This window comes from Cohnella sp. AR92 (genome assembly GCF_003990975.1).
Classification (GTDB): Bacteria; Bacillota; Bacilli; order Paenibacillales; family Paenibacillaceae; genus Cohnella.
Genome location: NZ_RZJR01000011.1, coordinates 230,687 through 271,305, shown reverse-complemented (window position 1 = coordinate 271,305; position 40,619 = coordinate 230,687). Strand labels below are relative to the sequence as shown.

35 protein-coding genes and 4 riboswitches (1 of these 39 cut by a window edge) are annotated in these 40,619 nt (G+C 56.2%); of the genes, 9 read left to right on the top strand and 26 right to left on the bottom strand.

Annotation, left to right across the window (positions count from 1 at the left end; genetic code table 11):
* The 12 genes from ELR57_RS19805 to gcvH all read right to left on the bottom strand — a co-directional run.
* Window positions 1-350 (bottom strand): transposase (locus tag ELR57_RS19805; protein WP_192896599.1); only part of this gene is annotated, 350 nt, incomplete at its 3' end.
* 696 nt (window positions 351-1,046) lie between these two features.
* The gene (locus ELR57_RS19800; protein ID WP_126960808.1) at window positions 1,047-1,715 is read right to left on the bottom strand and encodes a hypothetical protein; all 669 of its coding nucleotides are present in this window, start codon (window positions 1,713-1,715) and stop codon (window positions 1,047-1,049) included.
* Between the two features lie 600 nt (window positions 1,716-2,315).
* A complete protein-coding gene (locus ELR57_RS19795; protein ID WP_126960807.1) occupies window positions 2,316-3,782 on the bottom strand; it encodes an ABC transporter substrate-binding protein in 1,467 nt (488 codons plus the stop codon).
* Window positions 3,783-3,904: 122 nt separating this feature from the next.
* Window positions 3,905-4,777, bottom strand: coding sequence for a carbohydrate ABC transporter permease (locus ELR57_RS19790; protein ID WP_238162614.1), 873 nt, complete (start codon window positions 4,775-4,777; stop codon window positions 3,905-3,907).
* A gap of 2 nt (window positions 4,778-4,779) precedes the next feature.
* The gene (locus ELR57_RS19785; RefSeq protein WP_126960806.1) at window positions 4,780-5,700 is read right to left on the bottom strand and encodes a carbohydrate ABC transporter permease; all 921 of its coding nucleotides are present in this window, start codon (window positions 5,698-5,700) and stop codon (window positions 4,780-4,782) included.
* Between the two features lie 96 nt (window positions 5,701-5,796).
* Window positions 5,797-7,110: a response regulator gene (locus tag ELR57_RS19780; protein ID WP_126960805.1), complete on the bottom strand. Its 1,314-nt coding sequence runs from the start codon at window positions 7,108-7,110 to the stop codon at window positions 5,797-5,799.
* Between the two features lie 31 nt (window positions 7,111-7,141).
* Window positions 7,142-8,941, bottom strand: coding sequence for a cache domain-containing sensor histidine kinase (locus tag ELR57_RS19775; protein ID WP_370452311.1), 1,800 nt, complete (start codon window positions 8,939-8,941; stop codon window positions 7,142-7,144).
* 194 nt (window positions 8,942-9,135) lie between these two features.
* Window positions 9,136-9,456, bottom strand: coding sequence for a cysteine-rich CWC family protein (locus ELR57_RS19770; RefSeq protein WP_126960804.1), 321 nt, complete (start codon window positions 9,454-9,456; stop codon window positions 9,136-9,138).
* Window positions 9,457-10,124: 668 nt separating this feature from the next.
* Complete coding sequence (gene hisJ, locus ELR57_RS19765; protein WP_370452310.1) at window positions 10,125-10,946, bottom strand: histidinol-phosphatase HisJ; 822 nt, start codon at window positions 10,944-10,946, stop codon at window positions 10,125-10,127.
* A 133-nt stretch (window positions 10,947-11,079) separates the two neighbouring features.
* Window positions 11,080-11,982 carry an L-serine ammonia-lyase, iron-sulfur-dependent, subunit alpha gene (gene sdaAA, locus ELR57_RS19760; RefSeq protein ID WP_126960802.1) on the bottom strand — a complete coding sequence of 301 codons (903 nt, stop codon included), beginning with the start codon at window positions 11,980-11,982 and terminating at the stop codon, window positions 11,080-11,082.
* A gap of 147 nt (window positions 11,983-12,129) precedes the next feature.
* Window positions 12,130-12,795, bottom strand: a complete 666-nt coding sequence (sdaAB, locus tag ELR57_RS19755; protein WP_126960801.1) for an L-serine ammonia-lyase, iron-sulfur-dependent subunit beta — start codon at window positions 12,793-12,795, stop codon at window positions 12,130-12,132.
* Window positions 12,796-12,963: 168 nt separating this feature from the next.
* Window positions 12,964-13,359 (bottom strand): glycine cleavage system protein GcvH, encoded by a 396-nt coding sequence (gene gcvH / locus ELR57_RS19750; RefSeq protein WP_126960800.1) that lies wholly within the window; start codon window positions 13,357-13,359, stop codon window positions 12,964-12,966.
* A gap of 82 nt (window positions 13,360-13,441) precedes the next feature.
* A riboswitch (glycine riboswitch) is annotated at window positions 13,442-13,522 on the bottom strand.
* A gap of 4 nt (window positions 13,523-13,526) precedes the next feature.
* Window positions 13,527-13,640: riboswitch (glycine riboswitch) on the bottom strand.
* Between the two features lie 155 nt (window positions 13,641-13,795).
* Window positions 13,796-13,901: riboswitch (glycine riboswitch) on the top strand.
* Window positions 13,902-14,017: riboswitch (glycine riboswitch) on the top strand. It begins immediately after the preceding riboswitch.
* Between the two features lie 116 nt (window positions 14,018-14,133).
* Here gcvH and gcvT point away from each other — a divergent pair.
* Genes gcvT through gcvPB form a run of 3 tightly spaced genes read left to right on the top strand, consistent with a single transcriptional unit; the run spans window position 14,134 to window position 18,137 of the window.
* Window positions 14,134-15,243 (top strand): glycine cleavage system aminomethyltransferase GcvT, encoded by a 1,110-nt coding sequence (gcvT, locus tag ELR57_RS19745; RefSeq protein WP_126960799.1) that lies wholly within the window; start codon window positions 14,134-14,136, stop codon window positions 15,241-15,243.
* Window positions 15,244-15,252: 9 nt separating this feature from the next.
* The gene (gcvPA, locus tag ELR57_RS19740) at window positions 15,253-16,611 is read left to right on the top strand and encodes an aminomethyl-transferring glycine dehydrogenase subunit GcvPA (protein WP_126960798.1); all 1,359 of its coding nucleotides are present in this window, start codon (window positions 15,253-15,255) and stop codon (window positions 16,609-16,611) included.
* Complete coding sequence (gcvPB, locus tag ELR57_RS19735) at window positions 16,608-18,137, top strand: aminomethyl-transferring glycine dehydrogenase subunit GcvPB (protein ID WP_238162613.1); 1,530 nt, start codon at window positions 16,608-16,610, stop codon at window positions 18,135-18,137. The genes gcvPA and gcvPB overlap by 4 nt, the downstream gene beginning before the upstream one ends.
* A gap of 491 nt (window positions 18,138-18,628) precedes the next feature.
* Here the strand turns inward: gcvPB and ELR57_RS19730 are convergent, their stop codons facing one another.
* The 6 genes from ELR57_RS19730 to ELR57_RS19705 all read right to left on the bottom strand — a co-directional run bounded on the left by ELR57_RS19730 (window position 18,629) and on the right by ELR57_RS19705 (window position 24,619).
* On the bottom strand, window positions 18,629-19,558 hold the full coding sequence (locus ELR57_RS19730; protein ID WP_126960797.1) for an aldose epimerase family protein: 930 nt from the start codon (window positions 19,556-19,558) through the stop codon (window positions 18,629-18,631).
* A gap of 17 nt (window positions 19,559-19,575) precedes the next feature.
* The gene (locus tag ELR57_RS19725) at window positions 19,576-20,142 is read right to left on the bottom strand and encodes a TetR/AcrR family transcriptional regulator (RefSeq protein WP_126960796.1); all 567 of its coding nucleotides are present in this window, start codon (window positions 20,140-20,142) and stop codon (window positions 19,576-19,578) included.
* 184 nt (window positions 20,143-20,326) lie between these two features.
* Window positions 20,327-21,094: an SDR family oxidoreductase gene (locus ELR57_RS19720; protein WP_126960795.1), complete on the bottom strand. Its 768-nt coding sequence runs from the start codon at window positions 21,092-21,094 to the stop codon at window positions 20,327-20,329.
* Between the two features lie 728 nt (window positions 21,095-21,822).
* Window positions 21,823-22,056 carry a hypothetical protein gene (locus ELR57_RS19715; RefSeq protein ID WP_126960794.1) on the bottom strand — a complete coding sequence of 78 codons (234 nt, stop codon included), beginning with the start codon at window positions 22,054-22,056 and terminating at the stop codon, window positions 21,823-21,825.
* Window positions 22,057-22,069: 13 nt separating this feature from the next.
* Entirely contained in the window at window positions 22,070-24,262 is a 2,193-nt protein-coding gene (locus tag ELR57_RS19710) for an alpha-galactosidase (protein WP_126960793.1), read from the bottom strand.
* Window positions 24,263-24,337: 75 nt separating this feature from the next.
* Entirely contained in the window at window positions 24,338-24,619 is a 282-nt protein-coding gene (locus ELR57_RS19705; protein WP_238162620.1) for a winged helix-turn-helix transcriptional regulator, read from the bottom strand.
* 249 nt (window positions 24,620-24,868) lie between these two features.
* Here ELR57_RS19705 and ELR57_RS19700 point away from each other — a divergent pair, with 249 nt between their 5' ends.
* Entirely contained in the window at window positions 24,869-26,383 is a 1,515-nt protein-coding gene (locus ELR57_RS19700) for a copper amine oxidase N-terminal domain-containing protein (protein ID WP_126960791.1), read from the top strand.
* Window positions 26,384-26,487: 104 nt separating this feature from the next.
* A complete protein-coding gene (locus ELR57_RS19695; RefSeq protein ID WP_126960790.1) occupies window positions 26,488-27,027 on the top strand; it encodes a hypothetical protein in 540 nt (179 codons plus the stop codon).
* Here ELR57_RS19695 and ELR57_RS19690 read toward each other — a convergent pair.
* Window positions 27,024-27,470 (bottom strand): hypothetical protein, encoded by a 447-nt coding sequence (locus ELR57_RS19690; RefSeq protein WP_126960789.1) that lies wholly within the window; start codon window positions 27,468-27,470, stop codon window positions 27,024-27,026. The genes ELR57_RS19695 and ELR57_RS19690 overlap by 4 nt on opposite strands.
* Before the next feature lie 232 nt (window positions 27,471-27,702).
* Complete coding sequence (gene msrA / locus ELR57_RS19685; protein ID WP_126960788.1) at window positions 27,703-28,653, bottom strand: peptide-methionine (S)-S-oxide reductase MsrA; 951 nt, start codon at window positions 28,651-28,653, stop codon at window positions 27,703-27,705.
* Window positions 28,654-28,806: 153 nt separating this feature from the next.
* Here msrA and ELR57_RS19680 point away from each other — a divergent pair, with 153 nt between their 5' ends.
* The 3 genes from ELR57_RS19680 (at window position 28,807) to ELR57_RS27905 (ending at window position 31,303) form a co-directional block, all read left to right on the top strand.
* Entirely contained in the window at window positions 28,807-30,420 is a 1,614-nt protein-coding gene (locus ELR57_RS19680) for a bifunctional metallophosphatase/5'-nucleotidase (protein ID WP_126960787.1), read from the top strand.
* 312 nt (window positions 30,421-30,732) lie between these two features.
* Window positions 30,733-30,888 carry a hypothetical protein gene (locus ELR57_RS27910; protein WP_158630086.1) on the top strand — a complete coding sequence of 52 codons (156 nt, stop codon included), beginning with the start codon at window positions 30,733-30,735 and terminating at the stop codon, window positions 30,886-30,888.
* A 256-nt stretch (window positions 30,889-31,144) separates the two neighbouring features.
* The gene (locus ELR57_RS27905) at window positions 31,145-31,303 is read left to right on the top strand and encodes a hypothetical protein (protein WP_158630085.1); all 159 of its coding nucleotides are present in this window, start codon (window positions 31,145-31,147) and stop codon (window positions 31,301-31,303) included.
* An 83-nt stretch (window positions 31,304-31,386) separates the two neighbouring features.
* Here ELR57_RS27905 and ltrA read toward each other — a convergent pair whose 3' ends face one another.
* Complete coding sequence (gene ltrA, locus ELR57_RS19675; protein ID WP_126960786.1) at window positions 31,387-32,715, bottom strand: group II intron reverse transcriptase/maturase; 1,329 nt, start codon at window positions 32,713-32,715, stop codon at window positions 31,387-31,389.
* 718 nt (window positions 32,716-33,433) lie between these two features.
* On the opposite strand from ltrA, the gene ELR57_RS19670 reads away from it, so the two are divergent.
* Window positions 33,434-34,672, top strand: a complete 1,239-nt coding sequence (locus tag ELR57_RS19670) for an IS110 family RNA-guided transposase (protein WP_126960785.1) — start codon at window positions 33,434-33,436, stop codon at window positions 34,670-34,672.
* An 886-nt stretch (window positions 34,673-35,558) separates the two neighbouring features.
* Here ELR57_RS19670 and ELR57_RS19665 read toward each other — a convergent pair.
* From ELR57_RS19665 to ELR57_RS19645, 5 genes are all read right to left on the bottom strand, one after another.
* On the bottom strand, window positions 35,559-36,716 hold the full coding sequence (locus ELR57_RS19665) for an MFS transporter (RefSeq protein ID WP_126960784.1): 1,158 nt from the start codon (window positions 36,714-36,716) through the stop codon (window positions 35,559-35,561).
* 160 nt (window positions 36,717-36,876) lie between these two features.
* Window positions 36,877-38,196, bottom strand: coding sequence for an amidohydrolase family protein (locus ELR57_RS19660; RefSeq protein ID WP_126960783.1), 1,320 nt, complete (start codon window positions 38,194-38,196; stop codon window positions 36,877-36,879).
* A gap of 16 nt (window positions 38,197-38,212) precedes the next feature.
* Window positions 38,213-39,223: an ABC transporter substrate-binding protein gene (locus tag ELR57_RS19655; protein WP_238162612.1), complete on the bottom strand. Its 1,011-nt coding sequence runs from the start codon at window positions 39,221-39,223 to the stop codon at window positions 38,213-38,215.
* An 18-nt stretch (window positions 39,224-39,241) separates the two neighbouring features.
* Window positions 39,242-39,985: an ABC transporter permease gene (locus tag ELR57_RS19650; RefSeq protein ID WP_126960782.1), complete on the bottom strand. Its 744-nt coding sequence runs from the start codon at window positions 39,983-39,985 to the stop codon at window positions 39,242-39,244.
* Window positions 39,982-40,619: the 3' portion of an ABC transporter ATP-binding protein gene (locus ELR57_RS19645; RefSeq protein ID WP_238162611.1), read on the bottom strand. It continues 268 nt past the right edge of the window; only the last 638 of its 906 coding nucleotides appear in the window; the start codon falls outside the window, past its right edge; its stop codon occupies window positions 39,982-39,984. The genes ELR57_RS19650 and ELR57_RS19645 overlap by 4 nt, the downstream gene beginning before the upstream one ends.

The window sequence follows — 40,619 nt, the reverse complement described above, 5'->3', positions numbered from 1 at the left end:
CCTTTAGCGTAGAGCGCAATGATCTGGTCCTCGATGCCCGTTACGTTCGATTGATGCTTCCGAACAACGACTGGATCGAACTCGCCCAGACGGTCTCTAGGGACTGCAATCTCCTGCTCGCCGTACTCGCTCATGATCTTCTTCTTGCTTTTCCCGTTACGGCTGTTGCTCGTCTGCTTGTTCTGCATGTCATGCTTCTCGTAGCCAAGATGGGTGTCCATCTCGGCCTCAAGCATCTCCTGCAGCGTTTCTGCAAACAAGTCCTTCAAGGCATTCTGTGCGTCCTGAGCGGTAACCAGATTATTCTCCTTGATAAACGATCTGAGCTGCTCCTTTGACCATAATCCCATGTGTGCTCCCAACCTTTCTAGTAATTCCATTTTAGTAGGTTTGAGAGTTTACACAAAGTATTTTACAGACTCTAGAAGGGAGGACAAGCTGAACTGACTTATTTATCCTACGCCGCCGTTATTGAATTTTGTTCAATAACTCGCACCTTCTCCTCTCCCGTCACCCTCCGTTATTGAACTTTGTTCAATAACTCGCACCATCTCTTCTCCCATCACCCTCCGTTATTGAATATTGTTCAATAACTCGGCCCATCACCTCTCCTATCACCCTCCGTTATTGAACTTTGTTCAATAACTCGCACCATCTCCTCTCCCATCACCCTCCGTTATTGAATATTGTTCAATAACTCGCACCATCTCCTCTCCCATCACCTTCCGTTATTGAATATTGTTCAATAACTCGCACCTTCTCTTCTCCCATCACCCTCCGTTATTGAATATTGTTCAATAACTCGACCCATCTCTTCTCCCATCACCCTCCGTTATTGAACTTTGTTCAATAACTCGCACCTTCTCCTCTCCCATCACCCTCCGTTATTGAATATTGTTCAATAACTCGACCCATCTCCTCTCCCATCACCCTCCGTTATTGAACTTTGTTTAATAACTCGCACCTTCTCCTCTCCCATCACCCTCCGTTATTGAACTTTGTTCAATAACTCGGCCCATCTCATCACCCATTACCTTCCACTATCCTCATCTATCCAAGAACAAATCGCGTCCACTCTGGGAGATGATAAATTCAAAGCACCTTCTATCCCCGCCGCCTTTGGTTAGCAGATGTCCCTTCTCAAGCAAACTATTTACCGCTCTCCTGCTCGACTTGTATCCCAACTGCAACAGCTCCTGTACCTCCTGCAACCCGAACGCTCCCAATCGCATGACCGCGAACCGCAGAACCTCGCGCTCATAGGCCGGCAGGCTAAGCAACCTCGAAGAAGACAAACTCCCCATGCTGCCCAGCAGCTCGTAGACATCCCGGCGGCAGGCTTCGGCTCTCTTATCCATCTCGTCCCAACTGAATGGATAGAAGACAAACCGACGGTTGCCGATGGTTCGGATTCTCACCCGTTCAAAGCTAAACCTTTCACGCGTTAGCTTTTCCTCGTGAGCGATATAACCTTCGGCTTCAAATCCGATGCCAAGCGGCACGTAGAATGCATCCACATACATTCGAACACCGCTATTGCTGACCATCTCATGCTCCAGAATCAAACCGTCCAACGACTTCAGCACCGGCAGCAAAATGGAAGATAGCAATTTCTTGGTTCCCGTTAAATCTTTGTTCAGCAGCTCCAGCCTCTGCCCCGTCGCTCCTCGCTTCTGCTCTTCAATAAACGCCTCAACTAACTTCTCGTTCGTCATTGAATCCGCCCCCATTCTCAATCATGAACATAATAGAAAAGCCGTTTATCCCCGATGGGGGATAAACGGCATGTGCTTCATGCATCAAACTTGCTCATTCGAGATGTGCTTCATGCGAGAAACTCGCTAACTCAATTATTCATACGCACTGTTCGATTGGCGGCTAGCCCTTTGACCGGTGAACTCCCAGGCTGATAGAGATGGGTTACTTGGAGCAAGGAGCACCTTCGAGCGTTCTCCGGAGCTGCTAGGCACTTCTCGCTTCTTCCGACGGTTAATGATTGATTACTTGGCGCAATGAGCAACTTCGAACTAACTTTGAAACAGCGAACTGCCTGCCACCTGGGAACTTCTATAAATTACCATACCACTCACCTATTGTCGAGTTGTGAGTTGTGGGGAGTCTTCAGCCTGCAAATCTGCGTCGGTTTGCGCAGCATTTTCGTTTTTGCTGGGTACCCATCCGTTTGCGTAGTCATCGACTTGCGCGGAAGGTTTTTAACGCAGCCGCCGCGACGGCTTCGAAGAATAAGCAGCATTAAAGAAAAGCCCCCGACAAGAGACATCTCTCACCGGGGGCTTCGCCTAATTATTCATCCCTTACTGAACCTTAATCGCGTTGTAGAACTTATCCTGCATCGACTTGGCTGCGACGTCGAGCTGCTTCTTCGAGTCGGTGCCCTTCTTCGTGAAGGACTCCTGGATGACCGTCGTCATCGTGCCGTAGTAGTCTTGCGTGCTGTATTGAGCTTCCGGCTTGCCGTCGAGCAGAGCGTTCGATTCGTCGGCGTACTTGTAGACGTTGTCGTACTTCGCGAGGATCGCTTGAACCTTCTTGCCGTACTCGGAATCGGCTTTGTAGTAGTCCAGGTGAGCCGGCACGAAGTATTGGCCCTTCGCCTTGAAGTCTTGGATGTTCTTCTCGAGCGACGTCAGGTAGCTGTCGGAGAAGTAGTCGAACGTGATATAGTCGAAGGCCGCTTTCTGCTCGGCAGGGGAAGCGTTCGGGTTGATGACGAGGTAGTCGCCGCCGAGAACCCCGGTGTGCTTGCCGCCGGCTTGGGCCGCAGGCATCGGATAAACGAGAATGTCTTCCGGCTTGAAGCCGGCTTGCAGAGCTTGCTGCAGCGGGCCTTCTGCGCCTGCGATGACCATGGCGGAGCGGCCTTGGGCGAAGGCTCCGGTAGCGGCGCCCCAGTCAAGCGCCCAGTCTTGCGGAATCGCATTGGCTTCCCAACGGAGCTTCTTGTAGAAGTCCAGCGCCTTGGCGCCGGCGTCGGAATTGAACGCAGCCGTTACCTTGCCGTCCGCGACCGTTTGGATATCGCCGCCCGCTTCGAACAGGAAGTTGGTCCAGTTCCAGCCGGCTTCGTTGCCCTTGCCCATCGGAGCGATACCCGCGATGCCCTTCTTCGGATCGGCTACCGCCTTGGCCGTGTTCAGCATGTCGTCCCAAGTCCAGTCGTACGACGGTACCGGAACTCCCTTATCGTCCAGCATCTTCTTGTTTACGATCGTCGTCGTCACATAGCCCTTCTGGGTTACGCCGTAAACCTTGCCGTCCAGGTTGAACTGGCTTTGCAGAACCGGGTTGATCTGATCCTTGTACTCGTAGTTGTTCCACAGGTCGGTGATGTCAGCCGCCCATCCCTTCTCCACGAGCATCTTCGCTTCCGTCGCGAAGGTGTTGAAGAAGGTCGGAGCTTCGTTGGCCGCCATCTTGATGCCGATCTCGTTGACGTTGTACTGCCAGTCGTCCGGAACGACCGTGACGTTCGGATACTTCTCGGTGAAGCGCTTGATCTTGTCGTCTTCCAGGGCGCGGAGCTCGGTCTTGTCGGCCGTCGGGTAGTAGATCTTGATCGTAACCTTCTCTGCCGGAGCTTCGCTGGAAGGAGAAGCCGATTCCTGCGAAGCGGAAGGAGACGGGCTCTCCGAAGCCGCGCTTGGAGAAGAACTGGCGGACGGGCTGGACTCCCCATTGTTGTTGTTGCTGCCGCACGCGGTAGCTACGGCACTGACCATTGCGAGACTTAACAGAAGCGTGGACCATTTTTTCTTCTGCATGGATATTCCCCTTATCCGTATGGAATTTTGTGGTACGCACTCATCATAATGGAGGCGGTTTCCGGAGGCGATGTGTATTTTTATTCCGATCATGTGCAACTCTACGAATCCGCAATCCCTTGCTATCCTTTGACTCCTCCCAAATGAAGCCCTCTCAGGATGAACTTCTGGAACAGCAGGAAGACAACGATCGGAGGCAGAGCCACCATGGATAAAATGGCGAATTTGACGTTTTGCTTAAGTCCCGTCGCTTGGATGACCTTCTTGTAAATAGCCGTGGCGAGCGGGTATTTCGGATCTCCGTGCATGACGAGCGAAGGCCAGAACCAATCGTTCCAAGTCGCCGAGAAGAGGAAAATGGCGAGCGTCGAAATGATCGGGATGGACAGGGGAAGCGCGATGCGGGAGAAGCCGTACCAGTTCGAAGCTCCGTCGATGCGCGATGCCTCGAAGATCTCGTCGCTGATATCGTCGAAGAAGCTTTTGAGCAGCAGCAGGTTGAACGCCGAAGCCCCCGCGGGCAACCAGAATGCCCAATAAGTATTAAGCAGGTGCAGGTCCTTGAGATTGACGAAGTTCGGAACGATATACGTAGAAGGCGGAATGAACAGCGTCATCAGGAAGAAGAAGTAGATCAGCTTCCGATGCGGGATCTTAAGCTTCGACAAGGTAAACGCCGCCAATCCGAGCACCAATACCGTAACGAGCAGGTTGCCCGCGAAGAGAATCAGCGTATTCCTCAGGAACAGCGGAAGGTCCATGTAGTGCCAGCCTTCCTTGTAATTGCCCCATTCGAGCCCGGAGGGCAGGAACTTCGGCGGGAAGGAGTTAACCTCGATGACGGTCTTCAGCGAGTTCGTGAACGTGACGCCGATCGGATACAGCATCGTGAACACCATGAACAGAATGACGATCGACATGAGGATCATGACGGCGATGGTCGACGGCCTGCGATAATCGTGGGAAGACAGGATTCCCCTCTCGGTAGCTTTCAAGATTAGTTCCCCTCCCGATTCGTCATCCGGAATTGCACGACGGCGAGTCCGCCCAGCACCAGGAACATCAGAACGCCCAGGGCGGAGGCTACCCCGTAGTCCAGCCGGGTGAAGGCGTACTTCACGATCTTCAGGCCGTAGGTCATCGTCGCGTTAAGCGGTCCGCCGTCCAGCATGGCGAGCTGCGACTGATAGCCTTGAGAGGTGCCGATCAATTGAAGGATGAGCATCAGCATGATCAAGCCCTTGATCGAAGGAAGCGTAATATGGCGTACCCTTGCCCAGATTCCCGCTCCGTCGATCTCGGCGGCTTCGTACCAATCCTTCGGAATGCTCAGCACCGCCGCCAGGTAGATCAGCATCGCCGAGCCGAACTGCTGCCAGGTCTCCATGATGACGAGCGAGATCATCGACCAACGGGTATCCGTCATGAACAGAATCTGGTCGGCCCCGAGCTTGCCCAGGAAGGCGTTGATCGGTCCTACCGGATCGTAGATCCAGCGCCACAGTCCGTAGAGAACGACGACCGGGATCACGTTCGGCAAGTAAGCCGCCACCCGGAAGAGCCCCTGGAACCGCCTGATCTCGGAGATCGCGATCGCGAACAGAACCGGGACCCAGAAGCCGATAAGAAGACACAATAGCATATAGTACAGCGTATTCTTGACGGCGACCCCGATCTCGGGGTCGTGGAAGACCGTCCTGTAGTTGTCCAAGCCGACGAACGTATCGCCTTTTACGAAGTCGATGTGATAGAAGCTGAAAATAACCCCTTTGATAATCGGCACCCAGAGGAACAGGATGAACAATACGGCTGCGGGAACGAGAAACAAATACCCCGAGATATTTTTCCTGTAAGGAGCGAACCTTTTCCTCTTGGCGTTCTTTGTCGACTGGACGTCAATGGCCGCAGTCTGATCCATGGCACTCCCTCATTCCTTTTTCTATAGGTCTATTTGTATTGTAGAAAAAGGCCCGCCGAGGGAAAATGTGCAATTCTATGAGGATCGTGCTCAATCTTACTTCTTCCAATCGCTCGGGCTGATGCCGTAGTATTTCTTGAAGATCTTGCTGAAGTGCTCCGGGGACTCGTATCCGACGCGGTCCGCGATCTCGTAGCGGCGCAGGTCCGTCGTCTCCAGCAGGCGCTTGCTCTCTTCCATGCGCAGCCGAATGACGTATTCCCACAGGTTGGCGTTCATGTATTTTTTGAAAAGATAGCTGAGGTAGTTGGGGCTGACATGGTTGTGATGAGCGACCTCGTTGAGCGTGATCCCCTTCTTCATGTAGTTCTCGTCGATATATTTCTTCGCCTGCTCGACGATCCCGTTGCTCTGCGCGAGCCCTTCCTCCTCGGTCGAGCTGTCTTCCCGGCTGCCCCACTTGTAATCGCCGTAGTAGAACACATGGTGATCCGGATGCTCTTCCCTCCAGCGCAACGCCCTCGCGGCCTGCAGGCCGAGGGTCGGAATGAACGCGATCTCCTTCAGGATCTGGCTGATCCCGACGAACACTTGGCGCTGCAAATACTTCTCGATGTGAAAATGGAGGCTGCGGCCGATGTACTCCAACTGGTCGATCTTGTTCATGTTCGATTCGTTGTAAGCCTGCTCGCTCCACTCGATCAGCAGGCACAGCTCGTCGGCTCCGGAGTAGAACGCCTGGTGCTGCCACTCCTGGCTCATCAGCTCGTTCACGATGTTCAGGGCCGCGTAACGAAGCAGCCCCCAATCCTTAACTCCCACTCCGCCAAGCTCCAGCTTGATGCGGAAGACGGCGAAGTACGGGCCGGCGATCGAGACGCCGAACCCGCTCCGCAGCTCTTCGGCAAGCCGGTTGGCCTCTTGCGGCTCCCCTCTTACAAGCCGATTGAGCCACTCGCCCTTTCGCTCGTTCGGCAGTTCCATCTGGAAGTTTGCCCGCAGGTTCGACAGCAGCTCGTCGCTCTGCTTCTCCGGTTTCTCCATCTGCAGAAGGACGTTGCGAACCGTATCGAGGAACTGCTCGTTGTTGAGCGGCTTGATAAGATAATCCTTGGCGCCGAGCCTCATCGCCGTCTGGGCGTATTGGAACGTCTCATGGGCGGAGATGACGATCGTCTCTACCCAAGGCTTCATGATCTTCGCCTGATGCATCAGTTCGATGCCGTTCATCGTTCCCATCTGAATGTCGGTGACGATCAGATCGACGTCCTCCATCCGCAGATAGTCGAGCGCCTCCTGTCCGTTGCCCGCCGTGAGAATGGTTCCTATATTTAAGCCGGAGGATTGAAGCAGGCTGCTCAGTCCCCGGCAAATCAGCGGCTCGTCGTCCACCAGCAGAATCGTGTACATGAACGGATTCCTCCTTTGTTGATCCATGCGGTCAGTCTTGCCGCACATACGGAAGCGAGATCGTTGCCGTCGTCCCTCCGCCCGGAGTCTCGGAATACGAGATCCCATACTCGGAACCGTAGTGCAGTTGGATTCTCTCGAAAACATTATGAATGCCGTAGCCCGTCGTGGATTCCGTTCGCGATTCCCGGATGATTCGGTTCAGCCAATCGTAATCGACCTTCTGGTAGCCGTTGTCGATGACTTCGATAAGGACACGATCCCCTTCTTGCCTTGCGTTCACTTGAAGGAGCCCGTCTTCCCCCATGTTGCGGACGCCGTGCAGGATCGCATTCTCGATCAGCGGCTGGATCGTGATCTTCGGGATGAGCGAGCCCGCGATGGCCGGATCCACGTTCCACCCCACGCGGAACTCGTACTCGTACCGCTTCGATTGCAGATTCGTATAGGCCATCGCATGCTCGACCTCTTCCTGAATCGTAATCAGCTCCCGTCCGCGGCTAAGGCTGATCCTCATCAGCTTGGACAGCTCCTTGATCATTTCCGCCGAGTCGGAATTGCCCTCCAGGGTGCTTTTCCAATAGATGCTCTCCAGCGTGTTGTATAGAAGATGCGGATTGATCTGCTGATACAGAAGCCTCAGTTGCGCTTCCTTCTGCTTGATATCCATCACATATTGTTCCTCGATCAAGGTATTGAGGCGATGAGCGAGACTGTGAACCGAATGAATCAGCACCCCGACCTCGTCGTTCCTCTCCTCTCTCTCTTGCACCGGCACTTTTTTCCCCGGCTCATAGCTCCTCACGAACCCGGCCAGCCGCTGCAGCGGCGTCAGCAAGGAACGCCAGAAATAAGCCATGACGACGATCGCGAACAGCGAATAAGCAATCGAGATCCACTGGATCGCCCTCTTCACTTCGCTCTGCTGCTTCAGCAGCGCCGACGTAGAGATGCGGTAAACGAGCTTCTGGTTAATCTCCGAGCTGGAATGCACGACATAGATAAAGCCTTCCTCGATCGCGTCGACGATGCCTTCGCTGTCCGGCGTCGCCCCCAGCTGGGCCGGAAGCGTCAGCGTCTCGCCAAGCGGGATGCCCGTCGTGGACGCGAGCACGATGTTATTCGAGTCGGTCAAGAAGAGCTCTCCGTTATCCGGAAGCGAGACCGTCCGAAGGGATTGCTCGATTCTCTTGTCCATGTTCGTCGCGACGAGCACGCCGACGATGGCCCTTCCGCTCGTGACGCTGTTCACCGCCCGGATGTAAGCGAGCGTCTTCTTGTCCGAGCCGCTTCCGATTCCGTCGATGATTTTGAGATAGCCTCTGCCTCTGCGGGAGATGGCCTCGTCCGCCCAGGACGGCTTCGACATGTCCGAATAGAAGAACACGCCGCCGCTCTTGTACTTGGAGCTCGACACCGGGGCGAAGTTGTATTGGTTCAGAGGATCGTAAACAAACAGATAATAATAGTTGGCGATGCCGCCGCTGATCCCCATCGTGAACGTCGAGATCAGCTTATCCGTCGTCTCGTACAGCTTCACGCGCGTCAGCTCATCCTCCTGGCTGGCTTGCATCTGCTGCACCTGCGGGTTCTGGATGATCGTCGTCATCACCCGGTGTACGGTATCGATATCCCGATTGATGAGCAGATGGTTCTGCTTGTTCAGCTCGGCATACGCGTTCGTGACGTGGCGCTTCAGAATCTGCTCCGTCTTCACGTTCGCGTACCAGTTCAGAATAAAGACCGGACTCACGAGGATAACGAACAGCAGGATAAGCTGCTGCTTGACCTTCATTCTCGTCAGCGGATTATGGAAGTGACGCTTGGACACACCGGCTCCTCCTACTCTGCTAAAGCCCTATTAGTATAAAGCGAATTCTCGCAAGGGTAAGCGTTGTCATAACGAATCGTAAGAATACTCCCCATCTCCGTGGAATCGCACACGGGAGAAAGGAAGAGTAGTTGCGCCGATTCCCTGTAAAACTCGGATCCCATCTTGTTGGAGACTGCTCGGCGGGAGATTCCTCATTCCTTGCTCGCGCACTCAATGCATAGGCAGGCCTTCATCCGGAGTTCGGGCGGGATTCGGCGCAGCGCTTCTTCCGAGAAAACCGCCTTGTTGCACCAGCAGGTCTCCGGCGGCCTCCCCGCCGTCACCGCGCAGCCGTTCGCCCTCCCGCAGGAGGGACATACGGACGGATCGAAGGTCGATTCGACCGGAGTCGGGTCTAAGGAGGTCTCGACCGGATTCGGCTTGTTCGAGGTCTCCTCCTGATTCGAGTCGAAGGAGGTCTTAATCGAATTCGAATCGCCGCTGATCGTAGGATTGCTCTTAGGGCTGCTCATCGTTCTTGCTCCCTCATTTCTCGTTCGCTCACGCGTGTAGACGCTTCTGAGCCCATCGTACTTGCTGCCGGGCGAATTGGCAATATGCGCCTCTCTTCGACCGAGAGGGTGCCGCGAGCGGTTGTGCGGATCCCCGCGCTCGCTCGCCCCCCTTCCCGCGGCGGAGTTATTCGCTTTTGTTCAATAACTCCTCGCTCGCACCCCTTCCCGCGGCGGAGTTATTCGCTTTTGTTCAATAACTCCTCGATCGTACCTCTTCCCGCTGCGGAGTTATTGGCTTTTGTTTAATAACTCCACGCTCGCACCCCTTCCCGCAGCGGAGTTATTCGCTTTTGTTCAACAACTCCACGCTCGTACCCCTTCCCGTGGCGGAGTTATTCGCTTTTGTTCTATAACTCCCGGCTCGCACCCCTTCCCGCGCCGGAGTTATTCGCTTTTGTTCAATAACTCCTCGCTCGCATCCCTTTCCGTGACGGAGTTATTGGCTTTTGTTCAATAACTCCTCGCTCGCACCCCTTCCCGCGGCGGAGTTATTCGCTTTTGTTCAACAACTCCACGCTCGGAATTGCCGATACTTTGTTTCACGCGCCGCACAAGCAAAAAACAGCCCTGGATGGCCGATTCGGCCATCCAGGGCTGTTTCTTGCAGTTACTTCCGATCCGCGAACTTATTTCCCCGCGCGCTCGGCGAACCAGTCGTAGCTGAAGCCGACTTGCTCGGGCTTATGGCTGTCGGAGCCGTAAACCAATTCAATGCCGTTCTCGCGGCATGCTTGCATAAACCACTCCGGCACGTACGCTTCCTCGCACGTCGCCACCCGGAACCCCGCCACGTTCACGTCCACCCCGATGCCGGAAGCTTTCAGCTTCGGCAGCAGGCCTTCCAGCCGGCGGCGAACGAGGTCCGGGTCCATCTCCGGCAGCTCCTTATGGAACTTGCGAATGAGGTTCACATGGCCGATCCGCTTGCGCATCGGCAGCTGCGCCGCCCATTCGATCTCCATCTCCACGTGGTTGAAGTACTCTTCCACCACTTTGTCGATCGAGCCGTAATAGCCGAGGAAGGCATCCCTGAAGTCATCCGCCGTATAGTCGATACAGCGCATCGCTCCGCCGCGGCTCGGAAGATAATGCACCGAGACGACCGCGTCTTCCATCTGCTTCGCCCAATTGTCGATAATGCGATCGGAGAAGTCCGTCCGTTTAAAGAGATAGTCCATCTCCAGCCCGACAGCCACTTCGATACGCCCTTCGTAGCTCGCTTTTACATCCTTCATGTAGGCAAAATAATCCGCAAGCTCGCCGGCCGGCATCGCCAGCTCCAGCATCAGCTGCGGATTGTCCACCAGCTTGTCCGGCAGCGGCGGATGCTCGGTCACGCTGTATCGCTCGAAGCCGAGCTCGATCGCCCGCTCCAGGTATTCCTTCTGCTCGGCCGGATTGCCGTGATAACAGAACTTGCTGTGCGTATGGCCGTCCCACTTCAACAAGACTCTCATCCTCCCGGGATTTGTTTTCCTCTATGAATGCGAATGAGATCATTGTAACATCCGCGAAGACGGCCGGTGAAGCGAATTCTCCGAACCCGGAAGGCGTACGACGGATCTCCCGGGTTCTTTGCTCTTATCCTGGTCGCCCCGCCGACGCGCCGTTGCCCGCCTTGACTTGCTCGGTCAGCTTGCGCCCCGTCGGCGTCTGGGCCAGCCCTCCGAGAGCTGTCTCGCGATGCTCCATCGGCATCTTCGTGCCGATCTCGAGCATCACGCCGATGACCTCGTCGGAGGGAATGACGCTGCGCACGCCGGCCAGCGCCATGTCGGCCGCCGCGAGCGCATTCACCGCGCCCAGCCCGTTGCGCACGATGCAAGGAACCTCGACCAGCCCCGCGACCGGGTCGCAGATCAGGCCGAGCGTGTTCTTGAGCGCCAATCCGACCGCGTGCACCGCCTGCTCCGGCGTTCCTCCGCGCAGCTCGACGAGCGCGCCGGCGGCCATTCCGATCGCGGAGCCGACCTCCGCCTGGCAGCCGCCTTCGGCTCCGGAGATAAAGGAATTGTTCGCGATGACGTAGCCGATCGCTCCCGCTGCGAACAGCCCGGCCGTCAGCTTCTCGTCCTCCCAGCCGAATCGCTCCTGGGAGCTGACGAACACGCCGGGAAGGATGCCGCAGGACCCCGCCGTCGGCGTCGCCACGATGCGCCCCATCGAAGCGTTAACCTCGGAGACCGAGAGCGCGTACGCCATCGCCTTGCCCGCCCAATCGCCGACGGACGGCTCCATCGACGACGCATACTCGTTCACCCTGCGCCCATCGCCGCCGGTCAAGCCGCTGCTGGAGCGCGTATCGCCCTCCAGCCCTTTGCGAACCGCTTCCTTCATGACCCCGTAATAGCCGGCCATCTGCCGAACGATGTCCTCCTCCGGCTGGCCGGTCTCCTTCGCCTGCTCGGCGATCATGAGCTCGGAGATCGTCAGCGATTCCCGCTTGCATATCTCCGCTATGTCGTTAAGAGTGCGGAATCGCATCGAATCAGCTCCTAATCCAGATGAATAATTACAATTTTCTGACAAGTTATATGACGCCGGGTTTTGAGGCCGGATATCGGGCCGGGTTTCGGGGCCGAATTAGCCGTATTGCCGATTACCATCGGCCGTTAGCGATCCAAAGCCCGCTCAAGTGACGTCAATCACCGACACCGACTTGATATGAGGCAGCCCGCGCAGCGCGCTCAGCAGCTCGTCGTCCGGCCGCCGATCGCTCTCGACCACCGTCATCGCATCTCCGCTTCTCTCTTTTCGAGATACGTTCATAAACCCTATATTAAGGCCCGCTCCGCTTACCGTTGCCGTGATGGACGCCAGCACGCCGACCCGATCCTCATGCGAGATCGCGATCGTCGGATAGTACCCCGAGCAGCCCGTATCGAAGCCGTTCAGCGAATAGATCTCGATATTGCCGCCGCCGATGGACGCCCCTTGAACGGAAGCTTCCCGTCCTCCCGCTCGCGCCGTAATCTCCGCGAAGTTCGGATGCGGCATGACGCCCGTACCCGGCTTGATGGAGAACCGAAGCCCGCGCTTCCGCGCCTCTTCGAAAGCCTCGGGAATTCTCTCGTCATCCGTATCGAAGTCCAGCAATCCTCCGACCAACGCGAGGTCGGTACCGTGTCCGGAATACGTCTCGGCAAAAGAACCGTAGAGCGTAATCTCCGCCTCTTCCGGCTGGCAGCCCAGCAACTGCCGGGCAACGCGTCCGATTCGAACCGCTCCCGCCGTGTGGGAGCTGGACGGGCCGACCATCACCGGTCCGATAATAGAGAAGACGTGTTTAAACCGCATTCCCGATTCCCCCTAATTCCGATGGCCCAAGCTTATCGCGGCGAAAGAGAAGAGGCGCGGAGCGGATTCTCGCCGGGACCATGAACGCCCATGAACGCTTCCGTTCGATGATCCGCCCCCGATCCAATCCGAGCCTCCCGATCCCGCCTCCTTTTCCGCCGTGCCGCCTTACTTCGATGCGATAAATTCCGCGTACTTGTCGGAGCTGAGCAGGCCGGCCAGCGCTTCAGCTGCGTCGCCTTGGACTTCCACTTCGACGATCCAGCCTTCGCCGTACGGATCCTCGTTTACCTTCTCCGGGGAGTCCACCAGCAGCTCGTTCACTTTAACGACCGTGCCGCTGACCGGGCTGAACAGGTCGGATACGGTCTTGACCGATTCGATCGTGCCCATCGTCTCGTTCGCTTCAAGCGCCGCGCCCACTTCCGGCAGCTCGACGAATACGATGTCTCCAAGCTGGTGCTGCGCGAAATCCGTGATGCCGATGCGAACGACGGAAGATCCTTGCGCCCCCGCCCACTCGTGCTCTTCCGTATAACCCAATCCCGCTTTTACTTCGCTCATCTTGTCAGCATCCTCCCAAATCTAATCCATTCTAACCATCATTATATGCAAAAAGGGACAGTGAACCGGCATTCGCCGTGTTCTCTGTCCCGGGTACCTGAGAGTTTAAAACGATCGTTCAGACCGTTGTTACCCCTTTGGTGGCTGTTCGCTCTCTCCAGAGTCGCGTCGGATAGCGGTACTTTTACCTGAGAGATTAATCGTCGGCCGGCCGGCCTCGGACTTGCTCCTTCGGTGCCTCCGGAGCCTAACGCCCCAGCGGTCTCTCCCTACTATCGTCATCCGCTTTATTCGATTGATGCAACGTGCTTAGATTAATTCAGAAACACGGGCAGTGTCAAGATACCTGACAAAAAATAAAAAATCGCGCATTTTGTCATTGACACTCCCTCCCGGTCTCGTGTAAGAATAGACTATGATAAATGAATACGTGCGGATGATGGCAACGGGAGAGACCGCCCATGATGGTGTTGGAGGCGGCGCCGAAGGAGTAACCCTCGGGAAGAGGCGAATCTCTCAGGCAAAAGGACCTTTGTCGGACGCGACTCTGGAGAGCATTCCGTCTTGCATTCGATCATCGGGCGGAATCACCCACGGGGAAACTTATTGCCAAGCGGGAATAAGGTAACTCTCAGGTACAAAGGACAGAGCTGGAAGAGAACGCAGCATCGGCTTCGGCCGAAGGAGGCGTTTGCTTTTGGCAACTGTCCTTTTTTGCGTGCGCACATTGCTGCATAATAACCCGATCGATATCCCGAGGAGGCAGTCGCAAGAATGACCGAACTCAAGAGAACCCCTCTCTACCCTCTCTATGCCGAGCTACCCGGCGTCCGCTGCATCGACTTCGGCGGCTGGGAGCTTCCCGTCCAATTCTCCGGCATTCAGAAAGAACATGATGCGGTGCGCCGCCAGGCCGGACTGTTCGACGTCTCCCACATGGGAGAGTTTCTGGTGACAGGCAAATTCGCGGAGAACTTCCTGCAGCAAGTCACGACCAACGACGTTGCCAAGCTCGCGGACGGCCAAGCGCAATACACGCTGATGTGCTACCCGGACGGCGGAGTCGTGGACGATCTGCTCGTCTATCGGATCTCGGCGGACCATTATATGGTCGTCGTGAACGCGTCCAACATAGATAAGGACTTCGACTGGATGCAACAGCATTTGAGCGGTGACGTGTCGTTGGAAAATGTCTCCGACAGCTATGCCTTGCTCGCGCTGCAAGGCCCGGAAGCGGCTGCCATCCTGAAGGCGGCGGGAGCGGAATCCGACGTGCTGGAGCTGCCTTCGTTCCACTTCAAGAAGGATACCGTCCTGGCGGGCGTTCCTTCGATCATCTCCCGGACGGGGTATACCGGCGAGGACGGCTTCGAGATCTATGTCGCGTCCGAGCAAGCCGGCGCCGTCTGGAACGCGCTGCTCGCTGCCGGCGAACCGTTCGGCCTGATTCCCGCCGGACTCGGCGCGCGCGACACGCTTCGCTTCGAAGCCCGTCTCCCGCTCTACGGCCAAGAACTGTCGAGCACGATCTCCCCTCTGGAAGCCGGAGTCGGATTCTTCGTCAAGCTGGGCAAGGAAGACTTCATCGGCAAGGAAGCGTTGGTCAAGCAGAAGGAAGAAGGCTTGACGCGCAAGCTGGTCGGCATCGAGATGATCGACCGCGGCATCCCGCGTTCCCATTATCCGGTCTATGCCGGCGCCGTCCAGATCGGCGAAGTGACGACGGGAACCCAATCCCCGACGCTGAAGCGCAATCTGGGGCTCGCCCTCCTCCAATCGGATTACTCCGCTCTCGGCACCGAAGTGGAAGTCGAGATTCGCGGCAAACGGCTCAAAGCCGAGGTTATCAAGTCCCCATTCTACAGAAGACTTCCTAAGGAGTGATCCACCGACATGCCTAATCTCCATCGCTACATTCCGATGACCGAGCAAGACCAGGCCGACATGCTGGCCACGATCGGCGTCTCCTCCACGGAGGACCTGTTCCGCGACATTCCGGAAGCCATTCGTTATAAGGGCACGATGCCGATGTCCTCGGCGCTCGACGAATTCTCCTTGCTGGAGCACATGAAGGAGCTGGCCGGACGCAACGCCGACACCGACCGCTACAAGAGCTTCCTCGGCGCCGGCATCTACGATCATCACCTTCCGGTCGTCATCAACCATATGATCTCCCGTTCCGAGTTCTATACCGCCTACACTCCGTATCAGCCGGAGATCAGCCAGGGCGAGCTGCAGGCGATCTTCGAGTTCCAGTCCTACATCTGCGAGCTCACCGGCATGAAGGTCGCCAACGCGAGCATGTACGACGGCGTGACGGCGCTCTCCGAAGCAGGCGCCCTCGCGGCGGGAGCGACGCGGCGCAAGCAGCTGGTCGTCTCCCGCGCCGTTCATCCGGAAGCGCGCGAAGCGCTCCTGACGATGGCTCACGGACTCAACCTGGAGATCGTGGAAGTCGGCTGCGCGAACGGCTCGACGGACCTGGACGCTCTGCGCGCCGCCGTCTCAACCGACACGGCCGCCGTGCTCGTGCAATCGCCGAACTTCTTCGGCGCGGTCGAGGACCTCGCCGCCATCGAGCCGATCATCCACGGCGTGAAGGGCCTGTTCGTCGTCAGCGCCAACCCGATGGCGCTCGGCCTGCTGGAGACGCCGGGCAAGCTCGGCGCCGACATCTGCGTCGGCGATGCGCAGCCGCTCGGCATCTCGCAATCGCTCGGCGGACCGACCTGCGGCTTCTTCGCCGTCGCCGAGCCGCTCATGCGCCGCATGCCGGGCCGGATCGTCGGCCAGACCACCGACATCGACGGCAAGCGCGGCTTCGTGCTGACGCTGCAAGCCCGCGAGCAGCATATCCGCCGCGAGAAAGCGACGTCGAACATCTGCTCCAACCAAGCGCTGCTCGCTCTCTGCGCTTCGATCTATCTCTCGACGATGGGCAAGCAAGGCTTGATCGACGCCTCGAGCCTGAACCTGCAGAAGGCGCACTATGCAGCCGGCGAGCTGAAGAAGCAAGGCTTCGAGCTTCCATTCGGAGCTCCGTTCTTCAACGAGTTCGTCGTGAAGCTGCCGGAAGGCGTCTCCGTCAAGGAGACGAACCTGAAGCTGCTCGAAGCCGGCTACCTTGGCGGCTACGACCTGGGCGTCGCTTATCCGGAGCTTGCCGGCCATATGCTGATCGCCGTGACCGAGAAACGTACGCGCAGCGAAATCGACAGCTTCGTTAGCAGATTGGGGGAAGTGGTAGCATGACCACGATGAACGAGAGCACGACGGTTACCGAAGAAACCACGACTTTGGGCGGATTTAAGAATATCTCCGTCAAGCCGGAGAAATCCCTGATTTTCGAACTGAGCAAGCCGGGCCGCGTCGCCTACTCGCTGCCTCCTCTCGATGTTCCGGAGGTACCGGCATCCAAGCTGATTCCGGCTTCCATGCTGCGCGAGACGCCTGCCCAACTGCCGGAAGTGTATGAGGTCGACGTGATCCGCCACTACACGGAGCTGTCCCGCCGCAACTTCGGCGTCGACAACGGCTTCTACCCGCTCGGTTCCTGTACGATGAAGTACAACCCGAAGATCAACGAAGACACCGCTCGCTTCGCCGGCTTCGCGAAGATCCATCCGTACCAGCCGGAAGAGAGCATCCAAGGCGCGCTCGAGCTGCTCTACACCCTGCAGAACGACCTCGCCGCTCTGACCGGCATGGATCAAGTGACTTTGCAGCCGGCAGCAGGCGCCCATGGCGAATGGACCGGCCTGATGATGATCCGCGCGTACCACGAGAGCCGCGGCGAGACACGGACGAAGGTGATCGTGCCGGACTCCTCGCACGGAACGAACCCGGCGAGCGCGACCGTCGCCGGCTTCGAGACGATCACGATCAAGTCCAACGACCGCGGCTTGGTCGACCTGGACGCGCTTCGCGCAGCCGTCGGCAGCGACACCGCGGCGCTCATGCTCACGAACCCGAGCACGCTCGGCCTGTTCGAGGAGCAGATCGTCGAGATCGCCGAGATCGTGCACGAAGCAGGCGGCCTGCTCTACTATGACGGAGCGAACTCCAACGCCATCATGGGCATTACCCGCCCGGGCGACATGGGCTTCGACGTCGTTCACCTTAACCTGCACAAGACGATGAGCACGCCTCACGGCGGCGGCGGCCCAGGCGCGGGCCCGGTCGGCGTCAAAGCCAAGCTGATCCCGTTCCTGCCGAAGCCGATCGTCGCCCGCCGCGAAGACGGCACGTACTACTTCGACTACGACCGCCCGCAATCGATCGGCCGCGTGAAGGCGTACTACGGCAACTTCGGCATTCTCGTTCGCGCGTACACCTACATCCGTACCTATGGTCCGGAAGGACTCCGCCACGTCTCGGAATGCGCGGTCCTGAACGCCAACTACATGATGGCTCGCCTCGCTCCGCACTACGAGATCCCGTATCCGGGCGTGTGCAAGCACGAGTTCGTCATGTCCGGCCGCGGGCTGAAGCAATACGGCGTTCGCACGCTCGACGTCGCCAAGCGATTGCTCGACTTCGGGTATCACCCGCCGACCATCTACTTCCCGCTTAACGTGGAGGAGTGCATCATGATCGAGCCGACCGAGACGGAGAGCAAGGAGACGCTCGACGGCTTCATCGATACGATGATCCAGATCGCCGAAGAAGCCCGCACGAATCCGGAGATCGTCTTGAACGCTCCGTACGACACCGTCGTGCGCCGCCTCGACGAGACGACCGCCGCCCGCAAGCCGGTTCTTAACTGCGCTTGCAGCTAAAACGCCTTGGGGCGTCCCAGATCTTATTGACCGATTGGGACGCCCCTTTTTCTTGTGCGATATAAGCAAGCACCTTCCGATGGAACTAGCCGCACCTGTGAATGGATATGAAATATCAAGCTTATTCATCGAATGCCCGGCGATTTCGACGATTGTATTCGATATTTCAGATATAAATCGCTCGAACCCCCATAAAACAGGAGAATGGATATGAAAAATCATATCCATTCTCCTGTTTTTGGATTACCTCGCAAAATGAATTCGAAAAATCGAGTATATTCACTCTTACAGATGCAGATTTCGGCGCTTCCGCTCGGCTACGGGGCGGAGTTAGTCTCCTGTGAGACTAACTTGGCGTTTTTGCTCATCTTTGGTGCAGAGTTAGTCTCCGATGAGACCAACCCAACGATTCTGCTCGGCTACGTTGCGGAGTTAGTCTCCTGTGAGACTAACTCGGCGTTTCCGCTTGGCTACGGTGCTGAAGGAGTTAGTTACTTTACCCCAAGCCGAAGCTCCAGACTCCATTCATGCGATGATCCGGGCGCGACCGACGGCGCGCTCCCGTTCTCCGCCGCCCGTTCCAGCGAATCGTAATAGCCGATCGAAGGCTCCAAAGCGATCGCATTGCGGTCGTTGCCCATTCCTTCGTCGATCCAGACCCCGAAGTAGGGGACCTCCCGAGGATCTACCTGCAGGCGAAGCCAGTTCCCGCTTATGGGAGCGGACAGTCCGCACCAGCCCTCTTCCCACCGGCCAGGGGCGTAATACTTGCGTCCGTCGCCATTCTGCCGCTCGCCTACGAGCGTCAGCTCATCCCATCGATAACGCTCGCCGGTTACATGATGAAGTCCTCCGAACACGCACACCGCTTCCGCTTCCCGCTCGGATGGAGGCAGCTCGATCCGGGTCGGCTCCGTTACGGCGAACTGCGGGTGAGGAACCCATAGGTAGGGGAAAGGCCGGTCGCCAAGATTGGCGACGCGATAATTCATTCGCAGCGTATCCGCGGATGAGAAGCGCAGGTTTCGGGAGAATAAATAAGGCAGGGCGACGCCCTGAACGGAGCAGGTCACCGACTCTTCATTCGCTTCCGCCGTCCAAGGCAGCGCCCATAACTCCCCATGATCGGGAAGGAAGATATTGTCCGCGCCGACCGTGCAAGGATCAATCGTAGGAAAACATTCGTCCCAGCCGCTCATGTCCGCCTGCCCGAAAGACGATCCGTAAGCCGGCTGCCTAAGCGCGCGGCTTCCTGCATCGACAAGCCATTCCTTGCCTGTCGCCTTGTAACGCAGGGAAACAAGCTTCGCTCCAAGGCCGGGAATAAGCTCGACCCGCATGAGCTCCGTTTCCAGCACGATGGAGGGCCAGCCCCTGTATTCGCTCGCGGTCACTTTAGTCCGAACAAATGATTCGCTCATCCGCACGCCCTCTTTTCCTACTCGGTCAACCGATTCTTCACAAGGAAGCTAAGCTCGTCGTTCATCGCTTCCGGACTGCGTTCGAAGCCTTCCTCATACCACTGGATAAGCAAGCCCATGATCGCGTTCGCCTGATAGGAAGTGAGCATGGCATGGTCCCGCAAGAGATCGGAGTACTCCTCCGTGTTGTCGAGCATTAACCTCTTTATTTTCTCAAACAGCGAATAGTAGTAGGACAACGGGGACTTCTTGTCGAACACGATCTCGTAGAACGGCTGGTACTTCTTCACATGGTGGAAAATGCGGATCGTCGACGGGTCCAACTGAAGAGGAAGGTTGCGCAAACCGTGCCGATAGGGCTCCATGTACGACTCTTCCAGGTCCTGGAGCAGCGAGCTCAGATGCTCGTCGAACAGCCCCGCGACATCCTTGTAATGCAAGTAGAACGTTCCTCTCGTGACGGAGGCTTGGCTGCATAGGGCCGACACGGAGATCGACTCGAGAGACTGCTTCTTCAACAAGGCCAGCAGCGCCGTATGCAGGGCTTTCTTTGTTTTGATGACTCGCAGATCATTCTCGTTCAACTGTTTCTCTCCTCAATCCAACTTAATGAACGTTTTCCCGCCAAACTGTCCGATAAATGAAATTGAAGAGTATTATATAACGCAATCTGGAAAATGTATACCTATGAATAGCAAGAGGCAACAAGCAGCGCGGCCGCCTGTTGCCTCTTGGTGGTGTCGAGTTTGCCTATGATTCGTTCGCGGCTTAGAACGCTGCCGTCCAGCCCGCGTCCGCCGTCACGATGGCGCCGTTCACGAAGCTCGACTCGTCGGAGCCCAGGAACAGAGCCACTTGCGCGATCTCTTCCGGTGTGCCGACGCGCGGCATGACGCCCGATGCAAGCATCGTGCGGGAAGCGCCGAATTGGTCGAATTTGGCCATTGCTTCTTGCGACACAATGTTGGTCGCCACGCCGCCCGGAGCGATCGCGTTGCAGCGGATGCCCTTCTGAGCGTACATGAACGCGGTGTTCTTCGTCAGGCCGACGACGGCATGCTTGGAAGCGACATAAGCCGCGCCGGCGTGAGCGCCGCTGAAGCCGCCGGTAGAAGCGGTGTTGACGATGGTCCCCTTGCCCTTCTCGAGGAAGATCGGAATAGCCTTGCGGATCGCGCGCATAACGCCCTTCGTATTGACGTCGAAGATCAAGTCCCAACGAGCGTCGTCGACGTCGCCTACAGGCGCCATGTTGTCCATGATGCCCGCGTTGTTAACGAGAATATCGAGGGTTCCGAACTCGCTCACAGCCGTGTCGATCATTGCGTTGACGTCGTCCAGGTTGCCGACGTTCGTCTTGATCGCGACAGCCGTGCCGCCGTTTGCCTTGATGCCTTCAACGACGGCTTGCACGCCTTCCAGGTTCAAGTCGGATGCCACGACCTTCGCGCCTTCCTTCGCATACAGCTCCGCGATTGCCTTGCCCATGCCCGAAGCCGCTCCGGTTACGATCGCTACTTTGCCTTCCAAACGCATCGAGTATCCCTCCAAAATCATTAATTTATTAGACAATTGTACGATTAAATTATAGGATTTGGACGTCGGCTTGTCAAATGGAATCGCTTTCTCGAATGGTTCCAGGTCAGATCCGTATCGCAAGCCGCTGGCTGTCGATCTCTATTTGCAACCTCAACCAGCATGCCCCCGCTCGGGCTCCGTTAGTCGATTTTATCGACTATCTCGGCTCTAGGAACCCCCGGTCGGGCTCCGTTAGTCGATTTTATCGACTATCTCAGCTTCACAAACCCCCGGCCGAGCTCCGTTAGTCGATTTTTTCGACTATCTCAGCTTCAGGAACCCCAGTTCGGGCTCCGTTAGTCGATTTTTTCGACTATCTCTCATCCTCAGCCTATTTAGCGTTCCTTATTCTCTAGTTCAATAACGGCACCCGATCATTCTCCTTCGAGGCAGAGTTATTGAACTTTGTTCAATAACGGCACCCAATCATTCTCCTCCGAGGTTGAGTTATTGAACTTTGTTCAATAACGGCACCCGATCATTCTCCTCCGAGGCAGAGTTATTGAACTTTGTTCAATAACGGCACCCAATCATTCTCCTCCGAGGTTGAGTTATTGAACTTTGTTCAATAACGGCACCCGATCATTCTTCTCCGAGACCGAGTTATTGAACTTTGTTCAATAATGGCACCCAATCTCCTCCGAGGAGATGGCCAAATGCACAATGCCTGTCTGCCCGAGAATCCATCAGTTTTCCGTGCGCCGATTCGTTTCCTTTATTTCCCGCAGGCTTTGGTTGATCTCGTCCAAGGACTTCTGAAGGCCGTCCATTCTCTTAAGGGAAGAGTACTGGTTGCCGATCAGGCCGGCATATCCGATAATGATGACAATTACGATAAATAGCATTTCGCTGTCTTTTTCCAATATCTCTAATTGTACCAAAAAAGAAAGAACGGCTGAGCCAATCAGCCGTTCTTCCATTTATACGAGGACCTTATTTCGCTTCCGAGAAGTAGAACGCCAGGCTGCCGAAGTCGCCTTCGATCTTCGGAACCGGCAAGCCCACGTACATCAGCTCATCGCCGCCGTAGACGCGTCCCGTTCCCTTCAGCTCGTAGTTTTTCTCAGGGTCCAAGCCCTTAAGGCGCAGGCGCGCAAGCGGCTCGTTCGGCACCGCCAAGGTACGGACGAAGATCGCATACGCTTCGGAACGATCCTCGGAGACGAACTGCCAAGCCGTCTCGTTGCCCTCGAACGGGCTGAGCAGGCGATAGAAGTCGCCTTGCTGAACGAGGCCGCGAAGCTCCTTGTACTCTTGCACCTGGCGAGCGACTTCCGCCTTCTCTTCGGCGCTCATCTTGGACAGATCGAGCTCGTAGCCGAAGTTGCCCGACATCGCGACATGCCCGCGGGTCGTCAGCGAAGTGACGCGATGAACCTGGTGGTTCGGCACTTCCGATACGTGGCTGCCCATCGAGCTGATCGGATACACGAGACTCGTGCCGTATTGGATCTTCAGGCGCTCGATCGCATCCGTGTCGTCGCTCGTCCATGTCTGCGGCATGTAGTGGAGCATGCCCGCGTCGAAGCGGCCGCCGCCGCCGGAGCAGCTCTCGAACAGGATGTTCGGGAATCGGGAGGTGATCTTCTCCATCACCTCATACAGGCCGAGCATGTAGCGGTGAGCCGTCTCGCGTTGGCGCTCCGGAGGAAGCTGCGCCGAGCCGATCTCCGTCATGTTGCGGTTCATGTCCCACTTCACGTACGTCAGAGGCGCGCTGGAGAAAATATCCGTCAAACGCTCGACGATATAATCGCGCACGTCCTGGCGCGAGAAATCGAGGATAAGCTGCGTCCGCGCGAGAGTCCGGCGATGGTCCGGCACGTGCAGGCACCAATCCGGATGGGCGCGGTACAGGTCGCTGTCCGGGGAGATCATCTCCGGCTCGACCCAGAGGCCGAACGACAAGCCTTCCGCGTTCACGCGGGCCGCCAAGCCGTCGAGTCCTTCCGGCAGCTTGTCCGTGTTGACGAACCAGTCGCCGAGCGAGCGCTTGTCGTCGTTGCGCTTGCCGAACCAGCCGTCGTCGAGCACGAACAGCTCCAGGCCCAGCTCCTTCGCCGCGCGGACGATCTTCATGAGCTTCTCCGAATCGAAGTCGAAGTAAGTCGCTTCCCAGTTATTGATGAGGATCGGACGTTCCTTATCGCGGAACGTTCCGCGGCAGAGGCGCGTGCGATAGAGCTTGTGGAAGGTGCGCGACATGGCGCCTAAGCCCTCGCCGGAGAACACGAGGATCGCTTCCGGCGATTGGAACGATTCCCCGCCGCCGAGCTGCCACTCGAAATCGAACGGATTGAGTCCGATCGACAGGCGGGTCGAGCTGAATTGATCCACTTCCGCTTGAGCCAGGAAGTTCCCGCTGTACACGAGGTTCATCGCGTACACCTCGCCGCTGTCTTCGGTCGTGCTTGGCGTTACGAGCGCATAGAACGGGTTGTGCATATGGCTGCTGGAACCGCGTCGGCTCTCGATCGCCTGCACGCCGGGCATCAGGGCGCGGCGCGCCACATGACGCTCGCGCGCCCAGGTTCCCCACAGGTGAACGGCCTCGTAATTGGCATGCGGCAGGTCCACGCTTGCGCTAAGCAGGCGCTGAACGCGCACCGTAGCCTCTCCGAAGTTCTCGATGCGGACGTTCCGCGCGATAGCGTCGCTGTCCCGGAATACGGTATAGCCGGCGATTAAGCGCAGCTTGGCCGCCTCATCCTCCAGAACGACCTCCAGCGTCTCCGCCTCCTGCTCCGACTCGGCATAAACCGAAGGAAGCCCTTCGAGTGCGGGCTTGCCCGCAACGATGCGATGGCTGACGACCTTGAACTCGGTAACCGACGTTCCGTTCGCGAGACGAACCTGATAGGCCGGGGAACGGAAGTCGCTCGTGCCGTAGCCCGGGTACTCCTGTGGCAGCGTATCGAGAGAGAACGTCTCGTCCTCCGGGAACGGGTTCGGGTTGAAGGAAGGACGGTACGACTTCGGCATCATGTCGGGAATCGCCGTCCCTCGGATTTTCCGTCCCCAGTACAGGTGAGCCAGGTAGCCGTCTTTGACGACTTGCATCACATAGCTGACATTGCGGGACTGAAGGTGGTACGTTCGCGTGCTCTGATCATATTGAATGGACACTGTATGCACCTCTTGCCGAATTTTTTCAACGCAACTTAAAAAATCCCGCTTCCGCGAGGGAAGCAGGATGAATCCCTAACTCTGCTCAGGCAGCCATTCCTGGGACCAGGCTGCAATCTCCGTGAAGATGCTCTCCAACGCTCTCCCCTTATCGGTAAGCGAATATTCGATCCGAACCGGAGTTTCCGGGTAGACGTCGCGTCGGACGATGCCCTCCTGCTCCAGATCCTTCAGCCGTTCCGACAGAAGCCGTCCGCTGATGTTCGGAAGCGACGTCTCTATCGTGCAGAATCGCTGCGGTCCCGGCAGAAGTTGAAAGATGATCAGCCCAGCCCAGCGTTTGCTGAGGATTTGCATCGCTTTCTCAAACCTCGGGCAGATAGTCGGAATTTGCACTTGTTCCAATGCAGTCACCTCACCATACATGCATTGTAGCACAGCACGAAGTCTTTATACAGGATAATGGAGGTTATTGACCGCTCGTAGAGCTTGCCATCTGTAACTGCTAAAGGTCTCAACGATATTTTCTTTAATGACATAAATAACCATGCGGTATATAATTTTTCCATGCTTATAGCGAGAACGCATTCAAGGAGGAAAAGATAGATGAAGTTTAAATCCGTGCTTTGGGTTGTGCTTGCTTTCGGACTGTTTTGGGCTGCCATCCCCCTAACCGCCGGAGCGGCAACGGCTTCGTACACGCTGACCGTCGACGATAAGAAGCTGAATTCCCCGCTGGCCCCGCAGTTCAAGAACGGAGCTACCTTCGTTCCCATGCGCGCGATCTTCGAAGCGCTCGGCGCCAAGGTGTCCTATGACAGCCAAACAAAACGCGTGTCCGGGCAGAGAGGCAACCGTTCCGTCGCATTGACCGTCGGCTCTACGAAGGCTTACCTTGACAAGTCCGCCATTACTCTACAGCAAGCTCCGATGACGGTGGGCAGCAACGTCTATGTGCCCCTGCGATTCGTGAGCGAAGCGCTTGGCGCCGAAGTAGAAGTCGACGCTTCCGCCAAGACGATCAATATCCGCACGGCCGAGATGGAGCTGACCGTTACGGAGAAGCTCCCCGTCTCTATGACCATCCAACTGAAGCACGCGGGCAACGTCAAGCTGAAGTGGTGGTTCCAGGACGAGAGCCCTTACCAGCATTACCAAGGGTTCGTCGGCCCGGACGGGAAGTTGATCTTCAAGTCCTTCGACGAATTCATCACGACCGATAAAGAAGGGAAAGTTCTCTCGAGGGAGACATACGAAGACGCGGAAGAAACGTCATTCGACGTTAAGCTCGATTCGGCCACCGGAAAGTACAACATAGCAGCGGAACGGGACGGCAAAAGCTACAGCTGGAGCCAGATTCCCCTCTTCGATATGAGTTTCTCTTATCCCCTTCGTCTCTATGGAGGCGAAGCCGTGGACAGCTATCGCATCCTGAATGGCGTCATCGATAAGCAAGGGAACTTGATCACCCTAACGGAAAAAGGGGTATCCGCGTTCAACGCTAAGGGAGAGCAGCTGTGGAATTATCCGTTTGAGATGCCGAGCGACGATCCCCTCCTCTCGTTCATCTATTACCCGGAGGTACAAGTCGACTCGGCCAATCATGTATTCATTCAAACCTTCGGAAGCTACGCGGTACTGGATCCTCAAGGCAGAGTGATTCTGTCCGGCGAAGGATACTCCTCTCCCTCCATCATGTCCGATGACACCTTGCTCATGGAAGGAAGCTCCTACCGCCTCGTGGACGACAAGCTTAAACTTCTCGCCTCCCCTTATTACAACGACGGAAGCGCAGGAACCTATGCAAGCTCCGACAAGGAGAATTCGGTCGCAAGACTCGATCCGACGACCGGCCAGACGTTATGGACCTATAAGCAAGCGGCGGAGGAGAAGCAGCGCGGATACAGCCTTTCAGCTTACACGCTCGTTGTCGACGGCCAAGGCAACTCCTTTATCTCCACCAACGGCGGTACCATTCATGCCCTGGATCCGGAAGGACAGATGCGATTTAAGCTGACCATCGACCATGACACGTCAACCCAGATTCTCCCGCTAACCCCGACGACCTTCGTTGCGGTCGCAGGCAACCTGGTCATGTGCTTCGAGATCGAGAATAAATAACTTGCCAAAAGAAGAACCATGCCGGTGATCCGCCGGGTATGGTTCTTCTTTATCTATTTTTGTTATAATTACCATATTAATGGAATGGGCAAGAGGAGGACCTCATGAAAAAGATGGCTCTGTCAGGCTGGCGTCCAGCACGAAACCGCATTTTCATTCTGATGATTGTTCTCATTGGGATCTCCGGTTGCCAGCAACCGAAGGAGTCCGGCTTGGAGGCGAAACAATTCTGGGCAGATACCAAAGAGGCAGCCGTTGCCTACTATAAGGAAGAAGAATCCGAGAAGGCCAACCTTCTCGAACTGGCCCTTCGCTCTGAGGAGTCGATTGTGCTCATTAAGCGGGAACCGGATACGTACGCTATCGGCGAATTTTCTCTCCGGAATCATCAGTATCGGTTCGAGCGGACGTCAGCCTGGGTAGTCATCGAGAACACGACGGGAGCGATGTGGGAATTCCAAACCAAAGCGGGCCATGCGTACGCCCTGAAAATCTCCAAAGCAAAAGAAGATCGATCTGCCGTCTATCGCGACGAGATGAAAGCGTATCTTACCGTGACGAGCGGGAAACGAACGTATCAAGAGACGAATGCGATCAATGAGATCGTCTCAACCAGCGTGCTAGCAAAAGCGATTATCGCTTAAGCTCCTTCCTTATTCAGCACGGCCTCGCCGTGTGTCTCCGCTTCTTGCTGCTTCTGCTTCGCGGCTTCCTTGGGGCTCGGCGGAAGCAGCCTCATCTTCATGATTCTCGCCGCCAGAAGAATGACGATGCAGCCGATGCTGACGAAGATGTCCGCGCTTTTCTCGTAGGTGATCATTTTCCGCGCGATGGCCAGGATCAGAATATCGATGACAAAATAAATATCCTTCTTAATGATGAGAATAGCCAGCTCGACTCCCACGGCCAGCAGCAGAATCTCCGACAGGATGATCTTGTAGTTGGCCAGCAGCTCGCCGGACTCCATATCCTCGAAGATCGTCCAGACGATCTCCTTCGACGTGACCAGGATCGTCAGCAGGACCAACGCCACGATCATAAACTCGAACGCGCGAAACACTTTGTACTTGTACCTGGTGTTTTTCATGAAGTCGATCCCCTCTGTCTTGTGCGATGAATAGTGAGATCTACGTTACGACAGTAGTCTGAAAATTACAACATCCAAAAGCGATTGTTCGAAAAGTGATTACATTTATGTCTAAATGATGTCGAATCGAGAACATATCAATCTCATTTCGAGATAAAAAAAGACCGCCCCGGTTCCTCGAGCCGATCGATCGGCGGAAGCCCGTCAGACAGTCTTGTTGAATTTTAATCCTTTACTTGTCGAACAAAGCCTTGAATCGCCCGTAGCCTTCTTCCTCCAGCTTGCTGACCGGAACGAAGCGGAGCGCCGCCGAATTGATGCAGTAGCGCAAGCCTTCGGGACCCGGACCGTCCGGGAATACATGCCCCAGGTGGGAATCCGCTTCCCGGCTGCGAACCTCGGTACGGACCATGAAGTGGCTGTAGTCTTCCTTCTCCTTGATGATGCCGGTCTGGATCGGCCTCGTGAAGCTTGGCCAGCCGCAGCCGGAATCATACTTGTCGAGGGAGCTGAACAGCGGCTCGCCGGAGACGATGTCCACGTAGATGCCTTCCTCGTGATGGTCCCAGAACTCGTTGCGGAACGGCTGCTCCGTCGCGCTGTTCTGAGTGACCTCGTATTGAAGGGGGGTCAATCTCTCCTTCAGCTTGGCTTTGTCCTTCTCCGTATTCCAATGGCTGGAGATGAACGCATCCCGGCCCGAGCCCTTGCGGTACATCTTGTAGCGCAGCGGATTTTTCTTATGGTAATCCTGGTGGTAGTCCTCCGCCGGATAGAACTTGGTCGCCGCCGTAATCTCCGTTGCGATCGGGCGGTCGAAACGGCCGCTTGCTTCCAGCTCCCGCTTCGACTGCTCGGCCTTCGCGCGCTGTTCCTCGGTCGTGTAGAAGATGCCGGTGCGATAGGATTCCCCGCGATCGAAGAACTGTCCGCCCGCATCCGTCGGATCGATCTGCTGCCAGAAGATGCCCAGCAGCTTCTCGTACGGCATCAGCTCCGGATCGTACGTGATCCGTACCGCTTCCGCATGGCCGGTCGTCTCCGAGCACACCTGCTCATAGGTCGGATTCGGGACGTGGCCCCCCGTATAGCCGGATTCCACCTTTAGGATGCCGGGCATCTCCTCGAACGGAGTCACCATGCACCAGAAGCATCCACCCGCGAAAATCGCCTGTTCACTCATGTATAATCAACCTCCTCGGTCTTAACTACTTTGTTCCTATACACAGTTTAGCAGAGTTTGCTTCAATTATCATTCTTCTGGTCTTCGGTGCGGGACGTATTGTATGATCGAAAATAGAGATGGATGCCAATTCGGCGGATAAGGAGCAGAGAGATGAATTCTAACGGAGAGAAGTCCCCCTTTACACTGACCGTTCTCTACACGACCGACGTGCACGGCAACGTGCTGCCGCACCATTATGCCAACAACGAGCCGAGCCCGACCGGCTTCGCGCGGCTCGCTCCGCTGATTCGCGCACAACGAGCACGGCATGAACATACTCTTCTCCTCGACAATGGGGATCTGATTCAAGGCACTCCTTTTACCTACTACTATTCCCGGTTCGCCAACGAAGCTCCCCACCCGATGATCCAGATCCTGAACGAGCTCGGCTACGACGCCGCCGTCTTGGGCAATCACGAGTTCAATTACGGCATGGACCTTCTGAACAAGGCGGTCCGGGAGTCGAGCTTCCCTTGGATGGCGGCGAACATCGTGGATGAGAACACGGGAGAGCCTTACTTCGGCCGGCCTTACTTGGTCAAGGAATACCCGGGAGGCGTGCGGGTCGGCGTGCTTGGCTTGACCACCCACTACATCCCGAACTGGGAGCATCCGCGCAACGTGAAGGGTCTCGCCTTCAGGGACGCCTGCGAGACGGCCAAGCTCTGGGTCAAGCGTCTTCGCGAGGAGGAGCGCGTCGATCTGATGATCGTCTCCTACCACGGCGGGTTCGAGAGAAGCCTGGAGACGGGCGAGCTCACCGAGAACGAGACCGGAGAGAATCAAGGGTACCGGATCTGCATGGAGGTGCCGGGCATCGACCTTCTGCTGACGGGCCACCAGCATCGCGAGATCGACGGAGCGGACATTAACGGCGTAAGAGTCATCCAGGCCGGAGGCATGGGCATGGATCTCGGAATGGCTCAAGCGACCCTGGAGTGGGAAAATGGGGCCTGGAGAGTAGCAGCGAAGGATTCGAGAATGCTGCATCAAGGCGAGTTCGTTCCCGATCCGGCGATCGTGAAGATCGTCTCCGGGATCGAGGAAGGCACGCAGCGCTGGCTTGACCAGCCGATCGGCTTCGTCGAAGGCGACATGACGATTACCGACCCGATGATAGCTCGCCTTCGGGAGCACCCTTATATCGAGTTCCTGAACCGCGTCCAGATGGAAGCGGCGGAAGCGGACATCTCCTGCACCTCCCTGTTCGACAATTGGTCGCCGGGCTTCGGCAGCCGGATCACGATGCGGGAGATCGTCGCCAACTACATTTACCCGAACACGCTCAAGGTGCTCCGGGTATCCGGGCAGGACATCAAGGACGCGCTCGAGCGCGCCGCGACGTACTTTGAATATGCGGATGGAGTCGCCCAGGTCAGCGCCGCGTTCTCCAACCCGAAGCCCCAGCATTACAACTACGACATGTGGGAGGGCATCGAGTACGAGCTCGACATCGCCCGGCCTCGCGGCGACCGGGTCGTGAAGCTGGAGAAGAACGGGAAGCCGATCGACCCGGCCGGCGAGTACGACGTGGCGATGAACAATTACCGGGCCGTCGGCGGCGGAGAATACCCGATGTTCAAGGACAAGCCGGTCGTTCGCGACATCACGGTGGACGTCTCGGAGCTGCTGGCCAATCACATCATGGAGAAGGGCACGATCCAAGCTTCCGTGAATCGCAACTGGAAGATCACAGCGAACGGAGTCGAGATCGTCACGGAATAGAATAGCCGCTTCCTCTGGTCAATTCCCATGTTCCTGCATATCTTCCCATCCGGCTGACACAATAGATTCATCCGGCTAAGAAGGAGGCGACCGAACTTGGCGAAACAGCAGGGACACGCGAACAAGAACACGAAGACGCGCACCTCGGACAAGAAGAGCAACGGCTCCGGCAACAATCACTGAATAGACCCCGACCGCGCTAAGAAGGCTTTCCCCGAACACGCTGCAAGCTGCAGCTGATCTTGGGAAAGCCTTTCTCTGATTTACATGCATTTTAATCTACGCATCCGTGGGGGGGGGGGGGAGATCAAGGTGAAGCTCGATAAGTATCCAGAATTAAATCCACGTATTCTTGTGGGATGCGACCTGACCCAGCCGGTCAAATTTATGGCGAAAGGCACGATCCAAGCGAGCGTGAACGACAACTGGAAGGTTACCGCGAACGGGGTCGAAGCGGTGAAAGGATAATTAGATGCCGCCGGCTTAAGCCATCTCCTTGCGAGGCGAGCTTGAAGAGGCTTTGAAGAGTTGAGCTATCAGACGGTTAGCCGGCATCGTTCTGGTTCTTCTCACTCGTTGCGCTATTGCCGCTCCCCACATTATCGCAGCTAGCAGCGGCCGTCCGTACCGAGCTTGAGCCCTGAGGCTGCCGAGGTTCTCGTGACCAGTACAGGAGCGTTGCATTAAATCTCACATCGAAAAAATGCGCCGGGTTGTACTGGCCTTGACGAATCGGAACAGAGACGGATTGAAGCTCGCCCCCGGCAGCTTCGCTACCGCTCTCTCGGGCATGATGGTCCTGGTCGTGCTGATGGTATTGGTTCAGTTCTCGGCTACTTCAAGCAGAAGCAGGGCGGTGAGGGCCGAGCTTCATGTTCAATAAGAGAATCGAGTAGGCCCATGCGCATTTGCATGGGCCTCTCACAGATCCGGACGTGCGGGTCGACGCATCCGGCTCTTCCGTGTTTATCCCCGTTGGGGATGAAGTTCATTGTAAATCTCAAGCAGACGATTCAGACCGATTTCTCGAAAGTATTCATTGGGCATGGCGTAATGCGCATAAGTGGAGTGGGAACTCCTCCATGCGGTCATTCGTATTCCGGGCAGTTCTTTGTTGTCCCAGCCGCGTTTTCTCATCTCTCGGTGAAGCTTCCTTACCTTCTTCCAGCTTCTGAGTTGTACAGCTCGCAGCCTTCTCTGTATCCAGCTATCCCATTCTTTAAATCGCTTCTTCACATCCCCAGTTCCATAGTACCTTCCCCATCCTCGCAGATAGGGGTTTAGCACCTTCTTCACCAGTCGCTCCACGTTTACCGTTTGGTTCCTTCTCGTGATTTCTTTGACCCGTTCTTTGAATTTCGTTTCCGCTTTCTTCGAAGGGGTCATTCGTTTTCCCCGCTTGAACTCATGTCCCAGAAAAACAAATGACTCCCTCTTGCTGTTCACGATTTTCGTCTTCTCCGGGTGTACCGTAAGGCCCATTTCTTTCTCCAGTAACCGTACGACGGATTTGAGTACCCGCTCGGCTCCCTTCTGGCTTCGGCAGCAGATGACAAAGTCATCTGCATACCTCGTCAGTCGGTGGTCTCGTTCCGTCATGGCTTTGTCCAGTGGATGGAGGTAGATGTTGGCGAGCAACGGACTGATGACTCCGCCTTGCGGCGTCCCTTGCTCGCTTAGGTGATAGCTGCCTCCCTCCATAACGCCTGCTTTCAAGAAGCTTTCCAGCAGCCGTAGCACGCTTCCGTCCACAACTGTCTCCCGTACCTTCTCGATAAGCTTCTCATGCGGGATGGTGTCGAAATACGTTTTCAAATCGGCGTCAATGACATAGCGGTAACCGTCATTCAAATCCTGCCTGATCTTCGTTAGCGCCATATGCGCGCTTCTTCCCGGACGAAAGCCAAAGCTGCAGTCCTCAAACTGTTCCTCAAAGATAGGCTCTAGGATTCGCCTCGCCGCCGCCTGCACCACTCGGTCTCCTACGGTAGGAATGCCCAGTGGTCTTTGCGTCCCGTCTGCTTTCGGGATATAGACGCGCCTTACCGGCTTCGCCCGGTATGTCTTGCTTTTTAGCGTCTGTTGAAGCACTTCTAGATGGTGTTCCAACTCCGTTTCGAATGCCTTGATGGTCACTCGATCGATCCCTGCCGCCCCACGGTTGCGCTTGACCTCTCGGAAGGCTTCCTCCAGGTTTGGCCTCGCCCAGATCTTGTCGATTAGGCTGTACCATTTTCGTCTTGCTTCAGGCTTTACTCCTTCACGTGAGCGATTGTCTTGCTTGTGTTCCCCCATGCCTGTTCTCCTCGTATAATCGTATTTGTAAGATCATTTTGTTCTTTTTCCAGTCGATCCGGACGGCTGAAAAGAAGCAAAGTGAATTTCCAGATGGTTCAGGGGTTAAGGGCGTAGCCGAACCCGTACCACAGCCCGAAGGGCGAGGAACGGAAGTCGGGGCACGTTTTTTCAAGCTTCTATACGCCACCGCATTCCCATCAAGGACCGGACCTTGGTTGGAGTCACCTTCCTTCTGGATAAGCGCTCCGGCTCCCTCATTCTGCTTGGCCCGCTTTACCTGCGCCACCCGTTTCACCTCGAATGAGGGAGCCGGACTCTACCTCGATTAGCTGTAGGCTTTTGTCGTCTGCATTTCTTTGTCATGCGCTCTTTGACAACTCCATACCTTAGTCACCGGACGGGCCTTGTCCCCGTCGCTCTCGGTTCACTATGGACTTCTCAGACCTGCTTGTGGAACAATGGGATCAACTAGCACCTCTCAGGTGATTTCTTATCCTCCTTGCGGGCCGTAAGGCACTGCTGTGAAAGCCTGCTACCCGTGATCCACCATTCATGTTCTAACCGCTGGATGCGCCGCTGCTTTCGTCCGGAGCGTAGCACCCATTATTGTCGGACGTTTGCGGATGAGTGCTAATGACGAGGCTGAAGTCGGTGGTTTCCACGGGCACCCAGGTCTGAGTTTTGCTAGATTCTCTTTACAACGGGAGGTGATTCTATGTCACCAATGCTGATTGGAATAGACGTAAGCTTAAAGTCTCACCATGTACAATTCATGGATGGGACCGGTACTTCGCTCGCTTCCTTCGCCGTGCCTAATGATCAAACGGGGGCTGACACCCTCATTCAAAAGATGTTGGATACGGCCACGAAGGAGCAATTGCAGGAGCTTCGCATCGGGATGGAGGCCACCTCTAATCTCGGCTGGCATCTGGCTCACTACCTGAAGGCTGAATTGCAAGGCTATGAGCCTCGCGTTCAGTCTCAGATTTACGTCTTAAATGCAAGGAAAGTGGCTCGTTTCAAGAAGGGGTATGAAGCCCTTCCCAAGAATGACCGCGTGGACGCCTGGGTGATTGCAGACCATCTGCGATTTGGACGACTGCCCCATGAGATGAAAGACATCATCCAATATGAAGCCTTGCAGCGCCTCACCCGTACACGTTTTTTCCTGATGAACAACATCAAACGAGACCAGACCTTTTTTCTGAATCAGGTCTTTTTGAAGTTCAGCGGCATGCGGCAGGACAACCCGTTCTCCGATACGTTCGGCAACACATCGCTCGCGGTCATTCAAGAGCTGGAGCCGGAGCAGATCATGAACATGTCGATCGAGGAACTCATCTCCTTCTTGCAGGATAAGGGCAAAAACCGCTTTGAAAAACCCGAGGAGATCGCCGCTTATCTCAAGAAGATTGCTCGCTCCTCCTACCGGCTTGACAAGGCCATGGCCGACCCGGTCAACATCTCGATGGCGACGACACTCAGCGTCATCCAACACCTCGAATCCGAGGTCAAGAAGCTGGATAAGGAGATCGCCAAGATCATGAAAGGCATCCCCCAGACGCTCGTATCCGTTAAGGGGATCGGCCCTGTCTTCGCCGCCGGCATTCTCGCTGAAATTGGCGGAATTGACCGTTTTCATGATCACAACGATTTAGCCAAGTACGCCGGTCTAGTCTGGAGCCAGCACCAATCCGGCGAATTCGAAGCCGACGAAACGTCGCGTATGCGAACCGGAAACAAGTATCTGCGTTATTACTTGGTTCAAGCGGCGGATTCCGTTCGTAAACATGATGCCGAGTATGCGGCCTTCTATCAGAAAAAGTACGACGAAGTTCCGAAGCACAAGCATAAACGCGCACTCGTCCTTTCTGCACGAAAATTGGTACGGTTGGTTTTCATGCTACTGAAGACCAACACCCTGTACACACCACCTGAGAGGAGGAATCCGTAAGCCTACCGGATTCTACCTTTTTTTACAGTTCGCCCACGCTTAGACGTCGTCTGAAAATTCCGGCAATACGGTGGGTCTAGCTTGGTGTTCTCATTTTTCTGCTCAGATGGCGCTTTACGCTACCTTTTTTCCAATTCCGCTCATTTACTCACTTGACATTGCACCGCTGGGCTTCCCTTCCAGCTTAGCGGCTTGTAGCCATTTTTTTTTAGGCAATCTCCGCTCCCCTGTCGGTACTCGCCCCAGACGGCTTCTCCTTATGTCCATTCCCCGGATCTACGCACATCCTAGCTCCCCGGCTCCTGTCTGGCACATGGCTTCCCTCAATCTCTCCTCTTTCACGGTTTCGGGCTTCGCACAAGTCTCCGCCTTTTGGGTCGGTGCTTACATTGACGACTTGGCGTCAATTCACTTGCCTTTGCGGCCTTTCTGGCAAGCTTGTTCACTACTATCCCTACGTCTGACTTCTTACCATCCATACTTCCTGTCTTAGCTCTCACAGCTTTGCACATTGGTTACCGCCTTGCGGCGGAGACGATAAGATCTCCTTGGGTCACGCCAGCCGACTTTCCCCCGAATCCAGTCCTCTTCACTTCCGGAGCCTCTTGGTGGTATTGGACTGCCCTTCTCTTGCAGGGTTATCCGCCTCCGTCAGCCAACATGGTTGATGCCGCCTGTTCCGGGTTTTGCCTTCGCCTCCTCCGCACCTCTCCTCTTGGACTAGGCACTAGGCGTCTGCTATGTACTTCCGCCACCTCGCGGTATACTCGGGACTTTCACCCGTTAGTCGATTGCGCTGCCAAGCGCACAAGAAGCAACCCCAACCGTCAGCTTCGACGATGATGGGGTTGCCCCTATTTAGCCCAATACGAAGGCCCCCCACGAATCAAGTCGATAGACTTCGAACGATCTCTTCCGTCCGCAGTAACCGACGAACGAATATCGTGAATACGAGGGCGGAGATTCCGACGGATAAGGCGCTCGAGAGAAATAACGTTCGATATCCCATACTCTGAGAAATCCAACCGAGGGCAATCGATCCTAATCCGATGCCGAGATCGAATGAGGTGAAAAACAGAGCATTGGCCGCTCCTTTGCGATCCGGATGCGTGACCCTCAGCGCTGCCGCCTGCAAAGCGGGCTGGGCGGAGCCGAAGCCGACGGCATACAGGACAGCGGAACACAAGATTCCCGCCAAGCCGTGAACAACGCTCAAATTAATCAAAGCCAACACGATGAACAGGAGTGCGGGAACGATGACGAACGGCTCCCCTTTTCGATCCGTTATTTTCCCGGCAATCGGCCTTATCAGCGTCAGCGTAATCGCATAAACGAGGAAGAACGCGCTCGAACTGATGTCGAGCGATTCGGCGAATAACGGGAGGAAGGTCGTGATGCCTCCGAACGAGATCGACATGAGAAATATGGTGAACATGACGGACCACTTCGGCTTCTCATCCGGCAAGATCGCCTTGCCCTTCCGAGGCTGGTACGGAGTCGGGGAGAAGGCTACGAGCAGCAAGGAGCCGAAGGAAATAAGCGCCGCAACATGGAACATGAGAGAGAAGGATTGATTCTTAACGAATAAGGAACCGATCAGCGGGCCTACCGCCATCGCCAAAGTCATCGATATCCCGTACCACCCCATCCCTTCTCCCCGGCGCGAGGAAGGGATCTCATCCGTAATGGCCGTTCCCAGCGCGGAATTCGAGAAGGCCCAACTGGCTCCGTGCAGGAATCGCAATACGATAAGTCCGGCGATTCCGGCTATCCAGTTGTACATGAGCATAAACAAGACAAAGAAAACGATCCCCCCGATAATAAAAGGACGCCTTCCTAATCGATCGATGAGACCTCCGACGAAGGGACGGAACAGAACGGCGGACAGGGTAAACATTCCGATAATTAATCCTACATCCCACTCGTTGCCGCCTTGGTGCCGAATATATAAAGGCATGACGGGGATCAAGGAATAGAAACCCGTATAGAGGAACAGCATGCCTGTCGTCAGTAGAACAAACCTCTTCGACCAAAGGCGATCCATCGTAATTCCTCCTTACTGTAAGCGCTTTCATTCGCTGCTAGATCAAGACGCCCAGGACAATCATGCCCTTAAAATTCGCTTGCGGGCGGATCGGCGAAACTTGAGAATAATATCCCCTCCCGCAGGGCGGACGCTATTGCGAGAGGGGATTCTACGGCCATTAACGTTTGACAACGACCATTTTATCCTTGATGCGTCGGAAGGCGGCGTTCGCCTCACGGACGATCTGTTCCTCGTTCATTCGGGTCAGAATGCGCCCCTGCATGACGATCTCGCCATCAATGATGGACGTATCCACGACGCTGCCATTGGCTGCGAACACGAGATGGCTGCTCAGATGGACCGCATTGTCGCGGAGCATCGGAGTGAACATGGCGTTATTCGTATCTATCAGAATGATGTCGGCCTTGTACCCCGCGGTCAGTTGGCCCGTCATGTGTCCAAGCGCTTTCGCCCCGTTCCTGGTCGCCATCCTCAACACATCGTCGGCAGGCATCAGACTGGCGTCGATCCGACTGGCGCGCTGCAGGAGCGATGCGTACTTCATGACCTCGAACATGTCGGCGCTATTGTTGCATTCGACCGCATCGTGCCCTAAACCGATGTTCAGTCCGGCCGCGAGCATCTCCGGAATTCGCGCGATCCCGTTCCCTAGCTTGGCGTTAGAGTTCGGATTGTGGGAGATATGCGTCCTGGTCTCGGCCATGAGCGAGATCTCGCGATCGTCGAGCCAGACGCAATGAGCGGCTATCGTATCGGGACCCAACAAGCCGGTCTCGTAAGCGAGCTCGGTCGGCCTTCTTCCGAATTTCTCGAGGCAGAAATCAACCTCCGTGCGGGATTCATTAAGATGGACGTGAATGCCCGTCCCGAGCTGATCGGCGAGCGCACGGGCTTCTCTCAGCAATTCCGGGGAAGCGAGAGGCAGCCATTCGATTCCGATCAGAACCTCGATCCTTCCGTTTGCCTTGCCATGGTTGGCCACGTACGCCTTATGGTTGTCCTCCAGCGTGTCCAGGTTATGCTCCTCCAGAGCTACGTCGTTGGACAATACCGCTCGTATGCCGATATGCTCCGCCGCCAACGCCAGAGAGTCCAGCTGTCTGTACATATCGTTGACGGTCGTGCAGCCCGACTTAATCGATTCGGTATAGCTGGCCAAGGCGGACCAATAGGCGGCCTCCGGGTCGACCGCCCGGACGAGCGGGTACCAGCATTCATCCAGATACTCCCACAGAGGCAGATGATCGTTATACCCCTTGCCGATAGCCGTGTGGTAATGAAGGTCGACCAGACCCGGCATGACGATCTTGTCGGACGCGTCGATCACCCGATCTCCCTCTCGCGGCTCATAGCCTTCGCAACCCGCCGCGACGGAGACGATTCGGTCCTTCTCAACGACGACCGTTCCCGATTCGTAATAGGTTCCCGCGTCGTCCATCGTCAGAACGAGTCCGTTGCGAATGATTAATCGTGACATCTGTTCCGCCTCCCTCTTATTTCGTCAGGTCTACGAATACGTCGTTGACGTTCAGGTCCTTGGTAATGGTTCCCGTCTCCTTGAGCCAATCGATGATCGACTGCCATGACTCCTCCGACTGCGAGCCGAACTTGTTCGTGCCGTCGTTCATGAGCGGAATGAGCATCTCCAGGCTTTGCTTCTCGACGTCTTCCTCCAGTGGGAAGTCTGCGTTCTGCTCGTTTAGCAGGTTGGTCAAAGCCTCTTCGGGATGCTGCTCCACATACTCTTGGCCTTTGGCGGCTGCCGCCCAGAAAGCGCGGATCGCCTTCTCCTTCTTCTTGAACGTATCGTCGCCGGTAACGAGAACCGACTCGTTATAATCCGGCACGCCGAATTGGGAAGGATCGAAGGTCGTCAGCTTCATTCCGTCCCGCTCCATCAGAAGCTTCTCGTGGTTGATATAGCCGCCGATAATGGCGTCCACACGCTTCATCGTCAGCGCCGGAATCAAATCGTAGCCGATATCGATATAGTTCAGCTTGGAAGCATCTCCTCCATCGCTCTTCACCATGGAGTCCACAATCGCTTGGTCCAGCGGCAGCGATGGGAAGCCTATCTTCTTGCCCTCCAGATCCTTCGGGGAAGCGATGCCTGAATCAGCGGACACGAACAATTGGTTAAGCGGATGCCGCACTACCGCCGCTACCGACTTGACGGGGACATCCTCCGCGCGGGCGATCGCCACTTGCATCTGATAGTTCAGCGCGAGATCGGCCTTGCCGGTCGCGACAAGCTTCAGAGCATCGTCCGTTCCGGCGGGAACCTTCATATCGACCTTAAGGCCGGCTTCCTCGAAGTAGCCTTGCTGCTCGGCCGCGTACAAAAACGTATGAAGCGCGTTCGGATACCAATCGAGCAACACGGTAAGCTCCGTCGTCGCGCTGCCTTCGCTGCTCTCGTTTGATCCGCAGGCACTCAAGGCCAACACGGCTCCCGCCAATACCAATCCCATTTTGCCAAAATGCGCCCGTCTGTTTGTCTTCATCTGGCTTCCCCCTCATTCTTAAATCTTGTTTGGTTTAACGAGTACGCTCTCCAACCACTTCACGAACAGGAATAGCAGAATGCCCATTACGGATAGCAGAATGACGGCCGCGAACACGGAATCCGCCCGCATCATGCCGGAAGCCCGCTTGCTAAAGACGCCAAGTCCGGATTCGGCACCCAACCACTCCCCGATCGTCGCTCCCGCGACGCTGAAGGTTGCCGCGACTTTGAGGCCGCTGAAGAAGGAAGGCAGGGCGCTGGGGACGTACAATTTGAAGAAAATCGCGATCTTGCTCCCGCCCATTGTCTGCATCAGCTCGAGAATATCCCGGTTGACCGCCTTGAAGCCGTCGTTCGCTCCCACGGCGATCGGGAAGAAGCAGAACAGGACGGCGATCGCGATCTTGCTTCCCATCTCGTAGCCGAACCACATGACCAGGATCGGGGACAGCGCGATGACCGGAATGGTCTGCGAGGCGACCAGCAGCGGATATACCAGCCTCTGTGCCAGCTTCGACATGTGCATCCAGATCGCAAGCGCACAGCCCGTCACGACGGACAAGGCCAAGCCGATGAGTGCTTCCCCGAGCGTGACGCCGAAGTGGTGAGTCAGCGATCCCCTATTCTCCCACAGGGCGGTTGCGACGCTGGACAGTGTTGGAATAATGTAGTGGGGAACGTCAAACCATTGAACGCCGTACTCCCAGAGCAAAGCGAGAACGATTATCAGCAGTACGACCGGTCCGTATGTCCGAATCATCCGATCCCCTCCTCTCGGGAAGGCTGCGTCCGAACGGGAGCGCTGCTCCGGTTGGCATTGGAGGAGGACGTCTGTCCGAAGTGCAGCAGCTCCAGAACCTTTTTCTTGCGCGCAGCGAAGATCTCGCCCACCGTATCGCCGTAGCTGCGAGGGCGCGGCATGTCGATCACGATCTCGTGAAGCTCTCGAATGGGCGACTCGGTGGCGACGAGCACGCGATCGGACAATAGCAGCGCTTCGTCTACATCGTGCGTGATGAACAGAATCGAGCTTCGGTATTGCTCCCAGACGCTGAGCAGCCATTCCTGCATATCGACCCGAGTCATCGCGTCAAGGGCGCTGAACGGCTCGTCAAGCAGCATGATCTCGGTTCCGCATACGACGGAACGAAGAAACGATACGCGCTGACGCATGCCTCCCGACAGTTCGTGCGGATATTTCTTCTCCGTGCCTGCAAGTCCGAACGAAGGCATCATCTCCCGCACCTTCTCAATGGCTTGGCGTCTGGGTACGCCTTGCAGCTCCATGCCGAGCACGGCGTTATCCAGAACGGATCTCCAGGGCATCAAGCAATCCTTCTGCGGCATGTAGCCGACCTGGCCGAGACGGGAGTTCTTCCCGCCCTTCCCCGGAC

What these genes read in the sequence shown, in the direction of transcription:
- ELR57_RS19800 (WP_126960808.1), bottom strand. Translation starts at nt 1,715, where the DNA reads ATGACGAACGAGAAGTTAGTTGAGGCGTTTATTGAAGAGCAGAAGCGA.
- ELR57_RS19795 (WP_126960807.1), bottom strand. Translation starts at nt 3,782, where the DNA reads ATGCAGAAGAAAAAATGGTCCACGCTTCTGTTAAGTCTCGCAATGGTC.
- ELR57_RS19785 (WP_126960806.1), bottom strand. Translation starts at nt 5,700, where the DNA reads ATGGATCAGACTGCGGCCATTGACGTCCAGTCGACAAAGAACGCCAAG.
- ELR57_RS19780 (WP_126960805.1), bottom strand. Translation starts at nt 7,110, where the DNA reads ATGTACACGATTCTGCTGGTGGACGACGAGCCGCTGATTTGCCGGGGA.
- ELR57_RS19770 (WP_126960804.1), bottom strand. Translation starts at nt 9,456, where the DNA reads ATGAGCAGCCCTAAGAGCAATCCTACGATCAGCGGCGATTCGAATTCG.
- sdaAA (WP_126960802.1), bottom strand. Translation starts at nt 11,982, where the DNA reads ATGCGATTCCGCACTCTTAACGACATAGCGGAGATATGCAAGCGGGAA.
- sdaAB (WP_126960801.1), bottom strand. Translation starts at nt 12,795, where the DNA reads ATGCGGTTTAAACACGTCTTCTCTATTATCGGACCGGTGATGGTCGGC.
- gcvH (WP_126960800.1), bottom strand. Translation starts at nt 13,359, where the DNA reads ATGAGCGAAGTAAAAGCGGGATTGGGTTATACGGAAGAGCACGAGTGG.
- gcvT (WP_126960799.1), top strand. Translation starts at nt 14,134, where the DNA reads ATGACCGAACTCAAGAGAACCCCTCTCTACCCTCTCTATGCCGAGCTA.
- gcvPA (WP_126960798.1), top strand. Translation starts at nt 15,253, where the DNA reads ATGCCTAATCTCCATCGCTACATTCCGATGACCGAGCAAGACCAGGCC.
- gcvPB (WP_238162613.1), top strand. Translation starts at nt 16,608, where the DNA reads ATGACCACGATGAACGAGAGCACGACGGTTACCGAAGAAACCACGACT.
- ELR57_RS19730 (WP_126960797.1), bottom strand. Translation starts at nt 19,558, where the DNA reads ATGAGCGAATCATTTGTTCGGACTAAAGTGACCGCGAGCGAATACAGG.
- ELR57_RS19720 (WP_126960795.1), bottom strand. Translation starts at nt 21,094, where the DNA reads ATGCGTTTGGAAGGCAAAGTAGCGATCGTAACCGGAGCGGCTTCGGGC.
- ELR57_RS19715 (WP_126960794.1), bottom strand. Translation starts at nt 22,056, where the DNA reads ATGGAAGAACGGCTGATTGGCTCAGCCGTTCTTTCTTTTTTGGTACAA.
- ELR57_RS19705 (WP_238162620.1), bottom strand. Translation starts at nt 24,619, where the DNA reads ATGCAAATCCTCAGCAAACGCTGGGCTGGGCTGATCATCTTTCAACTT.
- ELR57_RS19700 (WP_126960791.1), top strand. Translation starts at nt 24,869, where the DNA reads ATGAAGTTTAAATCCGTGCTTTGGGTTGTGCTTGCTTTCGGACTGTTT.
- ELR57_RS19695 (WP_126960790.1), top strand. Translation starts at nt 26,488, where the DNA reads ATGAAAAAGATGGCTCTGTCAGGCTGGCGTCCAGCACGAAACCGCATT.
- ELR57_RS19690 (WP_126960789.1), bottom strand. Translation starts at nt 27,470, where the DNA reads ATGAAAAACACCAGGTACAAGTACAAAGTGTTTCGCGCGTTCGAGTTT.
- msrA (WP_126960788.1), bottom strand. Translation starts at nt 28,653, where the DNA reads ATGAGTGAACAGGCGATTTTCGCGGGTGGATGCTTCTGGTGCATGGTG.
- ELR57_RS19680 (WP_126960787.1), top strand. Translation starts at nt 28,807, where the DNA reads ATGAATTCTAACGGAGAGAAGTCCCCCTTTACACTGACCGTTCTCTAC.
- ltrA (WP_126960786.1), bottom strand. Translation starts at nt 32,715, where the DNA reads ATGGGGGAACACAAGCAAGACAATCGCTCACGTGAAGGAGTAAAGCCT.
- ELR57_RS19670 (WP_126960785.1), top strand. Translation starts at nt 33,434, where the DNA reads ATGTCACCAATGCTGATTGGAATAGACGTAAGCTTAAAGTCTCACCAT.
- ELR57_RS19665 (WP_126960784.1), bottom strand. Translation starts at nt 36,716, where the DNA reads ATGGATCGCCTTTGGTCGAAGAGGTTTGTTCTACTGACGACAGGCATG.
- ELR57_RS19660 (WP_126960783.1), bottom strand. Translation starts at nt 38,196, where the DNA reads ATGTCACGATTAATCATTCGCAACGGACTCGTTCTGACGATGGACGAC.
- ELR57_RS19655 (WP_238162612.1), bottom strand. Translation starts at nt 39,223, where the DNA reads ATGAAGACAAACAGACGGGCGCATTTTGGCAAAATGGGATTGGTATTG.
- ELR57_RS19650 (WP_126960782.1), bottom strand. Translation starts at nt 39,985, where the DNA reads ATGATTCGGACATACGGACCGGTCGTACTGCTGATAATCGTTCTCGCT.